48 protein-coding genes are annotated in these 43,508 nt (G+C 68.0%); 39 read left to right on the top strand and 9 right to left on the bottom strand.

The features are described 5' to 3' along the window. The 4 genes from ccsA to htpX all read right to left on the bottom strand — a co-directional run. The coding region (gene ccsA / locus HY726_13080; protein MBI4609929.1) for a cytochrome c biogenesis protein CcsA at positions 1 to 515 on the bottom strand (515 nt) is incomplete at its 3' end. Positions 516 to 518: 3 nt separating this feature from the next. Beyond that, on the bottom strand, positions 519 to 1,196 hold the full coding sequence (locus tag HY726_13075; GenBank protein MBI4609928.1) for a heme exporter protein CcmB: 678 nt from the start codon (positions 1,194 to 1,196) through the stop codon (positions 519 to 521). After that, on the bottom strand, positions 1,193 to 1,942 hold the full coding sequence (gene ccmA / locus HY726_13070) for a heme ABC exporter ATP-binding protein CcmA (protein ID MBI4609927.1): 750 nt from the start codon (positions 1,940 to 1,942) through the stop codon (positions 1,193 to 1,195). Before ccmA ends, HY726_13075 begins: the two co-directional genes overlap by 4 nt. Before the next feature lie 81 nt (positions 1,943 to 2,023). Beyond that, complete coding sequence (gene htpX, locus HY726_13065) at positions 2,024 to 2,872, bottom strand: zinc metalloprotease HtpX (GenBank protein ID MBI4609926.1); 849 nt, start codon at positions 2,870 to 2,872, stop codon at positions 2,024 to 2,026. Positions 2,873 to 3,106: 234 nt separating this feature from the next. On the opposite strand from htpX, the gene HY726_13060 reads away from it, so the two are divergent. The 21 genes from HY726_13060 to HY726_12960 all read left to right on the top strand — a co-directional run bounded on the left by HY726_13060 (position 3,107) and on the right by HY726_12960 (position 19,572). Then, on the top strand, positions 3,107 to 3,625 hold the full coding sequence (locus tag HY726_13060; GenBank protein ID MBI4609925.1) for a DUF177 domain-containing protein: 519 nt from the start codon (positions 3,107 to 3,109) through the stop codon (positions 3,623 to 3,625). Positions 3,626 to 3,638: 13 nt separating this feature from the next. After that, entirely contained in the window at positions 3,639 to 3,821 is a 183-nt protein-coding gene (gene rpmF, locus HY726_13055) for a 50S ribosomal protein L32 (protein MBI4609924.1), read from the top strand. A gap of 78 nt (positions 3,822 to 3,899) precedes the next feature. Next, positions 3,900 to 4,928 carry a phosphate acyltransferase PlsX gene (gene plsX / locus HY726_13050; protein MBI4609923.1) on the top strand — a complete coding sequence of 343 codons (1,029 nt, stop codon included), beginning with the start codon at positions 3,900 to 3,902 and terminating at the stop codon, positions 4,926 to 4,928. Beyond that, a complete protein-coding gene (locus HY726_13045) occupies positions 4,925 to 5,905 on the top strand; it encodes a ketoacyl-ACP synthase III (protein MBI4609922.1) in 981 nt (326 codons plus the stop codon). The genes plsX and HY726_13045 overlap by 4 nt, the downstream gene beginning before the upstream one ends. Then, the gene (gene fabD / locus HY726_13040; GenBank protein ID MBI4609921.1) at positions 5,902 to 6,840 is read left to right on the top strand and encodes an ACP S-malonyltransferase; all 939 of its coding nucleotides are present in this window, start codon (positions 5,902 to 5,904) and stop codon (positions 6,838 to 6,840) included. Before HY726_13045 ends, fabD begins: the two co-directional genes overlap by 4 nt. Positions 6,841 to 6,845: 5 nt before the next feature. Further along, positions 6,846 to 7,601: a 3-oxoacyl-[acyl-carrier-protein] reductase gene (gene fabG / locus HY726_13035; protein ID MBI4609920.1), complete on the top strand. Its 756-nt coding sequence runs from the start codon at positions 6,846 to 6,848 to the stop codon at positions 7,599 to 7,601. A gap of 45 nt (positions 7,602 to 7,646) precedes the next feature. Next, positions 7,647 to 7,883: an acyl carrier protein gene (gene acpP, locus HY726_13030; protein ID MBI4609919.1), complete on the top strand. Its 237-nt coding sequence runs from the start codon at positions 7,647 to 7,649 to the stop codon at positions 7,881 to 7,883. Between the two features lie 55 nt (positions 7,884 to 7,938). Beyond that, complete coding sequence (gene fabF, locus HY726_13025; GenBank protein ID MBI4609918.1) at positions 7,939 to 9,153, top strand: beta-ketoacyl-ACP synthase II; 1,215 nt, start codon at positions 7,939 to 7,941, stop codon at positions 9,151 to 9,153. Positions 9,154 to 9,258: 105 nt separating this feature from the next. After that, positions 9,259 to 9,717, top strand: a complete 459-nt coding sequence (locus HY726_13020; GenBank protein ID MBI4609917.1) for a hypothetical protein — start codon at positions 9,259 to 9,261, stop codon at positions 9,715 to 9,717. A 315-nt stretch (positions 9,718 to 10,032) separates the two neighbouring features. Continuing rightward, positions 10,033 to 10,857, top strand: a complete 825-nt coding sequence (locus HY726_13015; GenBank protein MBI4609916.1) for a site-2 protease family protein — start codon at positions 10,033 to 10,035, stop codon at positions 10,855 to 10,857. Positions 10,858 to 11,221: 364 nt separating this feature from the next. Further along, positions 11,222 to 13,018, top strand: coding sequence for a DEAD/DEAH box helicase family protein (locus tag HY726_13010; protein ID MBI4609915.1), 1,797 nt, complete (start codon positions 11,222 to 11,224; stop codon positions 13,016 to 13,018). 455 nt (positions 13,019 to 13,473) lie between these two features. Further along, the gene (locus tag HY726_13005; GenBank protein MBI4609914.1) at positions 13,474 to 13,860 is read left to right on the top strand and encodes a nucleotidyltransferase domain-containing protein; all 387 of its coding nucleotides are present in this window, start codon (positions 13,474 to 13,476) and stop codon (positions 13,858 to 13,860) included. 55 nt (positions 13,861 to 13,915) lie between these two features. Next, positions 13,916 to 14,038, top strand: coding sequence for a hypothetical protein (locus HY726_13000; GenBank protein ID MBI4609913.1), 123 nt, complete (start codon positions 13,916 to 13,918; stop codon positions 14,036 to 14,038). A gap of 147 nt (positions 14,039 to 14,185) precedes the next feature. Next, positions 14,186 to 15,169, top strand: coding sequence for a site-specific DNA-methyltransferase (locus HY726_12995; protein ID MBI4609912.1), 984 nt, complete (start codon positions 14,186 to 14,188; stop codon positions 15,167 to 15,169). 168 nt (positions 15,170 to 15,337) lie between these two features. Continuing rightward, complete coding sequence (locus tag HY726_12990) at positions 15,338 to 15,565, top strand: hypothetical protein (GenBank protein ID MBI4609911.1); 228 nt, start codon at positions 15,338 to 15,340, stop codon at positions 15,563 to 15,565. A gap of 5 nt (positions 15,566 to 15,570) precedes the next feature. After that, a complete protein-coding gene (locus HY726_12985) occupies positions 15,571 to 15,840 on the top strand; it encodes a hypothetical protein (protein ID MBI4609910.1) in 270 nt (89 codons plus the stop codon). 59 nt (positions 15,841 to 15,899) lie between these two features. After that, entirely contained in the window at positions 15,900 to 16,712 is an 813-nt protein-coding gene (locus tag HY726_12980) for an HAD family hydrolase (protein ID MBI4609909.1), read from the top strand. A gap of 4 nt (positions 16,713 to 16,716) precedes the next feature. Next, complete coding sequence (locus HY726_12975; protein MBI4609908.1) at positions 16,717 to 17,637, top strand: M28 family peptidase; 921 nt, start codon at positions 16,717 to 16,719, stop codon at positions 17,635 to 17,637. A gap of 167 nt (positions 17,638 to 17,804) precedes the next feature. Continuing rightward, positions 17,805 to 18,047, top strand: a complete 243-nt coding sequence (locus HY726_12970) for a carboxymuconolactone decarboxylase family protein (GenBank protein ID MBI4609907.1) — start codon at positions 17,805 to 17,807, stop codon at positions 18,045 to 18,047. A gap of 36 nt (positions 18,048 to 18,083) precedes the next feature. Continuing rightward, the gene (locus tag HY726_12965) at positions 18,084 to 18,374 is read left to right on the top strand and encodes a carboxymuconolactone decarboxylase family protein (protein MBI4609906.1); all 291 of its coding nucleotides are present in this window, start codon (positions 18,084 to 18,086) and stop codon (positions 18,372 to 18,374) included. A gap of 31 nt (positions 18,375 to 18,405) precedes the next feature. After that, positions 18,406 to 19,572: an MFS transporter gene (locus HY726_12960; GenBank protein ID MBI4609905.1), complete on the top strand. Its 1,167-nt coding sequence runs from the start codon at positions 18,406 to 18,408 to the stop codon at positions 19,570 to 19,572. Positions 19,573 to 19,775: 203 nt separating this feature from the next. Here the strand turns inward: HY726_12960 and HY726_12955 are convergent, their stop codons facing one another. Next, entirely contained in the window at positions 19,776 to 20,540 is a 765-nt protein-coding gene (locus HY726_12955) for a 3',5'-cyclic-nucleotide phosphodiesterase (protein MBI4609904.1), read from the bottom strand. Continuing rightward, a complete protein-coding gene (locus HY726_12950) occupies positions 20,537 to 22,357 on the bottom strand; it encodes a cyclic nucleotide-binding domain-containing protein (protein ID MBI4609903.1) in 1,821 nt (606 codons plus the stop codon). Before HY726_12950 ends, HY726_12955 begins: the two co-directional genes overlap by 4 nt. A gap of 316 nt (positions 22,358 to 22,673) precedes the next feature. Here HY726_12950 and HY726_12945 point away from each other — a divergent pair, with 316 nt between their 5' ends. The 15 genes from HY726_12945 (at position 22,674) to HY726_12875 (ending at position 40,043) form a co-directional block, all read left to right on the top strand. Then, positions 22,674 to 24,047, top strand: a complete 1,374-nt coding sequence (locus HY726_12945) for an MBL fold metallo-hydrolase (protein MBI4609902.1) — start codon at positions 22,674 to 22,676, stop codon at positions 24,045 to 24,047. A 55-nt stretch (positions 24,048 to 24,102) separates the two neighbouring features. Next, positions 24,103 to 24,753 (top strand): corrinoid protein, encoded by a 651-nt coding sequence (locus tag HY726_12940; GenBank protein MBI4609901.1) that lies wholly within the window; start codon positions 24,103 to 24,105, stop codon positions 24,751 to 24,753. Positions 24,754 to 24,763: 10 nt separating this feature from the next. Continuing rightward, on the top strand, positions 24,764 to 25,681 hold the full coding sequence (locus tag HY726_12935; GenBank protein MBI4609900.1) for a homocysteine S-methyltransferase family protein: 918 nt from the start codon (positions 24,764 to 24,766) through the stop codon (positions 25,679 to 25,681). A 110-nt stretch (positions 25,682 to 25,791) separates the two neighbouring features. Further along, the gene (locus HY726_12930; protein ID MBI4609899.1) at positions 25,792 to 26,376 is read left to right on the top strand and encodes a hypothetical protein; all 585 of its coding nucleotides are present in this window, start codon (positions 25,792 to 25,794) and stop codon (positions 26,374 to 26,376) included. 38 nt (positions 26,377 to 26,414) lie between these two features. Continuing rightward, the gene (locus HY726_12925) at positions 26,415 to 27,158 is read left to right on the top strand and encodes a hypothetical protein (GenBank protein ID MBI4609898.1); all 744 of its coding nucleotides are present in this window, start codon (positions 26,415 to 26,417) and stop codon (positions 27,156 to 27,158) included. A gap of 72 nt (positions 27,159 to 27,230) precedes the next feature. Then, positions 27,231 to 27,758, top strand: a complete 528-nt coding sequence (locus tag HY726_12920; protein MBI4609897.1) for a shikimate kinase — start codon at positions 27,231 to 27,233, stop codon at positions 27,756 to 27,758. Continuing rightward, positions 27,755 to 29,596 (top strand): bifunctional homocysteine S-methyltransferase/methylenetetrahydrofolate reductase, encoded by a 1,842-nt coding sequence (locus HY726_12915; protein ID MBI4609896.1) that lies wholly within the window; start codon positions 27,755 to 27,757, stop codon positions 29,594 to 29,596. Before HY726_12920 ends, HY726_12915 begins: the two co-directional genes overlap by 4 nt. 55 nt (positions 29,597 to 29,651) lie before the next feature. After that, complete coding sequence (locus HY726_12910) at positions 29,652 to 31,022, top strand: amidase (GenBank protein ID MBI4609895.1); 1,371 nt, start codon at positions 29,652 to 29,654, stop codon at positions 31,020 to 31,022. Then, complete coding sequence (locus HY726_12905) at positions 31,015 to 32,613, top strand: D-aminoacylase (protein MBI4609894.1); 1,599 nt, start codon at positions 31,015 to 31,017, stop codon at positions 32,611 to 32,613. Before HY726_12910 ends, HY726_12905 begins: the two co-directional genes overlap by 8 nt. Positions 32,614 to 32,636: 23 nt before the next feature. After that, a complete protein-coding gene (locus HY726_12900) occupies positions 32,637 to 34,178 on the top strand; it encodes an ABC transporter substrate-binding protein (GenBank protein ID MBI4609893.1) in 1,542 nt (513 codons plus the stop codon). A gap of 79 nt (positions 34,179 to 34,257) precedes the next feature. Then, positions 34,258 to 35,202 carry an ABC transporter permease gene (locus HY726_12895; protein MBI4609892.1) on the top strand — a complete coding sequence of 315 codons (945 nt, stop codon included), beginning with the start codon at positions 34,258 to 34,260 and terminating at the stop codon, positions 35,200 to 35,202. Between the two features lie 79 nt (positions 35,203 to 35,281). Continuing rightward, entirely contained in the window at positions 35,282 to 36,196 is a 915-nt protein-coding gene (locus tag HY726_12890; GenBank protein ID MBI4609891.1) for an ABC transporter permease, read from the top strand. Between the two features lie 15 nt (positions 36,197 to 36,211). Then, positions 36,212 to 38,401: a GAF domain-containing protein gene (locus HY726_12885; GenBank protein MBI4609890.1), complete on the top strand. Its 2,190-nt coding sequence runs from the start codon at positions 36,212 to 36,214 to the stop codon at positions 38,399 to 38,401. Continuing rightward, on the top strand, positions 38,398 to 39,747 hold the full coding sequence (locus tag HY726_12880) for a sigma-54-dependent Fis family transcriptional regulator (protein ID MBI4609889.1): 1,350 nt from the start codon (positions 38,398 to 38,400) through the stop codon (positions 39,745 to 39,747). Before HY726_12885 ends, HY726_12880 begins: the two co-directional genes overlap by 4 nt. A 107-nt stretch (positions 39,748 to 39,854) precedes the next feature. Continuing rightward, positions 39,855 to 40,043, top strand: coding sequence for a hypothetical protein (locus HY726_12875; GenBank protein ID MBI4609888.1), 189 nt, complete (start codon positions 39,855 to 39,857; stop codon positions 40,041 to 40,043). Between the two features lie 74 nt (positions 40,044 to 40,117). Here the strand turns inward: HY726_12875 and HY726_12870 are convergent, their stop codons facing one another. Further along, on the bottom strand, positions 40,118 to 40,519 hold the full coding sequence (locus tag HY726_12870) for a RidA family protein (GenBank protein MBI4609887.1): 402 nt from the start codon (positions 40,517 to 40,519) through the stop codon (positions 40,118 to 40,120). Positions 40,520 to 40,767: 248 nt separating this feature from the next. Further along, complete coding sequence (locus HY726_12865) at positions 40,768 to 41,244, bottom strand: thermonuclease family protein (protein ID MBI4609886.1); 477 nt, start codon at positions 41,242 to 41,244, stop codon at positions 40,768 to 40,770. A gap of 559 nt (positions 41,245 to 41,803) precedes the next feature. On the opposite strand from HY726_12865, the gene HY726_12860 reads away from it, so the two are divergent. From HY726_12860 to HY726_12850, 3 genes are all read left to right on the top strand, one after another. Next, positions 41,804 to 42,019: a hypothetical protein gene (locus HY726_12860; GenBank protein MBI4609885.1), complete on the top strand. Its 216-nt coding sequence runs from the start codon at positions 41,804 to 41,806 to the stop codon at positions 42,017 to 42,019. Positions 42,020 to 42,284: 265 nt separating this feature from the next. Continuing rightward, positions 42,285 to 42,512, top strand: a complete 228-nt coding sequence (locus tag HY726_12855; protein MBI4609884.1) for a CopG family transcriptional regulator — start codon at positions 42,285 to 42,287, stop codon at positions 42,510 to 42,512. After that, the gene (locus HY726_12850) at positions 42,505 to 42,891 is read left to right on the top strand and encodes a type II toxin-antitoxin system VapC family toxin (protein ID MBI4609883.1); all 387 of its coding nucleotides are present in this window, start codon (positions 42,505 to 42,507) and stop codon (positions 42,889 to 42,891) included. Before HY726_12855 ends, HY726_12850 begins: the two co-directional genes overlap by 8 nt. Before the next feature lie 34 nt (positions 42,892 to 42,925). On the opposite strand, the gene HY726_12845 is transcribed toward HY726_12850, so the two are convergent. Further along, entirely contained in the window at positions 42,926 to 43,249 is a 324-nt protein-coding gene (locus tag HY726_12845) for a hypothetical protein (GenBank protein MBI4609882.1), read from the bottom strand. Between the last annotated feature and the right edge of the window lie 259 nt (positions 43,250 to 43,508).

The raw sequence follows: 43,508 nt of genomic DNA, 5'->3' as shown, positions 1-43,508 counted from the left end.
GGGCCCAGGAGGGTGGATGGCTGATGCAGCGTCCGCCACCACTTGACCGAGAAGTGCACGATCGGGATGTCGAGGAAGCCGATGATCCCCAGCACCGCCGCGTACCGCGCGGCACGCTCCGGCTCCTCCACCATGCGCCGCAGCAAGAGGTAGCCGACGTAGATGACGAACATGATCGTCACGCTGGTGAGCCGAGCGTCCCACGTCCACCAGGTTCCCCAAGTGGGCTTTCCCCAGATGGAACCGGTGACGATGTTGATCGCTGTGAAGAGCACGCCAATCTCCGCAGAGGCGTGGGCGAGCCGGTCCGCAGCGTCGCGGCGCTTCCAGAGGTAGACGACGGAGGCAACGAGAACGACGGTGAACGCCAGGTAGGCGACGAAGATGGCCGGCACGTGGAGGTACATGATCCGCTGGACATTCCCCTGTGTGGCCTCGCGCGGGGCGTAGCCGAAGCCGAGGACGAGCCCCAGGACGATCGCGAGGGCGGCCAACCAGCCGAGGATGCGTGTCACGAATCACGCCTCCAATATAAACTCGAAGGTCAAGAGGCCCACGACCAGGTAGATGACGTCGGCCGCGGCGAGGAGGTGGAGCCAGTGGCTGACCTCACCCAGCGCTTGACCGGTGAGCACCGCCTCCGTCGCCTTGACCGTCGCGAGCAGCACCGGAACCTGGACCGGCAGGAGCAGGAGCGGGAAGAGGAGCTCCCGCGCGCGAACCTGGGCCGTGATGGCCGCGAAGAGGGTGCCGATCGCCGCGAGCCCGATCGTGCCGAAGACGCTGACCACGGCGAGGGGGCCGAGTGCGCGCCAGACGTCCAAGTTGTAGAAGATCGACAAGAGGGCCAGCAGGATGGCCTCGACCGTGACCATCAGGAGGAAGTTGCCGGCCAGCTTGCCGAGGTAGATGGCCGACTTGTCCCCCGGGGTGAGGAGGAGCCCTTCCCAGCAGTCGTTCTCCCGCTCGGCGAGAACGGTCCGCCCCAACCCGAGGAGCCCTGCCAGGATGAACCCGAGCCAGAGCAGGCCGGGGAGGGCCGCGGCTAGGCGCTCGCGATCCGCGCCGAGCGCGAACTCGAAGAGCAGGAGGAGCACCAGGCAGAAGAAGGCGAGCGCGTTGAGGCTCTCCTTGGAGCGCCCCTCGGTGAGCAGGTCCTTCCAGAGCACGATCCACGCCCGCCGGGCGTAGGTCATCCGGCTTCCTCGGTGTGGAGGGCATAGAGCCGGCGAAGCTCTTCCAGCGACAGGTCGGTGCGCGGCCGGTCGAGGATGATCCGGCCACCGGCCAGGATCGCCACCCGGTCGGCGATGGAGAGCCCGCGACCGAAACTGTGCGTCGTCATCAGCACGGCGCCGCCGCGTTCTTTGAAGCCGACCAGGACCCCTTCCAGCCACTTCTTGCCCCGCTGGTCCAGTCCGGCGAACGGCTCGTCGAGGAGCAGGAGGCGCGGCGTGCTCAGGAGCACGCGCGCCAGCGCGAGCCGCCGCTTCATCCCGCTCGAAAAGGTCCGCACGCGCTCGCCCGCCACGCTGTCTAGCTCGACGTGGGCCAGTGCCTCCTGGAGCCGCACCGGTCCGGCCTCGAGTCCGCGCAGCGTCGCCCAGAAGCGGAGGTTCTCGACCGCCGTCAGGTCCTCGTAGAGGTACGTGCTGTGACCCAGGAATCCGAGCGACGCCCGCACCGTCTCGGGGTCGCGCACGGCGTCCTGGCCGTTCACCGTCACCGAGCCTCTCGACGGGCGCAGGAGCGTCGCCAGAATCTTGAGCAGCGTCGTTTTCCCGGCGCCGTTGGCGCCGAGAAGCGCCAGGCATTCGCGCTCGCGGAGCTCAAAGCGCACATCCTCCAGCACGACGGCGGCCCCGAACGATTTCCTGAGCCCGGTAACGGTCACCATGGAGGTTGGCAAGTGGGTCCACGCCTCGAAGGTATTGTCCCTCATGGGCCGGAGAAGGGTCAAGGTGCACGCGGAAACGAAAAAGGGGAAGACCACGCGGTCTTCCCCGTCGGCCGTCTGCTCTCGCTAGAAGCGCATCGCGCGGAGACGCGCGATGCGCTCTTCGATGGGCGGGTGCGTGGAGAACAGGGTCACCCAGGACCCGCCGGTGAGCGGGTTCACGATGAACAGGTGGGCCGTCGCCGGGCTCGCATCCATCGGGACGAGCTGGGAGGCCGTGTGGAGCTTCTCGAGCGCCTTGCCGAGGCCCCAGGGCTGCCCTGCCAGCCGGGCGCCTGTGGCGTCGGCCTGATACTCGCGGGCGCGGGAGACGGCGAGCTGGATCAGCATCGCCGCGACGGGCGCCAGGATCGCCATGAGGATAGCGCCGAAGGCGCTGCCACCTTCCTCCTCGTCGTCGCGCCGGCCACCGCCGAAGATCGCGGCCCACTGGGCCATATGCGCGAGGTAGGTGATCGCGCCGGCCAGCGTGGCCGCGACGGTGGAGATCAGGACGTCGCGGTTCTTGACGTGGGCCAGTTCGTGGGCCAGCACGCCCTCGAGCTCGTGTTCGTCGAGCAGCCGCATGATCCCTTCGGTGACCGCTACCGCCGCGTGCTGGGGGTTCCGGCCGGTGGCGAAGGCGTTCGGGGCCTCGCTCGGGATCAGGTGGACCCGCGGCATGGGGATGCCGGCTCGCGTGGCGAGCGTGCGGACGATCCGGTAGAGCGCGGGCGCTTCGGCCTCTTCGATGGGTTTCGCGCCGTACATGGCGAGGACGATCTTGTCGGAGAACCAGTAACTCGCCAGGTTCATGACCAGGGCGAACAGAAAGGCCACAACCATGCCCTGCTGGCCGCCGAGCGCGCCGCCGATCAAGACGAGGAGCGCAGTCAGGGCTGCGAGGAGGATGCCGGTCTTGAAAACGCTGGACATACGATCCCTCCCTTTATCACTGTCTCTACCCCTTAGCTCTGCTTCGCCGGAGAAACACCTAAGAGGGTATCGTCGAACTCGTTTGAATACTAGCAATCCGGTTTGAGCTAGTCAAGCCTACGACATTTCGTGCCTCGGACTGGGGATTTCCCTTGACAAGGGGATTTAGCGAAGTTTATACTGAGCCGATTGTGGAAAACTCCTTTATTCATAGAAGGTTACACGGGACCTGACATGGTCATCCGGGTGTCCGAAATTCCGGAAGAGGGGCTTCGGGTAGAGGGCGTGAAAGCATTTCCTCGGCCCTTCACGGACTCGTCCTGGCTCTTGGAGGATCTCTCCCTGTTCGTCGAAAAGGATGGCGATGATGTGCTGGTGCGCGGGCGGCTGGCGGCCCGCGTGCCCCAGCTCTGCGGGCGGTGCCTCGAAGCGTTCGTCTCCCGCATCGCAGCGGAAATGGACACCCGGTTCGCGCCCCGCCCCCTGTGGCGGCGGGACGAGCAGGTGGAGTTGACGGCCGACGACCTGGAGCTGGACTTCTACGACCAGGATCTCCTGGATCTGGATCGGTTGATCCAGACCGAAGCGATGCTGGGGCTTCCGATGAAGCCCCTCTGCCGCGAAGGATGCCGGGGGCTCTGCCCCGTTTGCGGCGGCAACCGCAACGTCACGCCCTGCGACTGCGAGGCGCGGCGTCCCGATCCGCGGCTGGCCGTGCTCAAAACCCTCGCGGAGCGAATGTCGTCACGATAGGAGCGAATCCACGATGGCCCTCCCCAAACGGCGTCACTCGAAAACTCGTGGCCGGAAGCGCCGGACCCACTACAAGCTCGCCCTTCCCACGCTCTCCGTCTGCCCGCAGTGCCGGGAAACGAAGCTGCCGCACCGCGTCTGCCCGCATTGCGGCTACTACCGGGGGCGGGAGGTTCTCTCCGTCGAAGAGGCCTGATCGCTGCCGGGGGAGACCGGGGCCGGCGACGCGGAGCCCTCTCCGGTGCAAGGCCACGGTCGTTCGTTGGCTAAGTCCTTGAACATCGCGGTGGACGCCATGGGAGGCGACTACGGCCCGACCGTGGTCGTCGAAGGCGCCGTGGCGGCGGCGCGTGAACACGGGCTTCCGGTCATCCTCGTCGGGGATCAGGGTGCGATCGAGCGCGAGCTCGCCCGCCACTGCGTCGGGAACCTGCCGGTCCGTGTCCGCCACGCCTCGCAGGTGGTCGGGATGGCGGAGCCGCCGTCCCAGGCGCTGCGACGGAAACGCGATTCCTCGCTCCGGGTTTCGGCCGACCTGATCAAGGAAGGGGAGGCTGGCGCCTTCGTGTCCGCGGGCAACACGGGAGCCGCGATGGCCACGGCGATGTTCGTGCTGGGCGTGCTCCCCGGCGTCGACCGACCGGCCATCGCGGTGCTGCTTCCGAGCCTCACCGGCTACACCGTCCTCATCGACGCGGGCGCCATCGTGGATCCCAAGCCGCGTCACCTCGTGCAGTTCGCGGTCATGGGCCACTGCTACGCCAAGGACATCCTGGACAAGGGCAGGCCTCGGGTCGGGCTCCTCTCGGTCGGGGAGGAGGAGGGGAAGGGGAACGAGCTGACCAAGGAAGCCTTCGAGGAGCTCAAGCTCTCGTCGCTCAACTTCGTCGGCAACGTGGAAGGCCGTGACATGTACAACGGGAACTGCGATGTCGTCGTGACCGACGGGTTCACGGGCAACGTGGCGCTCAAGATCTCGGAGAGCCTCGCCGAGATGATCGGGGCCATGATCAAGGAGGAGCTCGGGCGCGACGTCCGGTCCCGGGTGGGTGCCCTCTTGTCCGGGCCCGCCTTCGCGCGCTTCAAGAAGCGCGTGGACTACACCGAAATGGGCGGCGCGCCGCTCATCGGTATCAACGGCGCGGCCATCATCTGCCACGGGAACTCGCCGCCGAAGGCGGTCAAGAATGCGGTCCGTGTCGCCGCCGAGTGGGTGCAGCAGAACGTCAACGAGCACATCAAGGCCGCCCTGGAGGAGGAGGCCACGCTGGCCGGGGACGGCCGGGACGGAGGCCGCGAATGACGCGCGCGAAGATCACCGGCGTCGGGTCCTATGCACCCAAGCGCATCCTGACGAACGCGGACCTCGAGAAGATGATCGAGACGAGCGACGAGTGGATCGTGCAGCGCAGCGGCATCCGGGAGCGCCGCATCGTCGACGACGGCGAGGCGACGTCAGACCTCGCCGTGCGCGCCGCCCAGCAGGCGCTCGAGCGGGCCGGCCTCGGGCCCGAGGACATCGACTTCATCGTGGTCGGCACCACGACACCCGACATGTTCTTTCCCTCCGTCGGGAACCTGGTCCAGCAGCGGCTCGGCTGCCGGCGCGTGGGCTCGGTCGACGTGCTCGCGGCGTGCGCGGCATCGGTCTACAGCATGACGATCGGCGCCCAGTTCATCCAGACCGGGAAGTACCGGCGGGTGCTCTGCATCGGCGCCGAGACGCTCTCGCGGATCACCGACTGGACGGATCGCGGGACCTGCGTGCTGCTGGCGGATGCGGCCGGGGCAGCGGTGCTCGAGCCTAGCGACGATGGCAGTGGGCTGCTCGACGCCGAACTTTACTCCGACGGCCAGTACTGGGATCTGCTGTACATGCCCGGCGGGGGCTCCCGGCATCCGGCGACGCGCGAGACCGTGGACGCGCGGATGCACTACGCGAAGATGAAGGGCAACGAGGTCTTCAAGGTCGCCGTCCGCATGTTCGTCGATTCCACGTCGGGCCTGCTCGCCCGTCACGGGCTGGCCGCCGCCGACGTGGACCTCTTCATCCCCCATCAAGCCAACCTCCGGATCATCGAGGCGGCAGCGAAGCGGGTCGGATTGCCCATGGAGCGGGTCTTCGTCAACGTGGACCGCTACGGCAACACCGGTGCCGCTTCCGTCTACGTCGCGCTCGAGGAGGCGGTGACCGGCGGGCGAATCAAGCGCGGCGACCTCGTGCTCCTCGCGGCCTTCGGCGGCGGCTTCGCGTGGGGTTCGGCCCTCCTCCGCTGGTGATGAAGCTCGCCTTCCTCTTCCCCGGGCAGGGCTCGCAGGCGGTCGGGATGGGCAGGGGCTTCTACGATGCCTCCGCCGGCGTGCGCGCGCTCTACGCTGAGGCGAGTGACGCTCTCGGTCTGGACCTGGCCAGGCTCTGCTTCGACGGGCCCGAGGCCGAGCTCCAGCTGACGGCGAACACCCAGCCGGCGATCCTGACGGCGAGCGTGGCCGCCGCTCACGTGCTGGCGGAACGCGGGATCGCCCCCGCGCTGGCGGCGGGCCACAGCCTCGGGGAGTACGCGGCCCTGGTCGTCGGGGGCGCGATGTCGTTCGGCGACGCCGTGCGAGTCGTCCGGAAGCGGGGCGAGTTCATGCAGGAGGCGGTCCCGGTGGGGGTCGGCGCCATGGCCGCCATCCTGGGCATAGAGCTGCTGGCGGTGGAGGCGCTCTGCCGGGAGGCGACGCGCCCCTCCGAGATCGTGACGGTCGCCAACATCAACGCGGCGACCCAGATCGTCGTCGCGGGTCACAGGGTCGCCGTCGAGCGTGCAGTCGCGCTGGCCGCCGAGCGCGGTGGGCGCCGGAGCGTGCTCCTTCCGGTGAGCGCGCCGTTCCACTGCCCGCTGATGCAGCCGGCAGCCGAGCGACTCGCACGGGAGCTGGAGCGCGTCGTCGTCTCGCCGCCGAACGTCCCCGTCGTCCGGAACGTGGACGCCGGCCTCACGACCACAGCCGACGACGTGATTCCCTTCCTCGTTCGCCAGGTGGCGAGCCCGGTCCGGTGGGCTGCCTGCGTGACCCGGATGGTCGAAGAGGGCGCGACCCTCTTTCTCGAGGTAGGGCCAGGACGCGTGCTCACGGCTCTCCTGAAGCGGATCGCCGACGGCGTCAAAGGGTACGCGGTCGAAGATCCGCCGAGCCTGGAGAAGGCCCTAGCGGACCTCGGCGGGTAGTGGTCGTGCCGGGCGACGGCAAAGGGCTCGAGGGGCGTGTCGCCATCGTCACCGGTGCGAGCCGCGGCATCGGGCGGGCGGTGGCCGCATGCCTGGCGCAGGACGGGGCCTCCGTGATAGTGTCGGGACGCGACGCGACGCGCTTGGACGTCGCCGCCAAAGAGCTCGAGGCGTGCGGCGCGCCCGTCCTCGCGGCGCCCGGGGACATCGCGCGCCGCGAGGACGTGGACCGGATCGTCGCGCAGACGCGGGACCGGTTCGGCCGCATCGACATCCTGGTGAACAACGCCGGGATCACCCGGGACGCGCTTCTGGTGCGGATGAAGGACGAGGACTGGGACGAGGTGCTGAACGTGAACCTCCGCGGCGCGTTCCTGATGACGCGTGCGGTGTCCAAGGTCATGATGCGTCAGAAGGGCGGGCGGATCATCAACATCGCGTCCGTCGCGGGGGTCATGGGGAACGCGGGACAGGTGAACTATACGGCCGCCAAAGCGGGGCTCATCGGGCTCACGAAGGCGGCGGCCCGCGAGCTCGCGCACTGGGGTATCCTGGTGAACGCGGTAGCTCCGGGGCTCATCGACACGGACATGACCGCGGCGATCCCCGCCGAGGCGCGGGAGGCGCTTCTGGCCCAGGTGCCCCTGAAGCGGATCGGGCTCGCTCACGACGTGGCGCAGGTGGTTCGCTTCCTGGCCCAGGACGGTGCCAGCTACGTGACGGGGCAGGTGATCCACGTGGACGGCGGGCTCTACATGTAGGGCTGTCTCTGCCAGAAAATATATTTCCCAGTTCAGGAGGCCGTCATGGCGAAGCCGATCGAGGAGCGGGTCAAGGAAATCATCTGCGAGCAGCTCGGGGTGGAAGAGGAAGAGGTAATCCCGACCGCGAAGTTCATCGAGGACCTGGGGGCGGACTCCCTGGACACGGTCGAGCTCGTGATGGCGTTCGAGGAGGAGTTCGACATCGAGATCCCGGACGAGGACGCGGAGAAGATCGCGACCGTCGGGGACGCCATCCAGTACATCAAAGACAACACCTGAGCGTCGCGGCGGGCGAGGTGATTCCGTGAACACGCGGCGAGTCGTCATCACCGGGATGGGGGCGGTGACGCCGGTCGGAAACTCCGCCGAAGAGTTCTGGGCGGCCATCACCCAAGGGCGCTCCGGCATCGGACCGATCACCCGGTTCGACCCGAGCGGCTACACGACACGCATCGCCGGGGAAGTCAAGGACTTCGATCCGCTGAAGTGGGTGGACAAGAAGGAGGCACGCCGGCTCGATCCGTACCTCCAGTACGCGATCGCGTGCGCCAGCATGGCCGTGGAGGACGCCGGGCTCGACGTCTCGAAGGTGGACGGGACGCGCTTCGGCGTCCTGGTCGGATCCGGGATCGGCGGGATCCAGACGCTTCTCGATTCCCACGACACGCTGAACGCGAAAGGGCCCGATCGGGTCTCGCCGTTCTTCATCCCGATGCTGATCATCAACATGGCGTCCGGTCTGATCTCCATGCGGTACGGAGCGAAGGGGCCCAACTCCGCCGTGGTCACGGCGTGCGCGACCGGCAACCACGCGATCGGCGACGCGTTCAAGATCATCCAGCGCGGCGACGCGGACGTCATGATCGCGGGCGGCGCCGAAGCGATCATCTGTCCCCTCACCATCGCCGGGTTCTGTCAGATGAAGGCGATGTCCACGCGAAACGACGAGCCGACGAAGGCCTCGCGCCCCTTCGATGCCAACCGCGACGGTTTCGTGTGCGGGGAAGGGGGCGGGCTCCTGGTGGTCGAATCGCTCGAGCATGCCGCGAGGCGGGACGCGCGCATCTACGCCGAGATCGTCGGCTACGGCATGAGCTCGGACGCCTACCACATGACCGCGCCCGATCCCGAGGGGGACGGCGCGTCCCGCGCGATGGCGAGCGCCCTCAAGGACGCCGGCCTCCCGGTTACGGTCGTCGGCTACATCAACGCCCACGGCACGTCCACGCCGTACAACGACAAGTTCGAGACGATGGCGATCCGGCGGGTGTTCGGAACGCACGCCAACGAGCTGGCCGTCTCATCGACCAAGTCGATGATCGGTCACCTTCTCGGCGCCGCGGGCGGGGTCGAGGCCATCGCGACGATCCTGGCCATCTACCACGGCCTGCTCCCCCCGACGATCAACTACGAGACGCCGGACCCCGAGTGCGACTTGGACTACGTGCCGAACCAGGCCCGCAAACAGGAGGTGGAGGTGGCGGTGTCCAACGCCTTCGGCTTCGGCGGGACCAACGCCACGCTCGTCTTTCGGCGGTACCAACCGTAGCCTCTCGTTCGGGTGCGCACCCGTGGCCCCGCCGTGGGTACCCGGCTCGCGCGATCGAGGGGCGAGGTTCGGAAGGGGGGCGTGGCTCCGAGTTTCTCTCAGACCTTGGCTTCCGACGCAGACCTCCTTGACGCGCTCGGGGCGCTGGAGCAGCGCCTGGGCTACGAGTTCCGGGATCGCGCGCTGGTGCTCTGCGCGCTCACCCACGCGTCGTATGCCCACGAGCACCCGCCCGAGCCCGACAACGCGCAGCTCGCGTGGCTCGGCGACGCGGTGCTGGCGCTCGTGGTGACGGAGCGGCTCTTCACGGCGCTGCCCGAGGAGTCGGTCGGCCCCCTGACCTCCCGGCGTGCCGAGCTGGTGGCAGGGCCGACGCTCGCGCGCTGGGCGGTGGACCTCGAGCTGGGGCCGCTCCTCCGGCTCGGGCGGGGTGAGCTGCTGAGCGGCGGGAGCGAAAAGGAATCGATGCTGGCAAGCGCGTTCGAGGCTGTCCTGGGCGCCGTCTACCTGGACGGCGGGCTGGCCGCCGCCCGGGCGATAGTTGCGCGCCTCGCGGTGTGGTAACCTCAATCCATGCGCCTCTGGCCGTTCTCGCGTGCGCGTCGCGTCCGGTCTCCGATCGCCCCCGTCCCGGAGCTCGCGGTCTTCCAGGACGTCCTCCGCAGGAATGTCGAGGACGTTTTCAGCGTGCAGGAGCAGCACGTCCGGGGTCCCATGGTGATTTTCGGCGGCGTGCTGCTGATGACGCCGGCGCGCGCCCTGAACCTCCTGGAGCTCCGCTTCAAACCGTTCGGCTACACCCCGTTTCTGAGGGCAGAGGGGGGCAAGGTCTGGATCCACGCGCTGCCGCTCGCCGCGGTGACCGAGGCCGGGAACCCGATGGTCAACCTGGTTCTGTTCCTGGCGACCTGCGTGTCGACGGTCTGGGCGGGATCCGGGACGTTCAACCCGCTCGGGGATCCGGAACGGCTCTGGCAGGGGGTGAGCTTCGCCTTCGCCCTCCTCTCGATGCTCGGCACCCACGAGTTCGGCCACTACTTCACGGCGCGGTATTACGGCGCGGCGGTGAGCCTCCCGTACTTCATTCCCGCCCCGCCGCCGTTCTTCTTCGGCACGCTCGGGGCCATCATCAAGCTGAAGTCACCGGCCCGTGACCGGAACTCCCTGTTCGATATCGCAGCGGCGGGGCCGCTGGCGGGGCTCGTTGTCGCCGTGCCGGTGCTGCTCCTGGGACTCTCCTGGTCGCGAATCGTCGCGATCCCGCCGGACTTCGGCGGGCTCGTCTTCGGCGACTCGCTCCTGATGCGCTTTCTGGTCTACCTGACCTTCGGCTCGATCCCCGAAGGGACAGACGTCCTGATCCACCCGGTGGGGCTCGCCGGCTGGCTGGGTCTCTTCGTGACCGCCCTGAACCTCTTCCCCGTGGGCCAGCTCGACGGCGGCCGCATCGCCTATGCGCTCTTCGGGGCGCACCACCGGAAAGTCTACCGGGCGACGTTCGCCGCGCTCCTCGTGCTCGGCGTCGTCACGCGGTCGGTGAACTGGTTCGTGTGGGCCGCGCTCCTCTTCTTCCTCATCGGCTTCGACCATACCCCTCCGCTGGACGATCTCACGCCGCTCTCGCCGGGGCGTCGCGTCGTGGGCGGCTTCTGCCTCTTCCTCCTCGTCCTGCTGATCCCGCCCATCCCGATCCAGGTCCAATAACTCAGTCGGAGGGGGCCTCGACGGCCCCCTCCGAGGCCTCCCCCAGGAATGGTGGTTCGAGCCGAGGGGCTGCCGACGAGCCGCAGGCGAGGAGAGCCACGAGGCGAGGACCGAGTTGGTTGCGCGGGCGAAGCCCGCGCTCGAAAGGTATTACTCCGACACGCTCCTATCTCGCCCGAACCCGCCGCCGAAGCGTCCGCAGTCCGCCCGGGGCGGCGGGCTCACGGAGGGGGTGGGCTCGCACTGGGCCGGGGGTCTCTAGCAACTCGCCCACCAGCGCCCCGCCGCCGAGCAGCTCCCACGAGTGTCTTCTCCCGCAATTAGTGGTCACGACGGCGGGCGATTCATGTAAAATTCTCACGAGATGAGCCACCTGCATCAGGTCCTCAGCCGGAAAGTGGACCAGTGGCGCGCGGATGGTTACCCCTCGCCCGACTACTCTGCAATTGCAGAGATCTTCGAATGGGCTAGTGACCCGGAAACGGGCGCCCTAAGATTTCTCAGAAAGCCGCAACTCCGGGCGCTCGAAACGTACTGGTACTTACGACTGGTCGAAGATACTCCGCATATCTTCGCGCTGTATCAGAAGCTTTTCCCCAACCCGGCGGAGCTCCTCGAGGCCCTCGGCCTCATTGCTCCCCAGATCATGAAGCTCGTGGCCGGTCAGCCGCTCGATTCCCTGTGGCAGCGGATCAAGACCGACGACCGCTTCCTGCGAGAGTTTCGCCTGGAGAGCGTCCGAGAGACACTGACGCTGGACTATCCGAGCTACATTCTGGCGCTGGCAATGGGGGCGGGGAAGACCATCCTCATCGGCGCCATCTTTGCCACCGAGTTCGCGATGGCGCTGGAGTATCCGGATGGCCCGTTCGTCCAGAATGCCCTTGTCTTCGCGCCCGGGAAGACAATTATCGAGTCGCTTAAAGAGTTAGCCGCTGTCCCCTACGAGAGAATCCTGCCGCCGCGGCTCTATAGGTGGTTTTCGGCCTCGATCAAGCTCACGTTCACCCGAGACGGGGAGAAGGACATTCCCGTGGTCAGGGGGAGCCTTTACAACGTCGTCGTGACGAATACTGAGAAGATCCGAATCCAGAAGGAAACGATTCGGCGGAGCGATCTGGGCGACCTCCTGACTCGAGGGCGGGAGGACGAAGCGCGGGCCGAAGTGGCGAACCTACGGCTCCGGGCGATCGCGTCGTTGCCCCAACTCGCTGTCTTTTCGGACGAAGCCCATCATACCTACGGCCAGTCACTGCAAGCGGAGTTGAAGAAAGTTCGAAGGACGGTGGACTACCTGGCGGCGAATACGAAGGTCGTGTGCGTCGTCAACACCACCGGGACCCCGTATTTTCGGCGTCAGCCCCTAAAGGACGTCGTGATCTGGTACGGGCTCTCCGAAGGGATCCGAGACAACATACTTAAAGATGTCTCTGGCAACATCCAGGCGTTTGATTTCGAGGAGAGCACAGGAGCCTACGTGAGCCATGTCATCGAGGACTTCTTCAAAGACTACGGGAAGTTGCAGCTCCTGAACGGCGCGCCAGCGAGACTGGCGATCTACTTTCCACAGACTGACGATCTCGAGGAGCTGCGCCCGGTCATTGATGCTGCGCTGGTGAAGGTCGGTCAGTCCCCTGCCGCGTGTTTGCGGAACACCTCGGAGTCTCCAAAGGAGGAGGTGGACGCCTTCAACCGGCTCAACGACCCGGAGGCGCCCCACCGCGTGATCCTGCTCGTCAACAAGGGCACCGAAGGCTGGAACTGCCTGAGCCTTTTTGCCTGCGCTCTGGCGCGCCGGCTCAGGACCAGCAACAACTTCGTTCTCCAGGCGGCGACCCGGTGCCTGCGCCAGGTGCCTGGCAACGACAGGAAGGCGCGGATCTATCTCTCACGTGATAACCGCTCGATCCTGGACCGCCAGCTTCAGGAGACATATGGCGAGACCATCGCCGACCTTGACCGTGCCACGCGGGAAACCGGGTCCGCCCGCTTGATTCTGCGAAAGCGCGACTTGCCCCCAGTCACCCTGACGCGCCTCGTCCGAACCGTCGTTCCCGCCGGGGTGGGCAGCCGCACGCTCCGGCTCGAACGGCCCAAGATCGACTCGGAGAGGACGGTTCTCACAAAGGCGGTCTTGACATCGTCCCGCAGCAGGGCGTGAGGAGGCTGCTCCAACAGGTCGGCGGGACAATCCAAATAGAAGCTGTGCCCGACACGATGGACCGCTACGAAGCCGCCGTCAGCCTCGCCGCCGCCTTCCGCCTTGATCTGTGGCCCCTCTACGATGAATTGAGACGGCTTTACGGCGATGACGAAGATGTCCCCGTGGCTCACCTTGAGGAGCTGGCAGCACAAATCACCGAACAGACCCGGGGCTATGAGGTTAGGGAGGAGAAGGTCGAGTGGGCGCTGGCGCTCGTGAAGCCTGAAGGATTCAGCAGAAAGACCGAGGGCGAGGGCGTGGAGGTCTATACCGCCGAGATCACCTACCCGAAAGACCGCGAGCGCCTCCTGCTCCGCGCCGGCACGGTGCTCACAGAAAATCCTGCTAGCTTCGGCTTCCACTATGATCCGTACAACTTCGATTCCACGCCAGAGATGGACTTCTTCCGGCAGATGCTCAGGGAACTCAATCTCCATCCGGCCGAGGTGGAGGATATCTGTTTCATCGGTGGCCTGACCGACCCGGGCAAGACTGATTTAAAAGACCTGATCCTCCAGGCGGACGGCAGCCGCGTCCGGCGGATCATCCTGTTCGGGTCGCGAGCCCGGGGCGATGCGCGACCGGACAGCGACTTCGACCTGCTCGTGGTCTTCCGCCACATGACGCCAGAGGAGAAGCGGGCAAACCTGCTCGCCCTCTATCGGGTATTTGAGGGCGCTGGCGTCGTTGCGGAACCCTGGGTGATGGGCGAGGAGGAGTTCGAGGAGACCAAGACGGTCATCGGCGGCCTCGCCTATCCGGCCTGGAAAGAAGGGGTGCTGCTCTACGAGAACCCCTGAGCAAATCCAGTGGGACTGGGTTAAGCTGTGGCTCGCGACAGCAGAGGAGGATCTCTTGGCAGCCGATCTGATACTCAATGGGTCCATGCCATCGTATCGGCTCGTAAGCTTCCACGCGCAGCAAGCCGCTGAGAAATTCACGTTGATACTCGGAGGGCACACCACATTCAGTGCCTAATGGACGAATTGTTCGGACAAGATAATTTCCAGAACTCCATCTGCTGGAAGCGCTCACCCTTTGCAGGAAGCAGTAAGGCTAGAGCTCATCGGTACCCAGCAAACCATGACGTAATCATGTTATCCCACTCAAAAGCCCGAAGACCTCTTGAGGCGGATAATCTCGTGCTGTTCTAACCCTGGCGATCTGGTCCTTGATTGCTTCATTGGTTCTGGCACGACGGCGGCAGTAGCGCAGAAACTGGGGAGACGGTGGATTGGCTGCGACATGAACAAAGGAGCGATCCAGACCACAAGCAAGCCCCTCCAGACGATTATTCAGGAGCAGATCGAGCAAGCGCAAACGGCGCAGCAGGTCTCCCTGGCCGGTGTGACCGCGGAGGAAGAACAGGCGCCCGGGCCAGCCCAGCTCTCTTTTGCGGTGTACCGCGTCAACGATTACGATCTGGCGATTCAGCACGAGGAGGCGGTGAGCCTCGCCTGCGAGCACATCGGGGTGACGCGGACCAGGACCGACCGCTACTTCGACGGAACGCTCGGCAAGAAGCTAGTGAAAGTCATTCCCTTCAACCATCCGCTCACGCTGCTTGATCTTGAGGAACTCAAGCGCGAGCTGGAGGCTCGGCCGGGGGAGGACCGGGCGATTGTGCTTGTCTGCCTGGGCAAGGAGCCGGCCGCGGACGCGTGGATCGAAGACTGGAACCGGCTGCGCAGAGGGAAGGCGGCGGTGAACCGGATCGAGGTCATCGAGCTGCGGACAGACCCTAAGTACGGCAAGTTCTTCCAGCACCAGCCAGCCCGGGCCAGGGTGAAAGCGGTACCGAAGAACGATACGCTGATCGTCGAGATAGAGGACTTTATCTCGCCTAGCATCATCGAGCGCCTCCAGGAGCAGGCGGGGCTCATGAAACCTAAAATCGACGACTGGCGGGCCATGGTGGACTGCGTGTTGATCGACCCCGATTATGATAGCAAGGTGTTCCGGATCGGTCTCTCAGACGTGCCGGAACGGAAGACCGACCTGGTGGCAGGGCGCTACGAGATCCCGGCAGGCCGTGGCGAAGGGACGCTTGCTGTCAAGGTCATCGACATGCTGGGGGAAGAAGTATTGGTCACCCTGCCGAAGGGCTAAGCCCCGAGCTTAAGCGCAGCGGCGAGGAGCGCCACCCTGGGCATGGTCACCTCGCAGGGGGGTCGTGAGCGTCGGCGGCGCGATCCTGCCAGCGGAGCGCGCTGGGCGGGCGGCGAAGTTGACAGGACACGCTCCGGCCGGTATGGTACCCTCGAACTGATGCTGCCGGTGTCGCGCGATCCCCACGTCCAGGCGCTGATGGTCGACCTGATCCGGGCGATCAAGGTTTCGCTGGCCGCCGGCGACGCTGCGCGTGCCCTCGTCGCGGAACTCCTGAAGCGCGGCGCGGGCACCGGGAGTCTCCTGCTGGACGACAGCGAGAGCCCGACAGCTACGCTCACCCCGCAGGACCGGAAGTTCCTCAGCGCCCTGGCGATCCGTCCCGCGGACCGCTGATCTCGATGCGCGGCCTCGTCCTGCTCGGCTGGATTCTTGTTTTTGCGTTCCTCCTCTGGCCGCTCCTCAAGTGGGCGCTCCGCCAGCGCCTGCCGCATGCCGGCGCGAGTGCCCGCCCCCGGCCTCGAGCGCTGAGAGACGAGCTGGTAAAAGATCCGGTCTGCCAGACCTATGTCCTGCGCTCGCGGGCCGTGACGCGCGGCGCCGGCGGGGACACGCGGTACTTCTGCGGCCCCGAGTGCGCGGCCCGCTTCGACGCCGCGGGACGCGGATGAGGCTCGGCCAAGCCGGTGCCGTCCGCCTCCTCGATCCCGGGACCTCGCACGCGTAGCCGATGTCCTTCGAGCTCCTCGTTCTCGACCTGGACGGGGTCGTCCTGGACCACGCCATGCGCATCGATCCGGCGCTCGAGACCGGGCTCCGCCGGGCGATGGCCCGCGGGCTCAGGGTGACGCTGGCGACGGGGCGGATGCCTCAAGCAACGCGGCCGTACTGGGAGCGCTTCGAGATCTCCACGCCCGTGATCCTCTACAACGGCGCCCTGGTCCGCGATCCCCGCAACGGCGGCGTGCTCTATGCCCGCTGGCTCCCGCCCGGCCTTCTCGGCGACCTCTACCCGGTCTTTGCCGGTGCGCCCGTGGATCCGCTCTTCTACCGGGGCGATACCATCTACTGCCTGGAGAAGACTCGCCCGATTCTCACCTACTGCGAAGAAGAGGCGCTCGAGGCCGTGGAGATCGCCGACCGCGAGACCTTTCTCCGGGAAGGTTTCTTCGTCAAGGCGCTCCTCATCGGCGACCCGGCGGAGCTTCCACGCCTCAGGGAGAGGCTCAGCCCCGCCCTGGGGACCGCCCGGCTGGTCCTGAGCCGGCCGGACTACCTCGAGCTGCTTCCCGCCGGCGCGTCCAAGGGCGCGGCGCTCAGGGTCCTCGCCCAACACCTGGGCATCCCCCTCGGGCGGGTGATCGCGGCAGGCGACCAGGAGAACGACATCGAGATGATCCAGGCTGCGGGCGTCGGCATCGCGATGTCCCATTCCCCGCCCCACGTCCGCGCCGCCGCATCCCGCGTGGCCCCGCCGCCGGCGTCGGGGGGGCTCGCCGCGGTCCTGGCCGAGCTTTGTCCCGAGCACTTCCGGCCGGAGTGACGAGGTGTCCCTCCGGCCTCCCGGCTCGCTGCTTCTGCTGGCCGTCCTCTCCCTGGGCCTGTCGGTCCCGGTGGTCACCGGCGGCTCGGCCTTCGACTCCGCCGCCGCCTGGAGTCATGTGGAGCGGCTCGTGGCGTTCGGGCCCCGCCCGGCGGGATCGGCTGCTCTCGCCCGTGCCCGTGAATACATCCTCGGGGAGCTGAAGCGAGCGGGCATCCCGGCGCGGGTGCAGGCATTCACGGCCCAGACCCCCGACGGCTCGGTCCGGATGGTGAATGTGATCGGCGAACTCTCGGGTAGGCGGCGCGAGGCCATCCTCCTGGGTGGCCACTACGACACCAAGTACTTTGCCGACTTCCGCTTCGTCGGGGCCAACGATGGTGGCTCGAGCGCGGCGCTCCTGATCGAGCTGGCCCGAAGCCTGGCGCGTGCGCCCCACGAGTTCACGTACTGGGTCGTTTTCTTCGACGGTGAGGAGGCCTGGCGCGAGTGGAGCGCCACCGACGGGATCTACGGCTCCCGCCACATGGTGTCCGAGCTCCGGCGCAGCGGCGACCTGGCCCGGCTCAAGGCCGTCGTGGTCGTGGACATGATCGGCGACAAGGCCTTGAACATCCGGCGCGAATCGGCCTCCACGCGCTGGCTGACCGATCTTATTTGGGGGAGCGCGCGGCGGCTCGGCTACCAGGCGCACTTTCTCGACGAGACCCTGGCAGTCGAGGACGACCACACCCCGTTCCTGCGCGCGGGAATTCCGGCGACGCTTGTGATCGATTTCGATTACGGGCCCTACTGGCACACGCCCGAGGACACGCTGGACAAGCTCTCCCCCGAGAGCCTGAAGGTCGTGGGCGAGGTCCTGCTCGATGCCCTCCCCGCGCTGGAGACCTGGCTCGCTCGCGGGTCGGGACGGCCCGGCCGGTGAGACGATGGCAGTTCGAGCCGAGTAGATTTTCGAGCCGAGGGAGTTCGGAGGAGCCGCAGGCGTGGCGGTTCGAGCCGAGGGGCGTCGGCCATGCCGGAGGCAGGCCCGCCACGAGGCGAGGCCCGAGTCAATAACGTGCAATCGAGAACCATGAGGGGGAGCGAGCGATGCCGAGGGTAAGAGAGATCGAGACCGACGGTGGTGACCCTGTTCTCCAGGAGATCTTCGCGAAGGAGCGCGAGGCGGTCGGTACACTCCTCAACACCACCAAGGTCTACGCCCACTGCCCGCCCATTCTCCAGGCGGCGAGGCAGCTGTCCGCCGCGCTGGAGCGGTCGGGACTCCTGGACCCCCAGCTCCGCAGCCTGGTGTACCTCCGGGTGGCGCTCCTGAACGGCTGCCCCTTCTGAATCGATATCAACGCATCCCGGGGGATGCGATACGGCGTGTCGATCGAGAAGATCCAGGACGTGGCCCGGTTCAGGGAGAGCCGGCGCTTCGACGAGACGGAGCGGGTGGCGCTGGAGTTTGCCGAGAAGATGACGCTCACCGGCGAGCGGGTCAGCGACGAGCTGTTCGCCCGGGCGCGGGCGCACTTTTCCGAAGCACAGGTCGTGGAGCTGGCCGCCGCGGTCGCCCTGGAGAACTTCAGGAGCAAGTTCAACGTGGCGCTGGGGATCGAGGCCCAGGGCTTCTGCGTCGTCCCCGGCATGTCCTCGCCCGCGCTCCCCCGGTAGTCTCACGTCCAGATCCGTGGCGACGGCTCGCGTGATCGCCGCCTCGTCCCGCGCCCGCAGCGTCGTCGTCCTTCCGGTCGCGATGTTCTTCGGCGCCTTCGCGTGGTCCTTCGTCTACGTGAGCCTGCCATTCTACATCCAGCGCCTCGGTCCGGGGGATCCGATCGCGACGCTGCGGTGGACGGGCTGGATCCTGGGCATCTCGCCGCTCACGACGGTGGTCACGGCGCCGGTCTGGGGACGGCTGGCGGGCTACGGCAACCCGAAAACCTTCTACGTCGTGGTCGAGCTCCTCCAGGGGGTTGGCTTCTTCCTGATGGCGCTGGCCCGGACGCTTCCCGAGCTTTTCCTGGCCCGGCTCCTCCTCGGGATCATGGGCGCGGCGTCCACCTTCGCCTTCATCATCGCCGGGCGCTCCCGGGGCGAGGACGTGCGACGACAGGTCTCGGCGATCCAGTCGGCCATGACCGTCGGACAGGTGCTCGGTCCGCTCGCGGGCGCGATCGCCGCGGCGCGCCTCGGTTTCACGGCCTCGTTCCTTCTTGGCGGTGCCATCCTGTGGGGGTGCTCGGGATTAGTCCGCTGGGGTGTCCCGCTGCCCGACGCCCCGCCGCCCGTCGAGCCCGTGCCGGGACGCGCGGCGTGGCGCGAGGTCGGGGTGGTGTGCCTGCTGGTGCTGGCCGGCTCCACCCAGATCTTTTTCCTCACGGCCGTGCTTCCCCAGATCCTCCCGCCCCTCGGGGTGGCGCCGGCCGCCACGCTCGAGGTCGGCGGCCTCCTCATCTTCGCCTCCGGCGCCGCCGCGGCACTCGGGTCGGTCGCGGCGCCCCGGCTGGCGGATCTCCTGGGAGAGCGTACGGTGATCATGTCCTCGCTGACGGCATCCTCGGTTCTCCTGGGTCTGCTGGCCACCGCCCCGAACGCGTGGCTCTTCGGCGGCCTCCGGTTCCTCCAGGTGCTTTCCGTCGCCTTGATCTTCCCGCTTGCGGTGGCGCGCATCGCCCAGCGCGCGGACGGCCAAGCAATCGGGTTCGTCAACTCCTCGCGCATCGGGGCGGCGTTCCTGGGCCCGGTGGTCACGACGACGCTCCTGTCGTGGTTCGCGCCCGGGATCGTGTACGTGGCCCTCGCGTGCCTGGGGCTCGCGTGCCTGCCCCTGGTCAGGCGCCTTCGCGCTGAGAGCGACCAGCGTTCGTGATGAGGCCGCGCGGCCGCCAGGCGCCGCGTGCCTAAAGGGTGTCGGAGTAATACCCTTGGAGCGCGGGCTGCGCCCGCGCAATCAACTCGGGACTCGCGCGGCGGGTGGCCTGCCTCACGGCATGGCCGAACCCGCCACGCTCGAACTACAGTGTTCCTGGGGGAGGCCTCGGAGGAGGCCGTCGAGGCCCCCCTCCGATTGTCCTAAAGGGTGTAGGTCTTTCCCTGCTCGAGGATGTGGATCCTCGAGGAGCCGACTTTCATCAGCTCCTCGACGGTTTCCTCCAGGAACTGGGGTTTGATGTGGTAGATCCAGAGGGGCAGGTCCGGCGGTATCTTGTCCATCTCGCGGAGGAGCTTGGCGGGCGTGAGGTGCTTGGACGCGGTGGCCATCGCGTCGAGGCGGTTGGGGAAGGCGGTCTCGACGACCACGGCCCGGAGCCCGCGGAGCCCCCGGGCGGCGGCCCAAATCCTCTCGGTGGGCCCGGTGTCCCCCGAGTACACGAAACCGGTGTCTCCGTCGTGGATGATGAAGCCGGTCGTCGGAACCGTGTGGTCCACGGGCACGGGCCTGACCCAGAGCTCGCCCACCCGCGACTCGGTGTCCTCGGGAAGCGTCCTGAACCGGAGGACCGGGGCCTCGGCCGAGGGGATCGCGGAGAAGTCGGGCCAGAGGGAGTTGTTGAAGCCGTGAGTCCGGAGCGCGTCGATCACCGGCGCAATCCCGGTGGCGATCACCGGCGTCTTGGCTTCGGTGATGGCCAGGGTGTCGGTCAGGAAGGCCAGCCCCACGATGTGATCCAGGTGGGCGTGGGAGAGCAGCGCGTAGTCGATCTTCCCCTGCTCCGGGGCCGAGAGCGCGCCGGCGACGGCCCCGGCGTCGACCAGGACGTGGTCGTTGACCAGGAACGACGAGGGGCGCTGTCCCTGCCCCTCGCCGCCGAATGACCCGAGGACGCGGATTTTCATCGTGTCTGGCGCCGACTGCCGCGGCGGAGCGTCTCCTCGCGGTGAGTCGCCCCGGCCAGCTCGCCGACCAGATGGTCCGTCTCCCGGAGGCGCCCGGCCATGAGGCGGAGGAGGCGCATTCCCGCTCCGGGCGCGCCGGAAAGCCCGGACTGAAACATCTCCGGCGGGACGTAGTCGGCGACGGTCGCCTCCAGAGCCCTCGCCGTCGCCGTCCGCGGTCCGCCGTCCAGCGCCGCCAGCTCGCCGACCGTGTCACCGGCCTTGGCCACCGCCACCTCCAGGGTCCCGCCGTCCGGGAGCTGGATGCTGACCTGCACCCGGCCGCTCCGGAGTAAGTAGACGCCCCCCGCGCGATCCCCCTGCCGGAACAGGACCTCGCCCTTGCGGAAGCGACACGTCAGCGCGCCGGAGAGGAGTGCAGCTCGCTCGTTGAAGGGCAGCCCCTTCAGCAGGCTGGTTCCGGAGAGGATGGCCCCGCGCGACGGTCGCGGCGGGCTCGGGGCAGGCTTGCTTTGGACGAGCCTTCCTGCATGGCTCAGCCAGGCGCGCACGCGCGCCCGGAGCATGGCCGGGTTGAAGGGGCGCGAGAGGACATCGGTGGTGCCGTCGACCAGGCGCCCGGCGGCCCCGGGGCCCTCGGCGGCTGTCAGGAGGAGGATAGGCAGCTGCGCGCCCCACTTCTGCGCGCGGATCCGCTCGGCCAGGTCGAGCAGCATGGCTTCGCTGCCCGGGCCGACGAGCGCGATCAGGTCGGGCCGGAGCTTCGCCGCGGGCGTCGTCGGGTCCGCAGTGTGAGTGGCGGTCAGCCGGTAGCCATCCGGCTCGAGCGCTGCTCGGACTTCCTTGACCGCGGTCGGGTCGGAGCCAGCCACGAGGATATGACCGGTCGGAGTTAGCCGGGTGGCCTGCCGGCTTCGATCCCGGCCGTCCCGGGAGATTGGCTCGGGGAGGGCGATTTCCAACCCCTCCGCCGCAGCGAAGACTTCCACGTTGGACCCCTGGATCCGGGCACGCCGCCGCGCGCGCTCCGTCTGCTGCCGCACCCACGCGTCGGTGTGCAGCGGGTCGTGGTGGAAGAGCGCGAGCCGTTTCACACCGGCGCGAATGGCCAGGTCGGTCACGTACTCGATCGTGCTGTGACCCCAGCCGCGTTTGGCCGGATACTCCTCGTCGCTGTACTGAGCGTCGTGAATCAGGAGCTCCGCGCCGGCGACAAACTCGAGATGGCGCCGCTCACCCGGATGCTCGAAGCGGTTGGGCGAGCCAGGACGCGAGGGCGTCCACCAGAACGGTTCGTGATCGGTGCAGTAGACTACTTTCATGTCACCGGCCTCAACGCGGTAGCCCATCGTCGGGGCGGTGTGGTTCAGGAATTGCGTGATGACCCGGTAGGGTCCCACGTTGAACCGCTCTTCGCTCAGCTCGACGAAGTCGATGTCCGCGCGGAGATTCTCGAGCTGGACGGGAAAGTACGTGTGCTGCATCTGGCCGGAGAGGGAACCTTCCAGGGTTCGGTCCAGACCCCGTGCGCCGTAGACCCTGAGGCGGCCGCCCGGGACGTAGGCGGGCACGAAGAAGGGGAAGCCCTGAATATGGTCCCAGTGGGTGTGCGTCACCAAGATGTGAATCGGCGGGAGCGTGCTCCCGCGGCTGAGAATGTCGAGGCCCAGCGGTCGGGCCCCGGTGCCGCAGTCGAAGATAAAGACCTGGCCGTCTTCGGCGCGCAGCTCAACACAGTTCGTGTTGCCCCCGAAGAACGCCGTCCGGCGGCCCGGCGCGGGAACAGATCCCCGCGTGCCCCAAAACCGTATCACCATCGGGATTAGACCCTATTCCGCCTTGGGGGTTACACCCTATTCCACGCGTTCCCGCCCGCAGACAGTTCCCTTCACTCGGCTGTCCTCAATCGGGAAACCCTGACTTCGGCGAATCGCCCCGAGATATTAGTCTATCAGGCGGGGCCGGTCAATCCCAGGTTTGTGGGAATCGATGAGAAGTGCGTGCCGCTGCAGCCAGGTCCCGCGCTTGCTAACCCTAGGTGAGTGTGATAGTCGTGTGGTAAAAGAGTGGTAAAAGAATGGACAGGCGGTCTGGACCCGGTGTGACCGGGCGCGTGGGAGCGGAGGGTGCTCGATGATCTTCCAGCAGTTCCTCAATGAGGAAGCCGGGTGTCTCTCCTACTTGGTCGCCTGTGGTGAGGCCGGCGAGGCGGTTGTCGTGGACCCCGGACGGGACCGGGCCGACGACTACCTCCGGCTGGCTCGAAAGAGGGGACTCCGGATCACGCACATCGTCGAGACCCATACCCACGCCGATCACATCTCGGGGAACCGTGACCTGGCCGCCGTGACCGAAGCCCCGATCGTCCTCCATCAGGCCGCCAAGGCCGTCTTCGACCACCTCGCCGTGCGCGATGGCGACGAGATCCGCATCGGGAACGTGCTCCTCAAGGTGCTGCACTCGCCGGGCCACACGCCCGACAGCATCTGCATCCTCGTGACCGACCGCTCGCGCGGGAACGATCCCTGGTTCGTGCTCACCGGTGACACGCTCTTCGTCGGTGACGTGGGCCGCCCCGATCTCGGCGGCGCGCGGGCCGCTGAGGAGATCTACGAGAGCCTCTGCCGGGTCCTGCTCCCCCTCAGCGACAGCGTGGAGGTCTACCCGGCGCACGGCTCCGGCTCGCTGTGCGGACGCGTCATGTCGGCCAAGTCGGGGTCCACCATCGGGTTCGAGCGGCGCTTCAACCCCGCGCTCCAGGTCAAGAGCAAGGCCGAGTTCGTCGAGCGGCTCATGGCCGGCCTCCCGCCGAAACCGCCCTCCTTCGAGAAGATCGTGGGGAAGAATCGAGGACTGATCCCGTTGGAGGCCGCCAAGCCGCGGCCCTACACCGCCCGGGAAGCGTGGGAGGCGATCGCCCGGGGCGCCTGTGTCGTGGACGTGCGCGACCCGGCCACCTACGGCGAAGGGCACGTGCTCGGCGCCCTCAACGTGAGGATCGAAAGCCCGCAGTTCGGCGACCGCGTGGGCTGGTTCGTCCCGAGCGGCGTACCGGTCCTCCTCATGGCCCAGGGGCCGTCCGATCTCGAGCGGGCCGTCCAAGGGCTCGCGCGCGTCGGAATCGACGAGGTGATCGGCTTCCTCCAGTGGGGAATGATCGAGTGGCGGAGCGAGGGACTACCGACGGAGACGGTGCCCCAGATCACGGTGTACGACCTCGCGAGCTGGCTCGAGGAGCGCCCCGACGTCGTGGTGATCGACGTCCGCGAGCCCTTCGAGTGGCTGGACGGGCACATCCAGGGGGCGCTCCACCTGCCCATGCGGGAGGCGGTGGAGCGGCGGGGCGAGCTTCCGCCGGAACGCCCGAAGGCGGTCCTCTGCGCCGGCGGGCTCCGGTCGAGTACGGTCATCAGCACGCTCAAGCGGCACGGGCTCCAGGGCTGGTACAACGTGAGCGGCGGGATGACGGCCTGGCTCAAGGCCGGCTACCCTGTGGCGAGGCCCTGACGCACGCGAATCGATGGCGACGCAGTCGGGCGACGACAACTTCGACTACCCGACGATGGCGCGGGCCCTGATCCTGGGCGAAAGGGAGACCGTCGCCCGGAAGACGCAGGAGGGCCTCGACCTCCGGATGGAGCCGAAGGACCTCATCTTCAAGGGTCTCATCCCCGGTATGGACGTGGTGGGGGAGAAGTTCAGGCGTAACGAGTACTACGTGCCCCAGGTCCTCCTCTCCGCCCGTGCGATGTACGCGGGCCTCGACCTCCTGAAGCCGCTGATCACGGCGTCGGCGACGAGCGAATACGTCGGCACCGTGGTCATCGGGACGGCCCAAGGAGACCTCCACGACATCGGCAAGAACCTCGTCGCGATGATGCTCGAGGGCGCGGGCTTCAAGGTTCACAACCTGGGGCGTGACGTTGCTCCCGAGGCATTCGTGGCGGCGGTTCAGGAGCACAACGCCGACATCGTCGGGGTCTCGGCCCTGATGACGACCACCATGCCCGCCATGAAGCGGACGATCGACGCCCTGGTCAAGGCCGGCCTGCGCGAGCGGGTCAAAGTCATGGTCGGCGGCGCGCCGGTCTCCCAGGCCTACGCCGACGAGATCGGGGCGGACGGCTACGCGAAGGACTCGACCCTCGCGGTGCTGAAGGCCAAAGCCCTCCGCGGCGTCCCCGCGGAAGCGGCGCAGGCCGCGAAGAGGTAAGGGGGGCGGGATGGCGCGGGGGGGCTGGGAGCTGATCGAGCACGTCCGGGCCGGAGAGATCCTGCTCTTCGACGGTGGCTACGGGACGATGCTCTTCGCCGCCGGGCTGAAGGACGGGGCCTGCCCGGAGCTCTGGAACGACACCCACCCCGAGGTCGTCCGCGGGATCCACAAGGGCTACTTCGACGCTGGCTCCGACTTCGTGGAGACCAACACCTTCGGCGGCAGCCGGCTCAAGCTGAACGAGTACAAGCTCGGCGATCGCACGCGCGAGCTGAACGTGAAGGGTGCTCAGCTCGCCAGGTCGGTCTGTTCTCCGGGCAAATGGGTGGCGGGCTCGATCGGTCCCACGAGCCGGCTTCCCGCCGAGTACGAGCCGCTGGGTGACACCACGGACGCGGAGTACCTCGAGACGTTCAAGGAGCAGGCGGAAGCGCTCGCCGAGGGCGGCGTGGACCTGTTCGCCGTGGAGACCATGATGTTCCCCCAGGAGGCCGTGGCCGCCATCCGGGCGTGCAAGGCCGTGACGGATCTGCCGGTCATGGCCACCATGTTCTTCCAATACGAGGAGCTGCACGACCGCGACCGCACCATGTGGGGGGAGAGCCCCGCGGACGTCGCCAGGAATCTGCTTCAGGCCGGGGCCGACGTGGTGGGGATGAACTGCGGCCGCGGCCCCGACCGCGCCATCGTGATCATTCGCGAGATGCGGCGTGTCACCGAGGCGCCGCTGATCGCGTACCCCAACGCCGGGCTCCCCATCACAAAGGGGGACAGGGTCACCTACGAGCTGGAGCCGGACGCCATGGCCAAGCACTATCCCGCGCTCCTCGACTCGGGCTGCAACATCGTCGGTGCCTGCTGCGGCTCCACTCCCGAGCACATCCGCCGGATCGCCGAGGTCGTCCGCTCGCGCACGCAGAGATAGCCACATCTCCACCGTTGTTCTACGAAGAAGTCCTGGCGAAACTTCAGGAGTCCCGAGTCCGATTCCTCGTCGTCGGTGCCGTCGCAATGAACCTGTATGGCGTTCCGCGCATGACGGCCGATCTCGACCTGCTGGTCGACCTGTCCCCCGAGAATCTGGCCGCGCTTCTCTCGACGCTCGAGGAGCTCGGCTATGCGCCGCGGCTCCCGGTGGCGGCCATCGCGCTCCTCGATCCAGACCGCCGCCGCGAGTGGGTGGAGCAGCGGGGGCTCCCGGCGTTTACGTTCTTTCACCCACTGCGCCCCCTCCAGGAGGTCGACCTTGTCCTCCAGAGTCCGATCTCGTTCGAAGAGGCGGATCGGGCGAAGACGGTCTTCACCGCCGGCCGCCTCCGCATCCCGGTGATATCCCTGAACCATCTCATCACGATGAAGCGTGCCGCCCCTCGCGCGCAGGATGCGGCGGATGTCGACGCGCTGGAGCGGGTAAAACGGGTGTTCGGGGGCTCGGCCTCGGCGATGGCGGGGCACCGCGGGTTCGGCTACGTCGTTGGCGAGGAGCAGATCCTGAAGTATCTGCAGGTGCCCATTGAGCAACGGCTCGAGTGGCTGGACGAAGCGATCCGGTTTTTGGCGGCCGCGACCCCACCTGAGGCCCGAGAGATCTGGCAGAAGTTCCGCAAAGGCGAAATCTGATCGGGCCGTTCGTGACCACGGAGGGTGTGCTGCGGGTTATGACGCTCGAGTCCGTGCTGACCTCCCGCGCGGTCGTGCTCGCCGAGGTGCCCCTCCGGATCGACCCGGACGAGGTGCTCCGGTTCCAGGGCTACAAGAAAGGGGTCGATCAGCCGACGAGAGAGGTGCGCGAGATCCTGGAGTCGGCGATGGGGCTCGGAGGAGAGCTGATCGAGCCCCGAGCGGTGTATCGAGCAGGGCCCGTGGCGGGGCAGGGGCCGAGTGAGATCCGCCTGGCCGGCGGCACCAGGCTTCACATCCCCGAGATCCAGCGCCTCTGGGGCCCGCTCGTCGCCGTGGGAGCGGCGATCTGCACGGCCGGAGACGCCATCGAGTCGCGCGTGCGGGAGCTGTTCGATGCCCGCGAATTTCCTCTGGCGGTGATGCTGGACAGCGTGGGCTCCGCCGCTGCCGAGAGCTTGGCGGAGTACGTCAACGACCTGCTCTGCCAGGTGGCGATCCCCGAGGCGCTCAAGGTCACTAACCGGGTGAGCCCCGGATACGCGGGATGGGACGTCGCCGAGCAAGGCCGGCTCTTCGCCTTCTGCCCCGGCGATCCGATCGGGGTGACGCTCAACGCCTCCTGTGTCATGACCCCGGCCAAGAGCATCTCCTTCCTGGTGGGGATCGGTCCCGAGGCCCGGGTCGATCACTATTTCACCCAGTGCCGTCGCTGCTGGATGCAGGACTGCGCCTACCGTCGGGCCCCGGCGGAGCGGACGGTTCACCGCGCCCGTGGCTGAGCCTCCCCCGTGCGTCGCGTAAGCGCGCGCGCTGCTTTACTTTTCTGAATCCCCGCGCTAGGATGGCCGCTGATGGCGGGAGACAACATCATCCTCGTCGGGTTCATGGGATCGGGGAAGTCGGTCGTCGGTCGGCTCCTCGCGAGGCGCCTGGGACGCTGCTTCGTGGAGACCGACGACATGATCACTGCGGAGGAGGGCCGCCCGATTGCCGAGATCTTCGCCGCGCGGGGTGAGGCGTACTTCCGGGGGCGGGAGGCCGAGGCCCTGGACCTCATCAAGCTCAAGCGCGGGGACGTGATCGCCACCGGCGGCGGCCTCCCGTGCCGCGAGGGAGGGATGGAGGCGCTCAAGGCGCTCGGGACGGTGATCTGGCTGGACGGCGGCTTCGACACGCTCTACGCGCGGGCTACCCTGCCGGGCGGGGCGCGTCCCATGCTGGACGACCGCCCGAAAACCGAGGTGAGAGCACTCCACGAGAGCCGGATCCCCTATTACCGGCAGGCGCACCTCACCGTGTCCACCGAGGGGCTTGGCCCGGATCAGGTCGTGACCCGGATCGTCGCGCTCCTGGCGAGACGGGAGCCTGCGTCACGATGAATCCGCTGCTCGAGAGGCTTGCCGAAGGGCCGCTCCTCTGCGACGGCGCGATGGGCACCATGCTGTACGCCCGGGGGGTCTCCCTGGACGCCTGCTTCGACGTGCTCAACGAGAACAACCCGAAGCTGGTGCGGGGGATCCACGCCGAGTACGTGGCCGCCGGCGCGGACCTGATCGAGACCAACACGTTCGGCGCCAACCGCTTCAAGCTCGCCGTGCACGGCCTGGCGGAGCGCGTGCGGGAGATCAACCGGCGCGGCGCCCAGCTCGCCCGGGAGGTCGCTGAGAGCATGGAGCGCGACGTCCTCGTCCTGGGCTCGTTGGGGCCGCTGGGCAAGTACCTGACCCCGCTGGGCGGCGTGACCGAAGCGGAGGCGCGCGCCGCGTTCCGGGAGCAGGCGGAAGGCCTCAGGGCCGGCGGCGTCGATGCCTTCATCGTGGAGACCTTCTCGGACCTCCAGGAGATTCGGCTCGCCGTCGAGGCGGTCCGTGCGGTGTGCGACCTGCCGATCATCGCGCAGACGGCCTTCACCGAGGAAGGCGTCACGTTCACGGGGCGCAGCCCGGTCGAGGTGGTGCGCGCGCTCCGCCAGCTCCCCGTCGAGGTGATCGGGGCCAACTGCTCGGTGGGCTCGAGCGTGCTCTTCGACATCCTGGAGCAGATGCTTCCGGAGGCCGATGGCCATCCCCTCTCGATCCAGCCCAACGCGGGGCTCCCGAGCCGCGTTGGGGAGCGGCTCATGTACCTGTCCTCGCCGGCGTACATGGCGGAGTACGCCGGCCGCATGCTCGAGGCCGGGGCGCGGATCGTCGGCGGCTGCTGCGGCACGACCCCGGAGCACATTAGGGCCATGCGAAAGGTGGTGGACCGCCGCAGGTCGGTAAGCATCACGGCCCGGCGACCGTCCGTGGTCCCGGTCCGGCGCGAGGAGGCGCCGCTCGTCAGTCCTCAAGGCGTCACGACGCTCCTCGCCCGCAAGCTCCAGGCCGACGAGTTCTTCGTCACGGTGGAACTGGACCCCCCGCGCGGCCACAACATCGAGAAGCTGGTCCAGGGCGCCAAGCTCCTGAAGGAGCGGGGCGTGGAGATCGTCGACATCAACGACGGCTCGCTGGGCCGCATTCGGATGTCGGTGCTGCCGACAGCGGTCCTGGTGCGCGAGGCGACGGGGCTGGACATCATCATGCACTTCACGTGCCGCGACCGGAACCTGATGGGGATCCAGGCCGATCTGCTTGGCGCTCACGCCCTGGGGATCCGGAATATCCTCGCCATCAAGGGGGATCCGCCCCGGGCCGGGGACTACGTGAACGCGACGGCGATCTTCGACGTCAACGCGGTGGGACTCATCCGGATCGTCGAGGGCATGAACCGTGGCCTCGACGCGACCGGCAACCCGATCGGCGAGGCGACGAGCTTTTCGGTCGGGGTGGGCCTGAACCCGTCGGCCGTGGATCCGGACCGGGAGCTGGCGCGTCTGCTCCAGAAGGTCGAGGCGGGGGCGCGTTGGGCCCAGACCCAGCCGGTCTATGATCTCGAGGCGCTGGAGCAGTTCCTGGCCCGGCTGGGGCGTCCGCCCATCCCGATCGTCGTCGGCATCCTCCCGCTCCACACCTACCGCCACGCCGAGTTTCTCCACAACGAGGTGCCGGGCGTGAGCATCCCCGAGGAGGTCCGCGCCCGGATGAAGGCGGCGGGCGATGGAGCCCTCAAGGTTGGGATCGCGATGGCGCAGGAGGTTCTGGCCGAGGCGCGGCGGCGCTACGCCGGCGCGTACCTCATTCCCTCCTTCGGTCGCTTCGAGGTGGCGGCCGAGGTCCTCGACGCCCTCCGCTGACGGGGCGCCGCGCGCAGGGCTTCGGGGCCAGCGCCGGTCGCCCAGGAGGTTCCCGATGACGCCGCTTCATGCTCTGACCGCCACGGAGGCCGTCGCCGCGATCCGGAACGGCCAGCTCTCCGCCGTGTCGCTGGTCGAGGCACTCCTGGCCAGGATCGACGCCCTCGATCCCGACGTGAAGGCCTGGGTCACGGTGGACCGGGGCGGGGCGCTGGAGACGGCGAGTCAGCGCGATCGGGAGGCTCAGGCGGGCCGCCTGCGAGGCCCGCTCCACGGCCTCCCCGTCGGGCTGAAGGACATCTACCACGTGGCCGGGATGGTCACGACGTGCGGGGCGGGTCCCTTCGCCCACGAGCACCCGGCTGACGACGCCGAGACCGTCGGCCGCCTCCGCCAGGCCGGGGCCGTCGTCCTGGGGAAGACAGCGACCACCGAGTTCGCGTACCTGGACCCTGCGGAGACGCGGAACCCGTGGAACCCCGAGCACACGCCCGGCGGCTCGTCGAGCGGGTCGGCGGCGGCCGTCGCGGCGCGTATGGTCCCGCTCGCGCTCGGCTCGCAGACGGTCGGCTCCACCCTTCGCCCGGCGGCGTACTGCGGAGTGGTCGGCCTCAAACCGACTCACGGCAGGGTCAGCTGCCGGGGCGTGGTCCCGCTCGCGTGGAGCCTGGACCACGTCGGGATCTTCTCCCGGAGCGTGACCGACGCGGCGCTGGGCCTCCAGGTCCTCGCCGGCCACGACCCGCGTGACCCGTTCTCTTCGCGCGAGTCCCTCGCGGACTACGTCGGAGCGCTTTCGCGGGCCGAGCGGCCGCCTCGCCTCGCGCTTCCCCGCCAGTTCTTCCTCGAGCGGGCCAGCCCGGAGGTCGCCGCCCACCTCGAAGGCGTCGCCCAGAGCCTGGGCCGGGGCGGCGCCACGGTTGAGGAGATCAAGCTCCCGCCGAGCTTCGAGGGGATCCACGACGCCGGCGCGCGCGTGGTGCGGGTGGAGGCGGCAGCGTTCCACGCGGCGCGGTTCGCTACCCACGCCGCGCAGTACCGGCCGAAGCTCCGCGCGCTGATCGAGGCGGGGCCGACGATCTCGGCCGTGGAGTACGTCGCCGCCCAGCAGCACCGGCGGCGCTTCCGCGACGAGATGGCCGCGAGCTTCGAGCGCGCTGACGCGCTGCTGATGCCTGTGGCGGGGGCGCCGGCGCCGAAGGGGCTCGACTCCACGGGTGACCCGGCGTTCTGCGCGCCGTGGAGCTTTGCGGGGCTCCCGGCGATCTCGCTTCCCTCCGGGCTCACGATGGACGGGCTTCCGCTGGCGGTTCAGCTCGTGTCCGCGGCGTTCGACGAGCCGCGGCTCCTTGCCGTCGCGCGCTGGTGCGAGGCCCAGCTCGGCTTCACCGCGGCGCCTCCGGAGACGGTGCGCAGGAGTGTTTGACCTCAAGCTCGAAGGGGCGTTCGTCGTCGACGGAACCGGGACGCCCGGGTTCAGGGCTGACGTCGGGGTCCGGGACGAGACGATCGCCGCGGTTGGTGACCTCTCGCGTGAGCCCGCGGGCCTCACGCTCCGTGCCCACGGTCTCACGCTGGCCCCGGGCTTCATCGACATGCATTCCCACTCCGACTGGAGGCTCTGGGCGAACCGGCGCGCCGAGTCGAAGATCCGCCAGGGCGTGACCACGGAGGTGGTCGGGAACTGCGGGTTTTCTCCGGCGCCGGTGAATCCGGCGTTCGCGGAGGACCTGAAGGGGTTCGCCCTCTATCTTCCCGCGGGGATGGACTTCGCCTGGAGCTCGGTCGGCGAGTACCTGGACCGCTTCGGACGAGACGGGTGCGCCGTCAACGTCATCCAGCTCGTCGGCCACGGCACGCTCCGGATCGCGGCGATGGGGTTCGCCAGGCGGCCGCCCACGGACGGTGAGCTTACGGCGATGAAGCGCCTCGTCGGGGAAAGCATGGAGGGTGGGGCGTGGGGCCTCTCGACCGGGCTGATCTACGCACCGGGCTGCTTCGCCGAGACCGGCGAGATCGTCGAGCTGGCGCGCGTGGCCGGCCAGCATCGGGGTGTCTACGCGAGCCACATCCGCGGTGAGGGGAGCAGTTTGCTCAACGCAATCGCCGAGGCGATCCGGATCGGTCGTGAGGGCGAGCTGCCGGTGGAGGTGAGCCACCTGAAGGCGGCGGGGCGCCTCCACTGGGGGAAGGTGGCGCAAGCCATCGCGTTGATCGACGCTGCGAGGGCTGAAGGGCTCGACGTCACGGCGGACGTCTATCCCTACACCGCCTCGAGCACGACGCTCCGGACCCTCCTCCCGGACTGGGCGCTCGAGGGCGGCGTCGACGCGATGCTGAAGCGGCTCGCCGACCCCACGACCCGCGCCCGCATCGCTGCCGAGATCGAGCGGGGGGGCGGCGGCCGCGAGGACTTTGCCGTCAACGTGGGCTGGGACGGCATCATGATCGCTTACGCGCCGAGCCGGCGTGACGCGGAGGGAAAGCGCCTCTCCGAGATCGCCGAAGCCCGAAAGGTCCCCCCGCCGGAGGTAGCGCTCGAGCTGATCGAGGCCGAGCGTGGAAAAGCGTCCATGATCCTCTTCCAGCTCGACGAGGCCGACGTGCGAAGGGTACTCGCCCACCCGCACGTGATGATCGGCTCCGACGGCTCGGCGCTGGCGCCCTCCGGCGACCTTGCTCAGGGGAAACCGCATCCCCGGAGCTACGGCACGTTCCCCCGGGTCCTCGGGCGCTACGCCCGGGAGGAGCGCCTGCTCACGCTCGAGCAGGCGGTCTACAAGATGACCGGGCTCCCCGCAAAAAAACTCGGGCTCGCGGATCGAGGCCTGATTAGGGTCGGAGCCAAGGCGGACCTCGTGGCTTTCGACCACCGCAGCGTGAGCGATCGGGCCTCGTACGAGGCCCCCCACCAGTATCCCGCGGGGATCGAGCACGTCGTGGTCAACGGCCGGATCGTCGTCAAAGGCGGCGAACACACCGGGAGCCTCCCGGGCAGAGTGCTGCCGCCCCCGTGAGCGGCTCGGAAAGGAGCGACGCGATGAAGACGAAGGCGCTCGTCCTACTCGCCCTCAGCGTTCTTCTCGCTGTACCAGGCCAGGCCCAGGAGACACCCCGGGTCGGCGGCGTGCTGAAGGCCGCCATGATCGGCGAGCCGCCGTCGCTCGACCTCCACTGGACCACCGCGGTCATCACGCAGCAGATCACCTGGCACGTCTACGAGGGGCTCTACACCTACGATCGGAACTTCAACCCGATCCCGATGCTCGCCGAGGGGCACACCATTGCCGACGGCGGCCGACGCTACACCATCACCCTTCGCAAAGGGGTGAAGTTCCACAACGGCAAGGAGATGACCGCCGCCGATGTCGTCGCGTCGCTCCAGCGCTGGGGCAAGATGGCCACCCCAGGCAAGTTGCTCTGGAAGGATGTCGAGGCGTTGGAGGCCAAGGACCCGTCCACGGTCGTCATCCACTTGAAGGCGCCCTCCGGCTCGCTCCTGTACGGCTTGGGACGCCCGAACAACGGCGCCGCTATCTATCCCAAAGGGGTCATCGACGCCGCCGGAGACGGCCAGCTCAAAGAGTTCGTCGGAACAGGTCCCTTCCGCTTCGTCGAACACAAGCCCGATCGTCACATCCGCCTGGCCCGCTTCAAGGACTACGTGGCCCGTGCCGAGCCGCCGGAGGGGTACGGGGGCAAGCGAACGGCCTACGTTGACGAGATCTTGTTCATCCCGGTTCCGGATGTCGCGGTACGCCTGGCCGGGGTGGAGACCGGAGAGTACCACTACGGCCAGCAGATCAAGCAGGACCAGTACGAACGCATCAAGAACCTCGCCGCCCTCGAGCCCCGGATCGTGAAGCCCTCCTTCTGGGCCACGGCGGTGCTCAACCACAAGCAGGGCTTGATGACCTCGAAGAAGCTCCGGCAGGCCTTCCAGGCCGCCCTGGACATGGAGCCCATCATGGTCGCCGGGGTCGGCAATAAGGACTTCTATCGGCTGGACGGCGCCCTCTTCTACCCCGAGCAGGCGGTCTGGCATTCGCAGGTGGCCGTCAGTGCCTACAACCAGAAGGACAAGCAGAAGGCTCGGAAGCTCCTGAAGGAGGCCGCCTACACGGGCCAGCCCGTTCGCTGGATCACCACCAAAGAGTACGAGTGGATGTACAAGAACGCCCTGGTGGCGAAGCAACAACTGGAGGAGGCCGGCTTCAAGATCGACCTCCAGGTAGTGGACTGGGCGACGCTGGTCCAGCGCCGGAACAAGCCGGAGCTGTACGAGGTCTTTTCTACCGGGTTCAGCTTCCAGGCGGACCCGGCGCTGGCCACGAGTATCCAGTGCAACTGGCCGGGATGGTGGTGCCACGAAGAGAAGGAGCGGCTTCTCGCGGAAACGGTCAGGGAAAGTGATCCGAAGAAGAAGAAAGCGCTGATCGAGCGGATCCAGATGCTCTTCTACGAGGACGTGGGGCGGATCAAGTTCGGCGATTCCTTCTCGCTGGACGTGGCGCGGAAGGAGCTGAGGGGCTTCCTCTCGACGCCCGAGCTGTTCTTCTGGAACGCGTGGCTCGCCAGGTAGTCCCCTCGGAGGGGGGCCGGGTACCCACGCGAACGCGTGGGTCTCCCGGGTGCGCCTGCGACAAGACGATACCTGAGCCGTGAAAGTCTACCTGGTCCGACGGGTCCTCGCGGTCATCCCGGTCATGCTGGTGGTAGCTACGGTGGCTTTCGTCCTCGTCCACCTGGCCCCGGGCGACCCCGCCAGCGTCATCGCCGGCCCCTACGCCACCGCGGACGACATCGCCAAGCTTCACCACCAGCTCGGCCTGGACGAGCCGCTCCCCGTCCAGCTCCTCCGCTGGTACGGCCGCCTCCTCCGGGGCGATCTCGGCGACTCCATCTTCCTCCGGCGCCCGGTTCTCGAAGCCATCGCCGACAGGCTCGAGCCGACGCTCCTGCTGACGACCTTCGCTACGCTCATCGCCATCCTGATCGGCGTTCCCACCGGGATCGTCTCGGCGCGGCGCCACAACTCGGTCGCGGACCAGTCGTTCATGCTGCTGGCCCTCCTCGGCATCTCAGTCCCGAACTTCCTCCTCGGGCTCTTGCTGATCCTGGTCTTCGGCGTCTGGCTCGGCTGGTTTCCGGTGGCCGGCTACGTGCCGCTCGCGTCTGGGCTCTGGGCCAACCTGCGCTCGCTGCTCCTCCCCTCGCTCTCGCTCGGCCTCGTCCAGTCAGCGCTCATCGCCCGCATCACCCGCTCCAGCATGCTCGACGTGCTCCGGGAGCACTACATCCTGGCCGGGCGCGCGAAGGGCCTGCCGGAGCGCGCGGTCGTCTACAAGCACGCGCTGAAGAACGCCATCATCCCCACCCTGACCGTGGTTGGGATCACGTTCGCGATCCTGATCGGGGGCGCGGTGGTCATCGAGACCGTCTTCAACATCCCGGGCCTCGGGCGGCTCATCATCTCCGCCGTCCTCCGCCGGGACTACCCGGTGATCCAGGGTGTGGTCCTCCTGATCGCGGTCGCCTACACGCTCATCAACCTCCTGGTGGACCTGGCCTACCTGGCCCTGGACCCCAGGATCCGCTATCAATGAGCCTTCGAGCGGCGGCTTTGCCGGCGCAATCCTGCGGGGGGAGGTTCGGAAGGGGGGCGGAGCCCCCCTCCGAGAGGTAATGAATTCCACGGTCGAGATTGTGCGCGAGCGCGTGTTGATCGCCGCGCCCGAGCGGTCTCCGCGCTGGCTCCGGCTGAGGCTTCTGGTCCGGCGGAAGATCGCCATGGTGGGCGCCCTCCTGGTGCTGATCGTCGGGTTCGCGGGCCTCTCGGCGCCGGCGCTGGCGCGCCGGGACCCCATGGCCCTGGACGTGAAGGCCCGCCACTCGGCGCCCACCACGGCCCACTGGTTCGGCACCGACGACGTCGGCCGGGACGTCTGGAGCCGGGTGGTGTACGGGGCGAGGCTCTCCATCCTCGTGGGAGGCTCGGTCGTCATCCTCTCCTTTGCCGCGGGGCTCGTGTTCGGGCTCCTGGGCGGCTACTACCGCGCCCTGGACGATGTCCTCATGCGGATCATGGACGGGCTGATGGCCTTCCCGGGCATCATCCTCGCGATCGCGCTGATGGCCTCGCTCGGGCCGAGCGTGCTGAACGTCATCGTGGCCCTGGGCGTCGTCTACACGCCGCGCGTGGCGCGGATCGTCCGTGGCTCGGTGCTCGTGATTCGCGAGACCCCCTACGTGGAGGCTGCCCGCGCCCTCGGCGTCCCTGACCTCACGATTCTCTGGCGCCATATCCTGCCCAACTGCCTCTCGCCCGTCATCGTCCAGGGGACCTTCATCTTCGCGGCGGCGGTCCTCGGCGAGGCGGCTCTCTCCTTCCTGGGCGTCGGCGCGCCGCCGTATATTCCCTCCTGGGGGAACATCCTGGCCGAGGGTCGGCTCTACCTCCAGCAGGCGCCGTGGCTGACCCTCTTTCCCGGCGCGGCGATCATGGGGACCATTCTGGGGCTGAACCTCTTCGGCGACGGCCTCCGCGATCTCCTCGACCCGAAGCTCAGGGGTATCCAGGGCGGGGTGCGCGAGACGTGATATAAGATTAGCGCCATGAAGGATGGCAGCCTCTTTCCCGAGCTCCTGGCCACCTTCATCGCCGCCCCCTCGCTGGAAGCCGGGATCACCAGGGTTCTCGGCCGCCTCGTGACCCTCAGCGGTGCCCTGGCAGGGGGGGTGGTGTTTTCCCCCGCGGACGGCCCGCGCTGCACGGTCACCGCAGGCCGCAGGGCCTCCCCGGCGCTCGACGCGTGGCTTCGGGACCGGCTGGCCCGGCGCGTCGGACGCCTCGCCATCGCTCGGGAGCTGCCGTCGGGCTGGCGGGGCCGCGAGCGACCGCTGCTCCTGGAGGCGCCGCTCGGAGGAAGGCGCCGGCGGGTCGGGCAGCTCGCTCTGATCGGCCGTGGCGGCGCGCGAGGACTTCGTCGCGACGGCCTTCCGCCGGGCTTCTTCGAGAAGCTGGGCTCAGCGCTGGAGCTGATCTGGCGTCATCAGCGCGAGGCGCTCAACACCGTCGCCAACCAGCAGCACGAGATGCTCAAGGTCCTGGGCGACAAGGCGGCCATCGCCGTACAGAACGAGCGGCTCCTCGAGCAGAGCATGCGGCGAGCGCGCGAGACCCAGGCCCTCCTCGAGGCTGGCCGGGCCGTGAGCCGGAGCCTGGAGGTGAAGGAGACCATCCGCGTGATCCTGGAGCAGGCCCGGGAGGTCCTCGGGGCGGCGTCCTGTAGCCTCATGACGCTGGATCCCGAAACGGAGGAGCTTCGCTCGGGCGCGAGCCTGGACCTGCCGGACGAGATCGTCCAGCGGATCCGTCTCAAGGTGGGCGAGGGGATCACCGGGCTGGCGGTGAAAGAACGGGGGCCAGTCCAGAGCGAGGACCTCTGGAACGATCCGCGCGTGCGCTACCCGGACCTGCCGCGGGCGCATGGGCTCCGCTCGATGCTGACGGTCCCGCTCCTCGTCGGGGGGCGGGCCACGGGAGCCCTCAGCGTGCTCCGGCGGGATGTCCACCGCTTCACCGGGGACGAGGAGCGCCTGCTCTCGGCCTTCGCGGACCAGGCCGCCATCGCCCTCGAGCACGCCCGTCTCTACAGCTCGATCAAGACTTACAGCGAGCAGCTTGAGTCGATGGTGGCCAAGCGGACCCGGGAGCTGAACGAGCAGAAGCGCTTCGTCGAGGTCGTGCTGGAAGCGCTTCCGCTGGGCCTGTACGTCCTTGACGATCGGCTCAGCGTGGTGACCGTCAACCCGGTGGGGACGGGCGTCCTCCCCTGCGAACCCACGCGCGGCCGCGCGTTCCTCTCCCTCATGCCCGAGGACCAGCGCCCGGAGTTCCAGGCGTTTCTGGAAGGGGTGCTCAAGTTCAAGAAGGTGAGCCAGGAGGAGGTGGAGCTGAGGGGAGACGGTCAGGACAAAACCCTCCGGCTCACCGCCGCGCCGCTCGGTGGCCGCGGCGCAACCGCGACCCACATCGTGCTCATCGTCGAGGACATCACGCTCCAGAAACGGCTGGCCCGGCAGATGCTCCTCAACGAGCGACTCACCACCGCCGGCCGCCTCGCCGCAGGGGTGGCCCACGAGCTCAACAACCCCCTGGCCACCATCGCCGGCTGCGCCGAAGCCCTGAAGGAGCGGGCCCGTGCTCCGGAGCTCGCCGGCCTGGCGGCGTTCCAGGATTTCCCGTCCTACCTGGCGCTCGTCGAAGAGGAGGCCTACCGCTGCAAGGAGATCACCGGGAGTTTGCTCCAGCTCGTGCGCGAGCCTGGGAGCGGGCGCGCGTCCACGAACCTGAACGCCGTCGCGAGCAAGGCGCTGGAGCTCCTCGGTCACCAGCCCCGCTTTTCCGGGGCGCGGTTCGTCACCGAGCTGGATCCGGACCTGCCCCCGGTACTCGCCAACGAGGGGCAGCTCCGCCAGGTGTTCCTGACACTGGGTGCCAATGGCCTGGAGGCGATGGAGGGAACGGGGGTCCTTACGCTCAGAACTCGGCGCCTCACCGGCGGCGAGGTCGAGGTGGAGTTCGAGGATCGCGGAGCCGGAATCGCCCCCCAGCTTCTGCCGCGCATCTTCGACCCGTTCTTCACCACGAAGCCCCCCGGTCAGGGGACCGGGCTCGGGCTCACCATCGCTCAGGGGCTCGTGGCCGATCACGGTGGCAGGATCGAGGTCACGTCGCAGCCAGGGCAGGGCGCCCGGTTCCGTGTGGTTCTTCCCCTTGCGCCCGAGGGCAGCCAGCCGTGAGCCGCAAGCTCAGGGTCCTGGTGGCCGACGACGAGAAGAACCTGCGCGAGCTGCTGTTGCGCGAGCTCACGCGCAAGGGGCATGAGGTCGAAGGGGCTGCCGATGGCATGGAGGCGCTGGAGCGGCTGAAGGAGTCGAGCCCGGACGTGGTCCTGCTCGACATCAAGATGCCGCGGATGGAGGGGATCGACCTGCTCCGGGAGCTGCAGCGTTTCCCCGAAGCGCCCCAGGCCATCGTGATGACCGGGTTTCAGGATGTTTCCACGGCCGTCGAGGCGATGAAGCTGGGTGCCTACGACTACCTGACGAAGCCCGCCAAGATCGAGGAGCTGGACGTCCTCATCCGAAAGGCTGCGGAGAAGGGCCGGCTGATCCGGGAGAACATTGCGCTCCGCGCCCGCGTGGCGGGGGGCGCGCGGTTCGGCGGGATCCTGACCCGGAGCCCGAAGATGCTGGATGTGCTCGCGCTCGTGGAGCGGGTGGCGCCCACGGACTCGACCGTGCTGATCCTCGGCGAGAGCGGGACGGGGAAGGAGCTCGTCGCGCGGGCGATCCACGAGCGGTCTCCGCGCGCCCGGGAAGCGTTTGCGCCGATCCACTGCGGGGCGCTCCCGCGCGAGGTGCTCGAGTCCGAGCTGTTCGGCCACGAGAAGGGAGCGTTCACCGGCGCGGTCGAGACCAAACCCGGACTGATCGAGCTGGCGGACGGCGGGACCCTGTTCCTGGACGAGATCGGCGAGCTCGAGCCGGACAGCCAGGTCAAGCTTCTCCGGGTCCTTGAGACGGGGAGCTTTTTCCGGGTCGGGGGGACGCGGACCCGAGCCGTGGACGCCCGGGTCGTCACGGCCACGAACCGGGATCTGAGCGAGGCCATGAGGGCCGGTCAGTTCAGGCAGGACCTCTACTACCGGATCAACACGATCACGCTCTGGCTGCCACCCCTCCGGGAGCGGAATGAGGACATCGCGCTCTTGGCCGAGCACTTCCTCCAGCAGAACGCGGGCTACGGGGTGAAACGACTCTCGGCAAAGGCCCTGGGGTGTCTGGAGGCCTACGACTGGCCCGGCAACGTGCGGGAGCTCCAGCACGCCATCGAGCGCGCGACCATCCTCTCCAGGAGCGCCGAGATCCAGCCCGACGACCTGCCGTCGGAGGTCCGGTGCGGGGAGCCGGGACGTGGGCCCTCGCCGGGGAGCCTGGAAGAAATCGAGCGCCAGCACATCATCGCCACGCTCCGGCAGGTCGGCGGCCATCGCGGGAAGGCTGCGGCCCTTCTGCGCATCGACCCCAAGACCCTCTACCGCAAGATCCTCTCCTACAAGATCACCCCAGACCTCTACAAGTAGGCCTGTCCGGCGGCTTCACTTCTGGCGTGTCGCTCACCTCACACGCCGGCGCCGGGAATAAATCGCCGGAGACCAGCGGTTGTTCTGTGTGGATGGAGTAGCGAAGTATGAAGGCGCTCGTGATCGGGGTGCTCGCGGTCGGGCTGCTGCTATCGCTCTTCGACCTCTGGCTCGACTCCCACAGGGGCTGGCAGCGAGCCACGCCCGTCGCCGAGCAGGTGATGGAGCCTGCGCTCCCTTCGGCGAGCGAGGCTCAGTCTCACCAGCTCCACCACGGCCCCGCGCTCACCTTCTGAGCCCGCGGCGCACGCGGCGCCAGGGCGGGCAACACCAGGCGGGCGAGCAACCCCGGAAGGGGAGCCGGACGCGGCTATCCCGGCAGGACTGCGATGGCCTCGATCTCGAGGAGCAGGTCGTCGCGGACCAGGCGCGAGATCTCCACCAGGGTACTGGCCGGGCGGCTCGGGCCGAAGTACTCCTTCCTCACCGTGTTCACCTTCTCCCGATCGGCCACGTTCTTCAGGAAGACGCTCACCTTGCAGACGTCGGCGAAGGTCGCGCCCGCCGCCGCCAGACACCGCTTCAGGTTCTCGTGGACCTGGCGCGCCTGGGCACCGACGTCGCTGCCGCCCACGGTCCGTCCCTGCTCGTCGGAGGCGACGCAGCCCGAGACGAAGACCAGCGGCCCGACCTTCACCACGTGCGTGTAGTGGCTGATCGGCTCCGGCATGCCAGGGACCCGAATCTCTTCCTTCCGGCCCGCGAGCGTCATGGATCTGCCTCCTCTCGACAATCCCGTCCCACGTCCCGGACACGGAACCGGCAGCGGAGCGGGGCGCAGCTGAGTTCCTGCGGCGGGTCCGCGCTTCGACTCTTCACCTCGAGGCACACGTGGATCGCGTGCGCCCAGTTCGCGTCCACGATCAGGCTCGTGACGGCCTGGTGGGCTCCCACAGCCTCCCGGGCGGGTTCGGTGAACCTCTGCGCTATCGCGTTTTGCCCTGCCGGGCGATCCGTGGACTATGCGCGGCGCCACAGGCCGCGGCCGGCCTCGCGCGCGTCCCGCTGCAGTTTCAGGAAAAGCGCCTGGTACCGCACGTTCGGAGGCACAGTCATAACCTGGGCGTATCCTCGCCGCACCAGCTCCGCGTTCGCCATGAGGTCGGCGACCCAGACGTAGGCCAGGAGCCTGCCGTAGCGGTCGCGCTCTTGAATGTCCAGCTCGAGGCGGACGCGCTTGCCCGCGACGAGCTGTCGGTTCAGCTCCAGAGCTTCCCGGCCTCCGGGTTCCTCGCCTCTAGTGGGGTGATGCAGTTCAGGGGTGTTGACGCCGATATAGCGGACCCTTTCAACGCGGTCGCCGACCCTCACGTGGATCGTGTCGCCGTCAACTACGCGGACGACCGTACCGTCCAGCACGCTGCGCTCCGCCGCCCAGGCCGAGGCCATCGCGCCGAGCAGAAGGAGCACGGCGACCACACGCGCGACCGACTGCATGCTCCCACGGTGTCATGCCGCCCCCTTGGTGTCAACATTTGGATACACCTGGGTCCAGGGCGCGAACGATGAGTTCGTCAACCGGTGATTCCCGGCGTTGCCGCGCCCGTTGGCGGGTCAGCAGCGCAGCGGAAGGCCATCCTGATCTACGGTAGCCTGCGGGGAGAGCGAATGTTCGCCGGCGTCTACGAAGCCAGCCGCTCCAGCGGGCCGGGTGCGCGGGCTGCTGAGCGGCAGCTTCATGTGGCATAGGAGGATACAGCGGATATGCCGGGCACCGCAGTCCTGGTCGTACTGACGCTCGGACTTGCGGTCCTTCTTCTCTTCGGCCTGCGGGTGGTCTACCTTCTTCCAGCGCTTGGCCCGAATTGAGAAGTCTACCGAGCGTGAAGGGGGCGGACGGGCGGAAGACGGCGGTGGCCGGCCCCGCGATTCAGACGCCGAGAGACTGGTTGACGCCGTGCTGGCCCAGGGCCTGACCCACGGGCGTGTCCGGTCCCGCGATTCGGGCGCCGAGAGAGACTGGACCTCGACGAAATGTTGGTGGACGACCTGTTGGGTGCCGCGCAACGCAGGGTGCGGCGCTGAGCCCGACGGGGTGTTGCTTGAGCGAGTTGGCAATGAACAGCAGGCGCTTCTTCAGGCGAATCGTCCCGGCGTTGGTGACGCGCTCGAGGGCGAGGGCCAGGCGTTCATCCGCAAGAATCCGGGCTCGTCCGCCTCCCGGCGGGCGATCGAGCGGATCATCGAGTTCGCCCACAAGCAGGCCGGGTAGGCAGGCTGTGACGCTCCGCGGGCGCGGAGAAGCTCGAAGGCCCGCCGCACGAGGTCTGCCCACGCCCCAAATAGCGAGGCTTGCGGGCGCTTCCTTACTGGGCACTCCTGATCGGATCTCCTCCGCCCCGGCGAGCTCCTCGCGCGCCGACGCCCCTCGAAGCGAGCGATCTCCCTGCAACGCATGGAATACCTCTTGCCGACGCTAACGATGTATACTATACATCGTAAACGTGAAACGAACGCAGTTGTACTTAGACGAGGAGATGGCTCGCACACTCGCGGCCCTGAGTCGTCAGCGCGGCAAGACGGTGTCAGAACTCGTGCGCGAGAGCGTTCGGGAGAAATACATGGCCAGAAAAGGGATCGACAAGATCGCGCTGGCCCGGCAACTGTCGGGGATCTGGGCGCACAGGAGAGACCTCAAAGAGGTCGGCGGAATCGTCCGGCGGTTACGCCGTGGCACGCGCTTAGCGAGACTCAGGCCTGGCTGAGATTCTTCTCGACTCGGACGTCATCATCGCCTGGCTCCGCGGCACCGTTCCCATTGCCCGGCTCATCCCTGGTCTCCTTGGAGACGGGCATATCCTGAGCTGGACGCCGGTTTCCGTCGCCGAGATCTTTGCCGGCGCGAGAAAGGGAGAGGAACGGCAGCTGGACAATCTGTTCCTGGTGCTCGAGACTCTTGTCGTCTCCGCGGACATCGGGAAGAAAGCCGGCTACTATCTGCATTTGTATTCCCGGTCTCATGGCGTCGAGCTGGGCGATGCACTGATTGCCGCGACGGCATCGGTTCAGGAAGTTCCCCTGTGGACTCTGAACCGACGGCACTACCCGATGAGAGACCTCCAGTTCTTCTCACCTTCTGCGTGAGCGAACACTATCGCGCAGTGCCGGGGAGCTACTGTTAGCAGAGCCCCGAGGCGATGCGGAGGGCGGCTAGCACCAGCGGCTTCGGGTAGACCCCCAGGGCCACGACGCCGAGGGCGCAGAGGAGGACTGAGAGGCCCAGAGCCGGGGCGACGGGAATCGGCCCGGGGCGCGCCGGCCCCTCGATGTACATCCGCCGGGCGATGATCAGGTAGTAGAAGAGCGCCGCCACGGTGAGCACCGCCCCCAGCGCCACGAGCCAGTAGAGCCCCACCTGAGCCGCCGCCCGGAAGACGTAGAGCTCGGCCCAGAAGTCCGCCACGAACGGGATCCCCCCCAGCGAAAGCAGGAACAGAAGCATGGCGAGCGCCGGCCATGGTCCTGGAGGTGCGCCTGACGCCGAGAGGGGGGGCTGGCCGGCAGCCGCGGGCGCGGAGTCGGGGCGGGACGGGCGGGAGAGAGGGCTTTTATCGTTCCTTCCCCCCCGGGGCGCCCAGTGTCGTCGCCCGGGTGGGCGGCCAGCGGCGCCGGGTGCTCCGGCTCCGCCGGCGCGCGGTCGAGGCCTCCTGGAAGAGGAGCTGCCGGCTCCGTCACCACCTGTCACCGGTGTCACCGGTTTT

Source organism: Candidatus Rokuibacteriota bacterium (assembly GCA_016209385.1).
GTDB lineage: Bacteria > Methylomirabilota > Methylomirabilia > Rokubacteriales > CSP1-6 > JACQWB01.
This window is presented reverse-complemented; position numbering and strand designations above follow the sequence as displayed.

Excerpts from the sequence above, each read along its gene's own strand:
- HY726_13075 (MBI4609928.1), bottom strand. The coding sequence starts at position 1,196 with ATGACCTACGCCCGGCGGGCGTGGATCGTGCTCTGGAAGGACCTGCTC.
- ccmA (MBI4609927.1), bottom strand. The coding sequence starts at position 1,942 with ATGAGGGACAATACCTTCGAGGCGTGGACCCACTTGCCAACCTCCATG.
- htpX (MBI4609926.1), bottom strand. The coding sequence starts at position 2,872 with ATGTCCAGCGTTTTCAAGACCGGCATCCTCCTCGCAGCCCTGACTGCG.
- HY726_13060 (MBI4609925.1), top strand. The coding sequence starts at position 3,107 with ATGGTCATCCGGGTGTCCGAAATTCCGGAAGAGGGGCTTCGGGTAGAG.
- rpmF (MBI4609924.1), top strand. The coding sequence starts at position 3,639 with ATGGCCCTCCCCAAACGGCGTCACTCGAAAACTCGTGGCCGGAAGCGC.
- HY726_13045 (MBI4609922.1), top strand. The coding sequence starts at position 4,925 with ATGACGCGCGCGAAGATCACCGGCGTCGGGTCCTATGCACCCAAGCGC.
- acpP (MBI4609919.1), top strand. The coding sequence starts at position 7,647 with ATGGCGAAGCCGATCGAGGAGCGGGTCAAGGAAATCATCTGCGAGCAG.
- fabF (MBI4609918.1), top strand. The coding sequence starts at position 7,939 with ATGGGGGCGGTGACGCCGGTCGGAAACTCCGCCGAAGAGTTCTGGGCG.
- HY726_13015 (MBI4609916.1), top strand. The coding sequence starts at position 10,033 with ATGGTCAACCTGGTTCTGTTCCTGGCGACCTGCGTGTCGACGGTCTGG.
- HY726_13010 (MBI4609915.1), top strand. The coding sequence starts at position 11,222 with ATGAGCCACCTGCATCAGGTCCTCAGCCGGAAAGTGGACCAGTGGCGC.
- HY726_13005 (MBI4609914.1), top strand. The coding sequence starts at position 13,474 with ATGCTCAGGGAACTCAATCTCCATCCGGCCGAGGTGGAGGATATCTGT.
- HY726_12985 (MBI4609910.1), top strand. The coding sequence starts at position 15,571 with ATGCGCGGCCTCGTCCTGCTCGGCTGGATTCTTGTTTTTGCGTTCCTC.
- HY726_12980 (MBI4609909.1), top strand. The coding sequence starts at position 15,900 with ATGTCCTTCGAGCTCCTCGTTCTCGACCTGGACGGGGTCGTCCTGGAC.
- HY726_12970 (MBI4609907.1), top strand. The coding sequence starts at position 17,805 with ATGCCGAGGGTAAGAGAGATCGAGACCGACGGTGGTGACCCTGTTCTC.
- HY726_12955 (MBI4609904.1), bottom strand. The coding sequence starts at position 20,540 with ATGAAAATCCGCGTCCTCGGGTCATTCGGCGGCGAGGGGCAGGGACAG.
- HY726_12950 (MBI4609903.1), bottom strand. The coding sequence starts at position 22,357 with ATGGTGATACGGTTTTGGGGCACGCGGGGATCTGTTCCCGCGCCGGGC.
- HY726_12945 (MBI4609902.1), top strand. The coding sequence starts at position 22,674 with ATGATCTTCCAGCAGTTCCTCAATGAGGAAGCCGGGTGTCTCTCCTAC.
- HY726_12940 (MBI4609901.1), top strand. The coding sequence starts at position 24,103 with ATGGCGCGGGCCCTGATCCTGGGCGAAAGGGAGACCGTCGCCCGGAAG.
- HY726_12935 (MBI4609900.1), top strand. The coding sequence starts at position 24,764 with ATGGCGCGGGGGGGCTGGGAGCTGATCGAGCACGTCCGGGCCGGAGAG.
- HY726_12930 (MBI4609899.1), top strand. The coding sequence starts at position 25,792 with ATGACGGCCGATCTCGACCTGCTGGTCGACCTGTCCCCCGAGAATCTG.
- HY726_12925 (MBI4609898.1), top strand. The coding sequence starts at position 26,415 with ATGACGCTCGAGTCCGTGCTGACCTCCCGCGCGGTCGTGCTCGCCGAG.
- HY726_12920 (MBI4609897.1), top strand. The coding sequence starts at position 27,231 with ATGGCGGGAGACAACATCATCCTCGTCGGGTTCATGGGATCGGGGAAG.
- HY726_12915 (MBI4609896.1), top strand. The coding sequence starts at position 27,755 with ATGAATCCGCTGCTCGAGAGGCTTGCCGAAGGGCCGCTCCTCTGCGAC.
- HY726_12910 (MBI4609895.1), top strand. The coding sequence starts at position 29,652 with ATGACGCCGCTTCATGCTCTGACCGCCACGGAGGCCGTCGCCGCGATC.
- HY726_12900 (MBI4609893.1), top strand. The coding sequence starts at position 32,637 with ATGAAGACGAAGGCGCTCGTCCTACTCGCCCTCAGCGTTCTTCTCGCT.
- HY726_12890 (MBI4609891.1), top strand. The coding sequence starts at position 35,282 with ATGAATTCCACGGTCGAGATTGTGCGCGAGCGCGTGTTGATCGCCGCG.
- HY726_12885 (MBI4609890.1), top strand. The coding sequence starts at position 36,212 with ATGAAGGATGGCAGCCTCTTTCCCGAGCTCCTGGCCACCTTCATCGCC.
- HY726_12875 (MBI4609888.1), top strand. The coding sequence starts at position 39,855 with ATGAAGGCGCTCGTGATCGGGGTGCTCGCGGTCGGGCTGCTGCTATCG.
- HY726_12870 (MBI4609887.1), bottom strand. The coding sequence starts at position 40,519 with ATGACGCTCGCGGGCCGGAAGGAAGAGATTCGGGTCCCTGGCATGCCG.
- HY726_12865 (MBI4609886.1), bottom strand. The coding sequence starts at position 41,244 with ATGCAGTCGGTCGCGCGTGTGGTCGCCGTGCTCCTTCTGCTCGGCGCG.
- HY726_12855 (MBI4609884.1), top strand. The coding sequence starts at position 42,285 with ATGGCTCGCACACTCGCGGCCCTGAGTCGTCAGCGCGGCAAGACGGTG.
- HY726_12845 (MBI4609882.1), bottom strand. The coding sequence starts at position 43,249 with ATGCTTCTGTTCCTGCTTTCGCTGGGGGGGATCCCGTTCGTGGCGGAC.